This is a genomic window from Pseudarthrobacter sp. NS4 (assembly GCF_024758005.1).
Classification (GTDB): domain Bacteria; phylum Actinomycetota; class Actinomycetes; order Actinomycetales; family Micrococcaceae; genus Arthrobacter.
Map to the genome: position 1 here is coordinate 2,113,343 of NZ_CP103288.1, position 56,306 is coordinate 2,169,648.

Annotated in this window: 55 protein-coding genes and 2 pseudogenes (2 of these 57 running past the window's edge); 29 read left to right on the top strand and 28 right to left on the bottom strand. The window is 63.6% G+C overall.

Annotation, left to right across the window (positions count from 1 at the left end; all coding sequences use genetic code 11):
- Positions 1–601 carry the 3' portion of a hypothetical protein gene (locus NXY83_RS09880; RefSeq protein ID WP_258805925.1) on the top strand. The gene continues 26 nt to the left of window position 1, outside the view, so the window shows 601 of its 627 coding nt (coding positions 27–627); its start codon lies beyond the left edge, outside the window; it ends in the stop codon at positions 599–601.
- 423 nt (positions 602–1,024) lie between these two features.
- On the opposite strand, the gene NXY83_RS09885 is transcribed toward NXY83_RS09880, so the two are convergent.
- Positions 1,025–1,915, bottom strand: a complete 891-nt coding sequence (locus NXY83_RS09885) for a LysR family transcriptional regulator (RefSeq protein WP_258806156.1) — start codon at positions 1,913–1,915, stop codon at positions 1,025–1,027.
- A gap of 103 nt (positions 1,916–2,018) precedes the next feature.
- On the opposite strand from NXY83_RS09885, the gene NXY83_RS09890 reads away from it, so the two are divergent.
- The 6 genes from NXY83_RS09890 to NXY83_RS09915 all read left to right on the top strand — a co-directional run bounded on the left by NXY83_RS09890 (position 2,019) and on the right by NXY83_RS09915 (position 6,768).
- On the top strand, positions 2,019–2,945 hold the full coding sequence (locus NXY83_RS09890) for an EamA family transporter (RefSeq protein WP_258805926.1): 927 nt from the start codon (positions 2,019–2,021) through the stop codon (positions 2,943–2,945).
- A 14-nt stretch (positions 2,946–2,959) separates the two neighbouring features.
- Positions 2,960–3,664, top strand: coding sequence for an alpha/beta hydrolase (locus NXY83_RS09895; RefSeq protein WP_258805927.1), 705 nt, complete (start codon positions 2,960–2,962; stop codon positions 3,662–3,664).
- A gap of 493 nt (positions 3,665–4,157) precedes the next feature.
- Positions 4,158–4,682, top strand: a complete 525-nt coding sequence (locus NXY83_RS09900; RefSeq protein WP_258805928.1) for an AAA family ATPase — start codon at positions 4,158–4,160, stop codon at positions 4,680–4,682.
- A 189-nt stretch (positions 4,683–4,871) separates the two neighbouring features.
- On the top strand, positions 4,872–5,357 hold the full coding sequence (locus tag NXY83_RS09905; RefSeq protein WP_258805929.1) for a hypothetical protein: 486 nt from the start codon (positions 4,872–4,874) through the stop codon (positions 5,355–5,357).
- Between the two features lie 100 nt (positions 5,358–5,457).
- The gene (locus NXY83_RS09910; protein ID WP_258805930.1) at positions 5,458–5,724 is read left to right on the top strand and encodes a hypothetical protein; all 267 of its coding nucleotides are present in this window, start codon (positions 5,458–5,460) and stop codon (positions 5,722–5,724) included.
- Between the two features lie 219 nt (positions 5,725–5,943).
- A complete protein-coding gene (locus NXY83_RS09915) occupies positions 5,944–6,768 on the top strand; it encodes a DUF4304 domain-containing protein (RefSeq protein WP_258805931.1) in 825 nt (274 codons plus the stop codon).
- Between the two features lie 307 nt (positions 6,769–7,075).
- On the opposite strand, the gene NXY83_RS09920 is transcribed toward NXY83_RS09915, so the two are convergent.
- From NXY83_RS09920 to NXY83_RS09930, 3 genes are all read right to left on the bottom strand, one after another.
- Positions 7,076–7,879 carry a hypothetical protein gene (locus NXY83_RS09920; protein ID WP_258805932.1) on the bottom strand — a complete coding sequence of 268 codons (804 nt, stop codon included), beginning with the start codon at positions 7,877–7,879 and terminating at the stop codon, positions 7,076–7,078.
- A 17-nt stretch (positions 7,880–7,896) separates the two neighbouring features.
- Positions 7,897–8,670 (bottom strand): class I SAM-dependent methyltransferase, encoded by a 774-nt coding sequence (locus NXY83_RS09925; RefSeq protein WP_258805933.1) that lies wholly within the window; start codon positions 8,668–8,670, stop codon positions 7,897–7,899.
- Between the two features lie 265 nt (positions 8,671–8,935).
- Positions 8,936–9,772 carry an alpha/beta hydrolase gene (locus NXY83_RS09930; protein WP_258805934.1) on the bottom strand — a complete coding sequence of 279 codons (837 nt, stop codon included), beginning with the start codon at positions 9,770–9,772 and terminating at the stop codon, positions 8,936–8,938.
- Positions 9,773–10,020: 248 nt separating this feature from the next.
- On the opposite strand from NXY83_RS09930, the gene NXY83_RS09935 reads away from it, so the two are divergent.
- A complete protein-coding gene (locus NXY83_RS09935; RefSeq protein ID WP_258805935.1) occupies positions 10,021–10,899 on the top strand; it encodes an alpha/beta fold hydrolase in 879 nt (292 codons plus the stop codon).
- A 203-nt stretch (positions 10,900–11,102) separates the two neighbouring features.
- Here NXY83_RS09935 and NXY83_RS09940 read toward each other — a convergent pair.
- Positions 11,103–11,762 (bottom strand): annotated as a pseudogene (locus tag NXY83_RS09940) (LD-carboxypeptidase); the annotation flags it as partial.
- A gap of 124 nt (positions 11,763–11,886) precedes the next feature.
- On the opposite strand from NXY83_RS09940, the gene NXY83_RS09945 reads away from it, so the two are divergent.
- Both NXY83_RS09945 and NXY83_RS09950 read left to right on the top strand, forming a co-directional pair.
- Positions 11,887–12,324 carry a hypothetical protein gene (locus NXY83_RS09945; protein WP_258805936.1) on the top strand — a complete coding sequence of 146 codons (438 nt, stop codon included), beginning with the start codon at positions 11,887–11,889 and terminating at the stop codon, positions 12,322–12,324.
- Between the two features lie 228 nt (positions 12,325–12,552).
- Complete coding sequence (locus NXY83_RS09950) at positions 12,553–12,981, top strand: hypothetical protein (RefSeq protein ID WP_258805938.1); 429 nt, start codon at positions 12,553–12,555, stop codon at positions 12,979–12,981.
- A gap of 21 nt (positions 12,982–13,002) precedes the next feature.
- Here NXY83_RS09950 and NXY83_RS09955 read toward each other — a convergent pair whose 3' ends face one another.
- The 5 genes from NXY83_RS09955 to NXY83_RS09975 all read right to left on the bottom strand — a co-directional run bounded on the left by NXY83_RS09955 (position 13,003) and on the right by NXY83_RS09975 (position 17,451).
- A complete protein-coding gene (locus NXY83_RS09955) occupies positions 13,003–13,626 on the bottom strand; it encodes a class I SAM-dependent methyltransferase (RefSeq protein WP_309484136.1) in 624 nt (207 codons plus the stop codon).
- An 89-nt stretch (positions 13,627–13,715) separates the two neighbouring features.
- Entirely contained in the window at positions 13,716–13,994 is a 279-nt protein-coding gene (locus NXY83_RS09960; protein WP_258805939.1) for a putative quinol monooxygenase, read from the bottom strand.
- 399 nt (positions 13,995–14,393) lie between these two features.
- Entirely contained in the window at positions 14,394–15,245 is an 852-nt protein-coding gene (locus NXY83_RS09965; RefSeq protein ID WP_258805940.1) for a class I SAM-dependent methyltransferase, read from the bottom strand.
- A gap of 226 nt (positions 15,246–15,471) precedes the next feature.
- Positions 15,472–16,350, bottom strand: coding sequence for a serine hydrolase domain-containing protein (locus tag NXY83_RS09970; RefSeq protein ID WP_258805941.1), 879 nt, complete (start codon positions 16,348–16,350; stop codon positions 15,472–15,474).
- A 48-nt stretch (positions 16,351–16,398) separates the two neighbouring features.
- A complete protein-coding gene (locus NXY83_RS09975; RefSeq protein ID WP_258805942.1) occupies positions 16,399–17,451 on the bottom strand; it encodes a S66 family peptidase in 1,053 nt (350 codons plus the stop codon).
- A gap of 231 nt (positions 17,452–17,682) precedes the next feature.
- Between NXY83_RS09975 and NXY83_RS09980 the strand changes: the two genes are divergently transcribed.
- Positions 17,683–18,093: a hypothetical protein gene (locus NXY83_RS09980; RefSeq protein WP_258805943.1), complete on the top strand. Its 411-nt coding sequence runs from the start codon at positions 17,683–17,685 to the stop codon at positions 18,091–18,093.
- Between the two features lie 766 nt (positions 18,094–18,859).
- Positions 18,860–19,951, top strand: a complete 1,092-nt coding sequence (locus tag NXY83_RS09985; RefSeq protein ID WP_258805945.1) for an IS110 family transposase — start codon at positions 18,860–18,862, stop codon at positions 19,949–19,951.
- Between the two features lie 42 nt (positions 19,952–19,993).
- Here NXY83_RS09985 and NXY83_RS09990 read toward each other — a convergent pair.
- From NXY83_RS09990 to NXY83_RS10010, 5 genes and pseudogenes are all read right to left on the bottom strand, one after another.
- A pseudogene (locus NXY83_RS09990) lies at positions 19,994–21,245 on the bottom strand (IS256 family transposase).
- A 145-nt stretch (positions 21,246–21,390) separates the two neighbouring features.
- Positions 21,391–22,173, bottom strand: a complete 783-nt coding sequence (locus NXY83_RS09995) for a hypothetical protein (protein ID WP_258805946.1) — start codon at positions 22,171–22,173, stop codon at positions 21,391–21,393.
- 702 nt (positions 22,174–22,875) lie between these two features.
- The gene (locus tag NXY83_RS10000) at positions 22,876–23,229 is read right to left on the bottom strand and encodes a hypothetical protein (RefSeq protein WP_258805947.1); all 354 of its coding nucleotides are present in this window, start codon (positions 23,227–23,229) and stop codon (positions 22,876–22,878) included.
- A 197-nt stretch (positions 23,230–23,426) separates the two neighbouring features.
- Positions 23,427–23,873 carry a hypothetical protein gene (locus tag NXY83_RS10005; protein WP_258805948.1) on the bottom strand — a complete coding sequence of 149 codons (447 nt, stop codon included), beginning with the start codon at positions 23,871–23,873 and terminating at the stop codon, positions 23,427–23,429.
- A 137-nt stretch (positions 23,874–24,010) separates the two neighbouring features.
- Entirely contained in the window at positions 24,011–24,163 is a 153-nt protein-coding gene (locus tag NXY83_RS10010) for a hypothetical protein (RefSeq protein WP_258805949.1), read from the bottom strand.
- Between the two features lie 411 nt (positions 24,164–24,574).
- On the opposite strand from NXY83_RS10010, the gene NXY83_RS10015 reads away from it, so the two are divergent.
- From NXY83_RS10015 to NXY83_RS10025, 3 genes are all read left to right on the top strand, one after another.
- Complete coding sequence (locus NXY83_RS10015; protein WP_258805950.1) at positions 24,575–25,162, top strand: hypothetical protein; 588 nt, start codon at positions 24,575–24,577, stop codon at positions 25,160–25,162.
- Positions 25,163–25,372: 210 nt separating this feature from the next.
- Positions 25,373–25,987, top strand: a complete 615-nt coding sequence (locus NXY83_RS10020) for a recombinase family protein (protein WP_258805951.1) — start codon at positions 25,373–25,375, stop codon at positions 25,985–25,987.
- A 179-nt stretch (positions 25,988–26,166) separates the two neighbouring features.
- Complete coding sequence (locus tag NXY83_RS10025) at positions 26,167–27,765, top strand: ABC-F family ATP-binding cassette domain-containing protein (RefSeq protein WP_258805952.1); 1,599 nt, start codon at positions 26,167–26,169, stop codon at positions 27,763–27,765.
- Here the strand turns inward: NXY83_RS10025 and NXY83_RS10030 are convergent.
- The 4 genes from NXY83_RS10030 to NXY83_RS10045 are packed head-to-tail and all read right to left on the bottom strand — an operon-like array spanning position 27,762 to position 29,827.
- Positions 27,762–28,247: a YbaK/EbsC family protein gene (locus NXY83_RS10030; RefSeq protein ID WP_258805953.1), complete on the bottom strand. Its 486-nt coding sequence runs from the start codon at positions 28,245–28,247 to the stop codon at positions 27,762–27,764. The two genes, NXY83_RS10025 and NXY83_RS10030, sit on opposite strands and share 4 nt — an antisense overlap.
- Positions 28,248–28,250: 3 nt before the next feature.
- A complete protein-coding gene (locus NXY83_RS10035; RefSeq protein WP_258805954.1) occupies positions 28,251–29,129 on the bottom strand; it encodes an SURF1 family protein in 879 nt (292 codons plus the stop codon).
- Positions 29,130–29,396, bottom strand: coding sequence for a hypothetical protein (locus tag NXY83_RS10040; protein ID WP_258805955.1), 267 nt, complete (start codon positions 29,394–29,396; stop codon positions 29,130–29,132).
- Positions 29,393–29,827, bottom strand: coding sequence for a DUF3099 domain-containing protein (locus tag NXY83_RS10045; protein WP_258805956.1), 435 nt, complete (start codon positions 29,825–29,827; stop codon positions 29,393–29,395). Before NXY83_RS10045 ends, NXY83_RS10040 begins: the two co-directional genes overlap by 4 nt.
- A 153-nt stretch (positions 29,828–29,980) precedes the next feature.
- On the opposite strand from NXY83_RS10045, the gene NXY83_RS10050 reads away from it, so the two are divergent.
- Positions 29,981–30,706, top strand: a complete 726-nt coding sequence (locus NXY83_RS10050; RefSeq protein WP_258805957.1) for a beta-ketoacyl-ACP reductase — start codon at positions 29,981–29,983, stop codon at positions 30,704–30,706.
- A 126-nt stretch (positions 30,707–30,832) separates the two neighbouring features.
- Positions 30,833–31,585 (top strand): SDR family oxidoreductase, encoded by a 753-nt coding sequence (locus tag NXY83_RS10055; RefSeq protein WP_258805958.1) that lies wholly within the window; start codon positions 30,833–30,835, stop codon positions 31,583–31,585.
- Positions 31,586–31,682: 97 nt separating this feature from the next.
- Here the strand turns inward: NXY83_RS10055 and serB are convergent, their stop codons facing one another.
- Complete coding sequence (gene serB / locus NXY83_RS10060) at positions 31,683–32,576, bottom strand: phosphoserine phosphatase SerB (protein ID WP_258805959.1); 894 nt, start codon at positions 32,574–32,576, stop codon at positions 31,683–31,685.
- 145 nt (positions 32,577–32,721) lie between these two features.
- Here serB and NXY83_RS10065 point away from each other — a divergent pair, with 145 nt between their 5' ends.
- The 5 genes from NXY83_RS10065 (at position 32,722) to NXY83_RS10085 (ending at position 36,757) form a co-directional block, all read left to right on the top strand.
- On the top strand, positions 32,722–33,507 hold the full coding sequence (locus NXY83_RS10065) for an ABC transporter ATP-binding protein (RefSeq protein WP_258805961.1): 786 nt from the start codon (positions 32,722–32,724) through the stop codon (positions 33,505–33,507).
- A gap of 21 nt (positions 33,508–33,528) precedes the next feature.
- The gene (locus NXY83_RS10070) at positions 33,529–34,314 is read left to right on the top strand and encodes a sulfite exporter TauE/SafE family protein (RefSeq protein ID WP_258805962.1); all 786 of its coding nucleotides are present in this window, start codon (positions 33,529–33,531) and stop codon (positions 34,312–34,314) included.
- A 7-nt stretch (positions 34,315–34,321) separates the two neighbouring features.
- A complete protein-coding gene (locus NXY83_RS10075) occupies positions 34,322–35,131 on the top strand; it encodes a TrmH family RNA methyltransferase (RefSeq protein ID WP_258805963.1) in 810 nt (269 codons plus the stop codon).
- 173 nt (positions 35,132–35,304) lie between these two features.
- Complete coding sequence (locus NXY83_RS10080) at positions 35,305–35,562, top strand: type B 50S ribosomal protein L31 (RefSeq protein ID WP_018761303.1); 258 nt, start codon at positions 35,305–35,307, stop codon at positions 35,560–35,562.
- A 100-nt stretch (positions 35,563–35,662) separates the two neighbouring features.
- Positions 35,663–36,757: a lipoate--protein ligase family protein gene (locus NXY83_RS10085; protein ID WP_258805964.1), complete on the top strand. Its 1,095-nt coding sequence runs from the start codon at positions 35,663–35,665 to the stop codon at positions 36,755–36,757.
- A gap of 32 nt (positions 36,758–36,789) precedes the next feature.
- On the opposite strand, the gene pepN is transcribed toward NXY83_RS10085, so the two are convergent.
- Positions 36,790–39,432, bottom strand: a complete 2,643-nt coding sequence (gene pepN, locus NXY83_RS10090; protein ID WP_258805966.1) for an aminopeptidase N — start codon at positions 39,430–39,432, stop codon at positions 36,790–36,792.
- A gap of 54 nt (positions 39,433–39,486) precedes the next feature.
- Positions 39,487–40,482, bottom strand: a complete 996-nt coding sequence (locus tag NXY83_RS10095) for a YeiH family protein (protein WP_258805967.1) — start codon at positions 40,480–40,482, stop codon at positions 39,487–39,489.
- Between the two features lie 173 nt (positions 40,483–40,655).
- On the opposite strand from NXY83_RS10095, the gene NXY83_RS10100 reads away from it, so the two are divergent.
- Genes NXY83_RS10100 through NXY83_RS10110 form a run of 3 tightly spaced genes read left to right on the top strand, consistent with a single transcriptional unit; the run spans position 40,656 to position 44,047 of the window.
- Entirely contained in the window at positions 40,656–42,212 is a 1,557-nt protein-coding gene (locus tag NXY83_RS10100) for a circularly permuted type 2 ATP-grasp protein (RefSeq protein ID WP_258805969.1), read from the top strand.
- Between the two features lie 60 nt (positions 42,213–42,272).
- Entirely contained in the window at positions 42,273–43,199 is a 927-nt protein-coding gene (locus NXY83_RS10105; protein ID WP_258805970.1) for an alpha-E domain-containing protein, read from the top strand.
- Positions 43,196–44,047, top strand: a complete 852-nt coding sequence (locus tag NXY83_RS10110) for a transglutaminase family protein (protein WP_258805971.1) — start codon at positions 43,196–43,198, stop codon at positions 44,045–44,047. The genes NXY83_RS10105 and NXY83_RS10110 overlap by 4 nt, the downstream gene beginning before the upstream one ends.
- Before the next feature lie 21 nt (positions 44,048–44,068).
- Here the strand turns inward: NXY83_RS10110 and NXY83_RS10115 are convergent, their stop codons facing one another.
- The 3 genes from NXY83_RS10115 to glgC form a co-directional block, all read right to left on the bottom strand.
- Positions 44,069–44,536 (bottom strand): pyridoxamine 5'-phosphate oxidase family protein, encoded by a 468-nt coding sequence (locus NXY83_RS10115; RefSeq protein ID WP_258805973.1) that lies wholly within the window; start codon positions 44,534–44,536, stop codon positions 44,069–44,071.
- A 16-nt stretch (positions 44,537–44,552) separates the two neighbouring features.
- Positions 44,553–46,004, bottom strand: coding sequence for an SDR family oxidoreductase (locus NXY83_RS10120; RefSeq protein ID WP_258805974.1), 1,452 nt, complete (start codon positions 46,002–46,004; stop codon positions 44,553–44,555).
- Positions 46,005–46,097: 93 nt separating this feature from the next.
- Positions 46,098–47,507 carry a glucose-1-phosphate adenylyltransferase gene (gene glgC / locus NXY83_RS10125; protein WP_258805975.1) on the bottom strand — a complete coding sequence of 470 codons (1,410 nt, stop codon included), beginning with the start codon at positions 47,505–47,507 and terminating at the stop codon, positions 46,098–46,100.
- A gap of 102 nt (positions 47,508–47,609) precedes the next feature.
- Between glgC and glgA the strand changes: the two genes are divergently transcribed.
- A complete protein-coding gene (gene glgA / locus NXY83_RS10130) occupies positions 47,610–48,815 on the top strand; it encodes a glycogen synthase (protein WP_258805976.1) in 1,206 nt (401 codons plus the stop codon).
- A 111-nt stretch (positions 48,816–48,926) separates the two neighbouring features.
- Here glgA and NXY83_RS10135 read toward each other — a convergent pair whose 3' ends face one another.
- Positions 48,927–51,035: an acyl-CoA dehydrogenase gene (locus NXY83_RS10135; RefSeq protein ID WP_258805977.1), complete on the bottom strand. Its 2,109-nt coding sequence runs from the start codon at positions 51,033–51,035 to the stop codon at positions 48,927–48,929.
- Positions 51,036–51,147: 112 nt separating this feature from the next.
- Entirely contained in the window at positions 51,148–51,840 is a 693-nt protein-coding gene (locus tag NXY83_RS10140; protein ID WP_397427585.1) for a TetR/AcrR family transcriptional regulator, read from the bottom strand.
- A 61-nt stretch (positions 51,841–51,901) separates the two neighbouring features.
- Here NXY83_RS10140 and NXY83_RS10145 point away from each other — a divergent pair, with 61 nt between their 5' ends.
- Genes NXY83_RS10145 through NXY83_RS10155 form a run of 3 tightly spaced genes read left to right on the top strand, consistent with a single transcriptional unit; the run spans position 51,902 to position 55,522 of the window.
- Positions 51,902–53,263: an acetyl-CoA C-acetyltransferase gene (locus NXY83_RS10145; protein WP_258805979.1), complete on the top strand. Its 1,362-nt coding sequence runs from the start codon at positions 51,902–51,904 to the stop codon at positions 53,261–53,263.
- A 10-nt stretch (positions 53,264–53,273) separates the two neighbouring features.
- Positions 53,274–54,614, top strand: coding sequence for a 3-oxoacyl-ACP reductase (locus NXY83_RS10150; protein ID WP_258805980.1), 1,341 nt, complete (start codon positions 53,274–53,276; stop codon positions 54,612–54,614).
- Positions 54,611–55,522, top strand: a complete 912-nt coding sequence (locus NXY83_RS10155) for a MaoC/PaaZ C-terminal domain-containing protein (protein WP_258805981.1) — start codon at positions 54,611–54,613, stop codon at positions 55,520–55,522. Before NXY83_RS10150 ends, NXY83_RS10155 begins: the two co-directional genes overlap by 4 nt.
- On the opposite strand, the gene NXY83_RS10160 is transcribed toward NXY83_RS10155, so the two are convergent.
- Positions 55,519–56,306, bottom strand: the 3' portion of a protein-coding gene (locus NXY83_RS10160) for an FUSC family protein (RefSeq protein WP_258805982.1). It continues 331 nt past the right edge of the window; the window shows 788 of its 1,119 coding nt (coding positions 332–1,119); its start codon lies off the right edge, out of view; its stop codon occupies positions 55,519–55,521. The two genes, NXY83_RS10155 and NXY83_RS10160, sit on opposite strands and share 4 nt — an antisense overlap.

A 56,306-nucleotide genomic window follows, 5' to 3' on the forward strand; every position in this document is an offset into this window, starting at 1 on the left:
CTTTGGACAGTTGGTGGAGTCACGTCTCGGTCGGGCCGCCGACTTCTGTGTGCTGCTGGCCTTCTTTGTTTTCGTTGCCGGCTGGGGTGGTTTGGTATTCGTCGTATCCGGGCAGGTAGTCCGTGGCTGGGCGGTAAGCATCGTCCTGCTTGCTGTCTCGCTCGTGCTTGTGATCATCCGGGCCGCCAAGCGCCGGCGGTCCGGGCCCGGGACAACAAAGCAGGGGCGCAGCGGTCTGGGCACGTGGGCGCTGCGCCTTATGGTGCTCGTGGCTGGAGCGGGTGGTCTACTCGGAGCGCTTGGCGACCTCGGGTTCGATGCCACCTACCAAGTGCTGGAGCCGCAGGGGCCGGGCGGTTGCCGGGCCGCCGTCCGGGAGACGTCGTTCCTAATGTCCGGCGGCGGAGAAGTCTTCGCCGTAAGTGCTGTCGGGATTGGCTGGCGGATGAGCGACTGGACCGCCGACGACGGCTACCGTCCGATTGCTGCGGGCTCATACACCTTGCAGTGGAGGTCTGACTCAGGGATTCTCGTCATTGGCGGGTCGGCCACCGATCCGGTTTGGCCTGCGATCCACGAAGTAAGCTGCCAGTTGCGCTAGTCGGTCGCGAGCCACCTCGTTCCTACGCTTGACACGGCTGTCGTACTGTCCCGCTGGCAAGGTTTGTTGATGGTGTCGATGCTCGCCCATACCCTCCTCACCCTCTCCCGGGCCCCGGCGATGGGGGACCCAGCAGGTCACAGCAGTGACAACCAGCTCATAGTGCTGAGCCTGCCGAGATCCGGCTACTGCTTGTCCTGCTGATCTGTCCCCGACCACCGCCGCCCCAGACCGTCCTGGATCGTTCCCGTCGGGGAGGAGCGACCTGCCTCGGTCCCTCCATGGCAGGTAAGCACTGACACCGCCAGAGTTCCAGAAGGGCATTCGGTGGGGCAGGCGGGCACGTCGAGTCTGCCGTGGAAGCTCAAGCGCGGCACTTGTGTCGAGTTCCGGGACGCATAGGTGCCGCGAGGGGTCATCAGGTCATATCTCCGCGGTCAGCTCTCTCGCGGCCTCGACGGCAATCTCGATCGTTCGTGCCGCTAGCGGGGAGTGGGTACGGCCGGCCCGCCAGAGCAGGAATATCTCACGGGAGGGGAGTTTCGGCCGCAGCTCGTGAGTGCGGAGTCGTTCGTCGTGTTCGACATCGGCCGCGTGGACGACGAGGGAGGGCAACACGGCAGACCCCAGCCCTGCCCGCACCATCGATAAAAGGGTGTCATCACCGCCACATCGGAACACAACCCGCGGGTTCGCGCCGCCACGTGCGAGTGCTTGCTCCATCCGGGGCTGGTCGCAAACGAGCGGGTACGCGACCAGCGACGCATCGTCGAGTTGGTCCACCCGGACCGGGCCCTCCGGAAAGGAGCCCGGGCGGGCCACGAGGACATACGGATCCTGGAACAGTTTGAGGTGCTCGACATCGCCGTCGAGCACACCGTCGTAAAACAGCAGGTCGAGATCGCCGAGCGTTGGCAGCTGGCCGGGCACCTCCTCGGTAAGCCTGATGTCGCATCCCGGCCGCTCATCCAACAGCCGACGCACAACGATCGGCAAGATCGCGTTGGACATGCTTTGAAAGATGCCGATGTCGATCCGACCAGCGCCAGCGTGGAAACGGTCCATGGCGTCGGCCAGCGCCGCAGCCTTGTACAGGAGCTCGCGCCCCTGCACGAGCACAAGGGTGCCGAGCGGGGTGATCCGCACCGGCTTCGGGCCGCCGGGCCGATCGAACACCGGACCGCCGACGGCCTTCTCCAACGCGGCGATCTGCTGGCTCACGGTCGATTGCGTGTAGCCGAGCCGCGTCGCCGCGCGACCGAACGACCCTTCCTCGACGACGGCCACCATCGCGGCGAGGTATCGCAACTCCATATCAGTCACGCGTCCCAGCCTAGCCAGAGGATGTCGATTTACGATCGACTTGATCAGAAACTATCGCTATTCGTGATAACGTTCGGGCGCTAGCGTAATTTCCATGAAATCGACTGCCGCCATCGCAGCACCAGTGCTCACCAGGAGCCGGCCGCTCTTCTTGGCCGGCGCCTTGGGGATTGTGTACGTCGTCTGGGGATCGACATATCTGGCGATCCGTATCATGGTCGATGAGGTGCCACCCCTGTTCGGCGCGGGAACTCGGTTTCTGGCGGCAGGCCTCTTGGTCGCCGCCGCGCTGGCGTTGCGTGGTGGCTTGCGTGGATTGGCCCTGACCGGCCGACAATTTCTGGGGTGCTCCCTGCTAGCGTTCATGATGCTTGTGTTGTGCCAGGGGATGGTGGCCACCGCCGAGGCCGGCGGAGCCGCGTCGGGAATCGCCGCCTTGCTGATCGCTGCGGTGCCGCTATGGGTGCTCTGCTACCGGGCCCTCGCGGGCGAACGGCCCACTCGTATAACGGTGGCGGGCGTGCTCGCGGGCTTTTGCGGTATCGCTGTGGTGGTCACTGCAAGCGGGCTCGGTGCCGCCTTCCCATTCTGGACGGTCGCGGCCCTTCTCGTGGCCGGGCTGTCCTGGGCATTCGGCTCCTGGTACCAGCCGCGGATCGAACTACCGCCGGACCCGTTCCTGATCACGATGTACGAAATGCTCGTCGGTGGCGCGATACTTACCGTGATCGGACTTGTAGGTGGCGAGCGATTCGACCCGTTGACCTATTCCACCCGGTCCTGGGCCGCATGGGGTTACCTGGTCGTGTTCGGGTCGATCCTGGCGTTCTCTGCGTACACCTGGCTACTGCAATCGGCGACTATCTCGCTGGCCACCAGTTATGCCTACATCAACCCGCTGGTGGCGGTGTGCTTGGGCTGGTTGATCCTCGCCGAGCCGATCACGATGCCGACCCTCGTCGGCGGCTTAATGGTGGTGTTGGCAGTTGCGGTTGTCGTGCGTTCCGAAGTCCAACGATGAGGGAGAGATCCAGGGTGAGCACTTTCGTATTAATCCACGGCGCGGGAGACGGCGGCTGGTACTGGCATTTGGTGGAAGCCGAACTCCGGGCGCGCGGGCACGACGTGGTGGCACCCGACCTTCCAGGTGATGATGAGTCCAAGACTCTCGCGGACTACGCCGACGCCGTAGTCGAGGGCGTAGGCGGGAGGCAGAACCTGGTCGTCGTGGGTCAGTCATTCGGTGCGTTCACCGCACCGATCGTTGCCGATCGGCTGTCCGTCGATGTGTTGGTTCTGCTGGCCGGGATGATCCCGTCACCGGGTGAATCGCCGGACGAGTGGTGGGAGAACACCGGCTACCGGGCCGGGGTGAAAGAGCAGGCGGAGCGTGATGGAGGTTTGACGGGGAACGCGGATCCGTACGTCAGCTACTACCACGACGTGCCGCGGGAACTGGCCGAGGAGGCGATGGGTAAAGAGCGTGCACATCCATCACGAGCCGCGATGGACACTGCCTGGCCGTTGGAAGTGTGGCCGGACGTGCCGACGAGATTCGTGCTCTGTAGGGAGGATCGCTTCTTCCCGCCCGAGTTCTTTCGCCGGTTGGTGCCGGAGCGGCTGGGGATCACCCCGGACGAAATCGCTGGCAGCCACTGTGTCGCTCTGAGCCGCCCCGCCGATGTGGCGGACATGTTGGAGGGATACGCGGTGGCCGCGGACATGAGGAAAGCGGAGTGACCACAGTCCTCGTGGCTGTGACAGGTTTGGATGGCCGGGTTCCGGGGCAGAGACGATTCTGAGTGGTGGGCTTGCGAATCAGCAGACGGTCCCCAGCTTTCCGACGAGGCTGTGGATTGGATCGAGGCTGTCGCCAACGACGAGGGGCCCACTGCTCCGGCTGACATCTTCTCCCGCGGCCCGCTGTGTGTTCGGTAGACGGAACGGCAAAAGCCAACTTTGAACTGTGATTTGACCGCCATTCGGATTTACAGTCACAGCGGGGGAGTGTCCCACCAAGGGTGTCCCAGTTCTAAGGAAGTGGAACACCCCTAATCGTCTGGCCAGCCAGGCTGCAGTTAGGGGACGTTCACCGCGCAAGAAGCCGTGCGGGGTTTACGGGCACCTCGACCCCCGGGCTGGCCTAGGCAAGTGTTCGAAATCTTTGTGCCCGTCAACCGACCGGCTTACGGGCGCCCCATGAGGGACACTTCCTGGCGCTAGAGTTCGGTCCATGATTGTTTGGCTCAACGGCACCCACGGGGCGGGAAAGACGACGACGAGCGCGCTCGTGCAGCAATTACTGCCTGACGCGCGCGTCTTCGACGCTGAGAAGGTCGGTGAGGTGCTCATGGACATCAAGCCGGGGCTTCCTGCAACGGACAACTTCCAGCACTGGGAGCCATGGCGACCGCTCGTTGTCGAAACCGCTCGGCGCGTGCTCGGGTACACCGGAGGCACACTCGTGATGCCGATGACTGTCTTGGTCGAGAGCTACTGGCGGGAGATCAGCGATGGTCTTACCGAGCACGGCATACCGATCCAGCATTTCGTGCTCCACGCCGACCAGGCCACGCTCCGCGACCGCATACAGAACGACAAAGACCTCGGCCCCTCGACGTTCCGCTTCGCGTACTTGGAGCCATATGCTGAGGCAGCCCGTACCTGGCTGCACGATGAAGGCGAGGTCATCGACACCACACACATCACAGCGAACCAAGCCGCACGCCAGATCGCAGATTCGGTGCTTGGTCGTTGAGAGCGCCGATCGTCGGGCAGGCAGGGTAGGGTCCGAATATGGCCGCAGCACCACCGGGCGTTCAAGACCGCGCCCGCCGCAAGCTGTCAAAGTTCCTCAGACGTTCGAGGCTTGGATTGGGTGAGCCAATTACCGCCCGGAGGGACGAGAGTGGTCGCATTCCGCTTTTCGAACTCACCTGGATCCGGCTTGACGACGACACATGGCGCATTAGCGGAGTCGAAGACCATCAACTCGATTACAATCGTTGAGTGCCGAGTGTTCTTCACTCCGGGCGAGGACTGCTATCTGCCGGGGATCGTTACGGCGCTTCAAAGCCTCATCACACCTGAGCAGGCGAAGGCTAGACGCTTCTTGAAGCAGCATGTCGCTCAGGTAGTCATCGGTCCGCGCATTGGCGCGTCAGGCCCGATCTTTCACTCGGGACGCCTCGAAATGGACAACGGGTTGGGCCTTGGCATCTTGCTTGGCAGCGATCTGGTCGCGATGGATTACATCTACGGGATTGCCCTACACGAGGACGACGATCGTCTGGCGCGCCTAGAGAACGTATGGCTCGAATCCGCGTTACAAGCTGTCGTCTACCACTTCAACGACCTCCTGCACGTGATCGCGAACGTTCGTGCTCAGGTCGAACATGATCTTGAGATGGGCTACTTCGAGCTTAAAACTTGATCGATCGCCCCGAACAGTCTTCGAACCGTCGGGCATCGAACCTGCCGTTGAGGGATCGTAATGCGAAATGCGATTTTCGGCTTTAATGCGATTCTTGAGCATGCGACGACCACAGATGGACCACCAGGTTCCCGAGCCCACGGCCGAGGACCTGGAAAGAACTGCCAAACTCTTGCGTCACGTCGGCGGCCAAAACGTCGTTTGGGGTGCACAGCAATCCCTCGACGTCTGGGTAATAGAGCAGCGCGCCAGACTCGATCAGCGGATGTCCGAGCGAATTCGCACTGCCTCGTGGGCCCTCGTCGCGGCGACCGTCGGCCTGGTCGTATGCACTGCCGGTCTCATTTGGGCGACCCTGGCTGCCTGAACCGGCAGGCGCGGCCAGTGATGTCCGGTAAAGGATCCCGGGCTCCCCTGTTACGACGACCCTCCGAGACCGCCCAGCGAGTACCGGATACCGAGGAATCCAAGCTCAACGCACTTTTGCGGCGATGCAGCCCTGTCAGCGGTTGTCCTTCCGAAGGTCCCAGCCCACTCCACACTCACCGCATGGTCGCTGTCATTGGCCCGTCCGTACTATGGAGGCGTGACTGATGATGCAGCGGCCGGAATAGCCGCGAATCCCGTGAAGGCCGTGGCGGACGACATGCCCGCCCCGCAGGTGCTGAACAACATACTGCGGACGGTGATGCATCCGGCCTTGAAGGCCGAGGGCCTGCGGCGGAGCGGCCGGACGTGGCGTGAGGGCGACGCTGACCGAGGCTGGGTCCTGATCCAAGTTCAGGGCAGCAAGTTCAACACCCGCGAGCAGGTCGAGCTGACGATCAACACCAGCGTGTGGCCTCCGGCGACCTGGGAGATGAGCCGAGACGTCTCTGGCCACGAAGAAGCCCTGCCGTATGTCGCAGGGGGAAACCCGTTCTTCGCTCGACCGGACGTCATCGCTCCCGAACGGCCGTCGGCGGGCGAGTGGTGGCAGCTCAACTCGGGAACCGACGTCGATGCACTGGCCACGGAGCTTGTCGAGTTCGTCCTGAACGATGCTCTGCCCTGGGCCCGACGACACCGCGACCCGGACCAGGCCGTGAAAGCCCTCCACGCTAAGGGCGGCCTCATCTGGGCCATCGCGATACTACGCCGGACGGCGACAGGATCAGCACAACTGCGGGACGTCGTCGAGGAGTTCACGTCCAAGTGGATCTCCGACCCCCGCCCGATCACGCTGCGACCGCACCTGATCCGGTGGCGCCAGGAGACGGGGCTTCCCGAAGTGCCGCTTCCCGAGATCTGGTCGCCATCCATGAGCACCCGTCTCGTCACCCAATTCGGCTCCCCAGAAGCCGCTCGCGCCGCCGGACACGGGATCCACATGTACTCCTGGGACGGGCGCACCTGGCAAGACCGGGGCTAAACGCAACCCGCTAGCCGTCCGTTCTGAAGGTCTCACCTGCCGGCCAGTCCGCGACGCAGAGCCTGTAGCGATCTACGCCGCCTGGCTCCCCAACGCTCCACCAACTAACATCACCGTCCTCATCACCTCTACCTCTGACTCATCCCACCGGAAGTGCGCAAAGGGATCCGTTACAGGCCACTAGGGGTGACATCTAGCACTGCGAAAATTCCGCCAACTATCGCTGCGGTTCACATGCGGTCCGCCTCCAGGGCAGTCTTACGAACGGTGGGTTGTGAACGTTGAATGCTCCGATGCTCTGACGGGTTCATTTCTCCATCAGTGCGATGATCGCGGCCGCTACCGGGGTGTGTCTGTCGGTTTGCTGGTCATCCCAGCGACCAAGGAGGTGGAGGGTCACCATTCTGAACACCAGCGCTCGAAGGAGGAGCTGCCGCCAGTGTGAAATACCGTGGGTATCGGAGAGTGCGTCGAGCGGATAGCCGTGCCAGCACGCGGCGTCGACTACTGCGATTGCTGCCCCGAGTCCTGATGGCCGCCAGTACGGTGCCCAGTCAATAACCGCTGGCGGGCGTCCTTCTGCAAACAACACGTTCCCGAGTAAATCGCCGTGGATGACGTGGGAAAGACTGTCCACAGGGAGGTAGTGCGCAACCAATCGTTGAAGCAGCCTGTCATCAGGTACAGGCATCTCACCCCACGCTATCCGGTCAGCGTTACTCCACGGATCGTCGGAGGAAGCGATGAAGGCCGGGCAGGGGAGCCCAGCGATTGCACGGTGAAAGGCTTGTCCCGCGCGCACGACGTCCCGGACGCGGGTCTCGTCCGCGGCTCCAGGAATCCATTCGATGGCTTGCCAGCCATCGTGCACCCAATTACCGCGGTAGTCGGGTATCGGCCGCGGGACTGCGAAACCTTCAGCACCGTCGATTTCTGCCAGAACATCGGATTTCCAGCTGGCCTCTTCAGTGTCGGCCGTTGGGCGCACCACAATCTGCCCGGATCGCCAGGTCAGCCCTCGTCCGCCGGCTAACTGTTCCGGAGGCTCAGACGCACCGAACGCTGCAAAAACCAAGGGTGGGGGCATTAGCGACGCATTGGTTGGAACCATTCGTCCAGTATGCCTACCTAGACTGCTTCCACCGGTTTGTCGGCCCTGATGAGGAAGCGCTGGCTGCGAACTTCGAACCTACCAGTTTTCGCGATGTGCTCGTGGATGCGCCAGAGATGCTCACGGTGAACGACGGCATCGAAACCCGGTGCTTGCCATGGAATCGCACGCAGCTGATATACGACTGCTCCCACATCGAGAAAACGCGTTGATATGTTTGCTTCGCTCACCTGGCAGTTGACGAATCCCGCTCGGGTCAAGGTGTCTCGTAGGTCCTGGGCATTGACCGGTGCACTGGAGATGACGGATGCCGGAATCCCAAGCGCTTCGTTGAACTCGATGTCGTTTCGTCCTCCAACCTGCTGCGTCAGCAACTTGCCCCCGGGGATCAGCACCCGGTAGAACTCGTCTAGATTCAAGTAGCCGTGGCGGTTGAGGACTAAATCGAAGGATGCATCATCGGCCGGCAAAAGCTCCGATGTGCGTTCTCTTACTTCTACGCCAAGGGCTTCGAGACGCTGAGTGCTTACGGGAAGGTTCGGTTTGTAAGGCTCTACAGCTACGCTCCCGCGCGGAGGCTTGAAGGATGCGAAAATTTCCCCGCCGCCTGTATCGATATCCAGCGTCCGGTGGGCACTGAAGACTAAGCCCGACGCAATCTGTTGGTAGTCCCAAGGGAGAGAGCCACCCAGGGTACGACCATTGAGAAAACTGAAATCCCATCCTTCTAAGGGAGTGAAATTGGCGGCTTCAACGAGGTCGTCGAAAAGTTGGCGGTGTGATGCTGACACGTGATTTTCCTTCAAAGTTCTAAGTCAGCGCTGATCAGCCGCTCACATGAATGAGCGGCCTGCCACGCGTGCGCCAGCACGGATTGGGTGGCCCGCAGCGCCAGAAGAATTGGCCAACGGGCTAGCTACCTCGTCGCATCACGCCCTTAGTCTGGCACGCTGGGGCGAGTGGCGCACCCACAGAGGGTTACTGTTCTGAACCCGGGCGGCAGAACGTAAGAGACCTGATACTGACGAACCCTGTCCCTGCTGCAGGGGCCGCGAGTTAACGCCAGAGCCATTTGAGTGCGTCAGGGAGCAGTGCGCCAGCGTGATTTGGGCTGTGGCCGCCATCGCCAAGCACGAGCCGGAAGTCGTAGCCGGCCTCGGCGAGGGCAGCAGCGACACGAAGGTTATTGGCGAGCCAATTATGCTCGGATTCGTTCCAGCGCAGATCGCGATGGCCTGCCTGCAGCAGAACGCGTAGAGGCTTAGCGGGAGTGGCTGGGATCAGTTCGGGATACGGGTTGCCGCCGGGCATCTGGGTGAAGCTCGAAAGGAAACCGATGACGCGGCGGAACTTGTCCGGGCGCAGCCACGCAGCTGTGAAGGCACAGTTTCCGCCGCTGCTGCCCCCGCAGATACCCCATGCATCGGCGTCGTCAGAAATCGTGTACCAGCCGGTGACCTGAGGCATGATTTCGGTCAGCAGGAAGGAGACGTATTTGTCGTCGAAGGCGTCGTATTCGGCGTTCCGGTTCTTCGGCTGAGCTGCGCCGACGAAAACTCCCGGGTTCACGAAGACGCCAATCGTCATCGGGATGGCGCCGCTGTGAACGAGGTTGTCGAGGACGATCCCTGCCCTTACCTCGCCCTCGGGGTCGAGGTACCACCAGCCGTCCTGGAACACCAGGACCGAAGCTGGTTTTGTTGGGCTGTATCCCGCTGGTACGTGAACCCAGAACTTGCGCGATGTGCCGGGGTAGATCTTGCTCTGTGACCACTCAAATTCGATAGTCTCGCCGGCTGGAACGCCGGGTTGAGGATCTGAGTCTGGGCCGCGGAGATATCGAACATGGGACTGATCGACCGGAAGTGGCTGATAAGGCACGTCGATGGTCATGGACGCAGCCTAAGAGACCGAGCGAATGTTGTCGAAACGATCAAGGACATTCGTAGACGTTCTGCACGTAGCTCGGTGTCTCAAGACCTCCGCGCCTCGTAACCCTAAAGTTTCAAGGCGGAGCCCGCGCAGACCGAAGGTCCAATACAGTGGAACGAATGACGGGCGAGCAACCAAAAACTAAGAGCGGCTGGGTGAGCGTGCCCAATGCCAGAATCTACTGGGAAGCTACGGGGGAACCTGCTGGCATGCCAGTCCTGTACCTTCACGGTGGCCCTGGCAGCTCCCTTGGCCGCGGCGGTTACCGTAAACGCCACGACCAGACCCGGTTCTGGGTTATCGGCCTTGACCAGCGCGGTTGTGGCAAGAGCATCCCCGTCATCCAGGACGATTTGGGCCATCTGTTTGAAAACACGACGCAATCCCTGATCGATGACATCGAAGCCGTGAGAACGCGCTTAGGTGTAGAGAAATGGATTGTCACGGGCGTCTCTTGGGGAAGCACGCTCGCCCTTGCCTATGCCCTGAAGCACCCCGAGCGGGTCCTCGGCATCGCATTGGTAGCGGTGACAACAACCAGCCGGGAAGAGATCCAATGGATCACGGAAGACGTCGGACGTATCTTCCCGGAAGCATGGGCAGAGTTCTCAAAGGCGGCGAAGGCAGCACCTGGAGAGCGCCTCGTGGAGGCTTACGCCCGCCGGCTGGCGGGCCAGGACCGGGAAGACGCCCGACTGGCTGCACTGTCATGGGACCGGTGGGAATCCACGCACATATCGCTGGATCCCAGCTGGCTTCCTGGTCCGCTCTTTGAGGACGAGCGAGAGCGCATGACATTCGCTCTACTCGTTACGCACTACTGGGCCAATGACGGATTCCTAGTCGACGATCAAGAGATCATCCCGCGGATTCACAAGCTCAACGGCATCCCGGGCTACCTTATCCACGGCAGGCGGGACATCAGCGGCCCCGCCGTCACCGCCTGGCGGCTGCACCAGCGTTGGGAATCCAGTCAGCTCGTGGTCGTCGAGGACGAAGGGCACGGTGGACCTGCCTCCATGGCGGAGCTGACGAAGGCAGTGGAAGAAATCGCGGCACTGGGCGGCGCTGTGCCGAGTGCCCCATAGAAGGTTTCGCCTGAGGGCGGCCGACTCCTTCTCTAGCTCAATTCGGTGTCTCAAAACTCTCCCGTCCCAAAAACAAGGGTTTCGAGACGGTCCAGTGGATCCAGTTGGGGGACCCTTCACCGAGACGGTGACTAAGTAGGAGTTCGAGGTGTCGGGGGCGGGGTATGCCGAGGGTAGTCCTTTCACTGGCTGCTCAGGGGTGGTTAGCTGTAGGACGCGCTGATCGTGCGGATTGATCCGTTCATTGTGATGTGTCCGCCGTAGGGCAGGATCCACTGTGGGCGGGTATGGCCGAACGGCACCGCGATGCAGATGACGGCCTCGGGGTTGTACCGGGTGACCTCCTCGATGACGGCGTCCCGCTGGGCGGCGCGCAGCCGGGTGCGTTCAGCGGTGTCCGGCCGGTGGTCGAAGGTGCTGGTTGGTGGCCTGGCGACAAGAACGCCGTGGACCGCGTTGAGGATGCCCCGCTCCCCGAGGGAGCGGAGCCAACGCTTCACCCAGTCGGCGGGTGGGGTCAGCTCACTGGTTTCCAGCAGCAGGATGGACCCGTGCAGGTCCTCAACCGGCGGTAGACGGTCTGCCAAGGCGAGCTCGTCGATGACCTCTAGGCATCCGCCCCAGGTGCGTCCGGATACTGATCGCTCCGGCCCGGCCCATGTCCACGGTTCGGTGGGCTCCCGTTCTCCGAAGTCGACGAGGGCTTTGGGGTTTTGCCAGTCACGGCCGAAGTCCTCGGATTCACCGGGATCGGTGATGGTGAGCTCGCCGCCGTCCATCAGGGCAGCTTTCAGGGAGGCGAGGTGGACTTCGTCAATGCTGGGGCCTGGGCCGAGGTGTACCTGGGTGGAACCACCGTAGACCGAAAACTGAATCCAGGAACGCTGACCCGGAAGTAAGCTGTGCCCAGATAGCAGCGAAGTTGAGGACTACCCCTGTAAACAGCCCGTGGGTAATCGGAGCGACCCTTACACACAAGGAACGAGTATGTTCGACATCTATAAGCGCGAGTACAAAGATCCACTCTTGGGGCTCAAATACGTTGCTGACCCAGATCGTCTGGTTACGTTGCAAAGGTTAGCCGGGTTGGCACATCGCCCCGGAGCCGCCTTCAAAATGACTGTCGGGGAGGCAGTAATTCCCTTTGAAGTTACCGGTGACATGTTGACTGATCCGGAAACTGGGCATGAGTTCATTCTCCGACGGTTTGAGTCCTTCGGGGCGAGCCCTACCGCAAAACTCTTGGGACAGATTGAGCCATACGAGTTCTCTGATGAGGAGACAAGAGCAAGATTCCTCTTGCTTGCGGCTGAGGCGCTGATTGTCTTTGGTTGGAGCTACGACGGCTTCTCTCAAGACGAGGGCTTCATCCGCGTAGATATAGGCGGACGAACACTGACTCTCCGAGACATTGCCCATCCGTAAAGCAAGGCGCGCCTACAGTTCGAGTTGAAGTGCCCTCGGCTCAGGGGATTGGTTGTTGATGCGCTCTAAGGTTGGATGATGGGGAACGAAAACGGACGCTCGGATCACGACAAACACCAAGACGATGCCAGTGAACCTGACTCAGTTGCTCAAATAAGGGCCAGCTCGAACTGGCATGCCTGCCGCCATCTGTACCGCGGATGGACTCGGGAACAAACCATCGAACGAATGCAATCCGTCGCACCAGGTTTCCCACTCGAAGCCTATGAACGGGAACTCACCCGCGCGATGGAAAGGGCAGAGAAAAACAGGCAAGACGGTCTCCGGCGCCGGCAATTGGAAATTGAGGAAGCTAAGAAACTAGATGTGCTGAACGCAGTATTCCTCCTATACCTCCTCAATACGAGATACGGCAGCCACTACGTCCAGGATGGCTTGGGCTATATCGACATACAGCACGAACTCGACAGCACTTTCTCGTCACAGGAGATCGAAGCGGCCAAGCACAGAGCGGACGACGTTATCAAATACGCCTCGAACCTAGTATGGCGCTCCTGGGATGGCCCCCACTTAGAAGAACTGCGAGCAAAGTTTCCCGAGTACAACGACAACAACCTTTCAGCCGCTATCGGGCACGCGTACTGGCTCAACCGATAGCCGGTCCCTGTGAAGGATCCTTCAGCGTGCGTCTTTGCATCGGGCCACAATCGCAGCCTGGGACCGCTGGCCGGAAGCCTTCCTAACGTGTGATTCCACCACGTCGAAGCCTGCTGCGATCAGCTGGCCGCTGAGGTCATCTACAGACCACCGGTACGCCGGGGCGACCGCATGAGCAAACTTCTCGACTACGGGGCCCTCAAAGAATCCGATAAGAAGCGTGCCATCGGACCTGAGTGCGCGGTTAAACTCGAGCAGGGGGACTCGGATCGTGTCGGGCTCGTGATGAATGAGGGAGTACCAGGAGAGAACCCCGCCAACGGAACCATCTACGGCATCGAGGGTGTTGAAGCTGCCGATCGTGAATGGCACCTCGGGATACGTGCCCCGGGCACGCTCAATGAACTCGGACACCAAATCCGTGCCGCGGGCAGGAAGCCCCAATTCCGCGAGAAAGTTCGTCCACTGACCCGGGCCGCAACCAGCATCGATGACGCTACCCTCGATCCCGCTGGCCCATGTCGATACAAGCTGACGATCTGAAGGGTGCACTGCGCTCATCGAGCCGAAGTGTTCGATGTACTCCGCTGCCCGGCGTGAGTAAGCGTCGCTGACCTCGATGACCATGCGATCGAGTCTATGCACGTCTGGAGGATGCCCGTCAGCCGATCCTCCATCGTGCGACTCCGAGGAGCTGGAGATTGGTGATTGGCGATGAGATGAGTCGCGCCGACTTAGATGCCTTTGATTTCGTAGTGTCGATCAATTTTCGCGGTTACCCTGCCCCATTCGCTTTCGGCGACTCGCAACTGGTGCGCTCGGAACGACTCAGCATCCTGGAACTGCTCGTCAACCTGCCAGATCAGCGGGTTTTCGGTGACGACCACCTCGAAGAACATGCACCCTTGCTCAGCGCGCGTTAGCTCGATGTGCACTGGGAGGAACTCTGCAACGAGCGCCGCCTCGTTCTGATTGCCACAGACGAGTTGGCCGCTAAGGAAGACGTTACTCACAGGGCCATCCTTGCACCGCTCGACGCAGGGCTTACAACGTTTGGTGAAAGCCGGCTATCAGGCGCCAAAGGGGTGACATTTAGCGCTGCGAAAAAGCCGCCATTTATCGCTGCATTCACACTGGGAGCGATGCTCATGGATGTCTCACGAACGGTCGTTCATGAGGCGCTGCACCACAGGGAGCCAACGTACGCTTCGATCGCATTGGCGGCAAACGGTCGGTCCCTTTCCCTTAGCCTGTCCATCATTGGGTTTTCAAGGCTATTGCCGGCCCTTCATTCTCTGCTTGGTCGTGCTGGCCAGAACGGGAAAAACTAAGGGGTTTCGGGACGTAGCAGCGGTCTTCGGACCAGTCTCGGGGCGTCCGCCGCGGGACGGGCGCCCAGCGGAAGCGATGGTCTATTCGCCTGTTTTCCTGGCGATAATCGTGTACGTACACGGCACGAGGTCACGTTCGGCATCCGGCCACGCGAAGCCTCCTTCCACCTGCACCATGCGGGGTGCGAACTTCCAAGGGATCGTCCTGTCCTCATCAACATGGAGAATCTGCAGCCCCGCCGTGATGAGAGAGTTGATGATCTTGGACAGTGGATGCGCCCATTGGTAAGTCGGCGAATGAGCCACCTTGCCGTCTCCCGCATAGGTCGACTCGTCATCCCATAGCTGTGCCTCGCCCTTACCGAAGTACGGATAGCGGAGTTGCAGTCCATCGGCGTGCTCATCGACGCTGTAGAGAGCGGGGTGCCCGTCTCGGATGTAAAACGTTCCTCCGGCCCGCAGGAGCCCTGCTACCTGGCCCGCCCACCGATCCAGGTCAGGCAGCCAGTTGATGGTGCCGATGCTGGTGTATACCAGGTCGAAGTCACCGTTGACGGCGGCACGGGCATCCAGAACATCGGTCTCGACCCACGTTGCCGCGATGCCGAGGCGTTTGGCCAGGCTGGCTGCCGAGGCCAAGGCGCGAGGGGAGAAGTCCACGCCGGTGACTCGGGCCCCCGCCCTGGCAAGAGAGAGCGTATCTGTGCCGATGTGGCACTGAAGATGACAGACATCCAGACCCGAGACCGTGCCTTCGCGGAGGAATGGCGCGAGTGCAGCCAAGTCCGTCCTGACGACGCTGGTCAGGTGATTGGGATCGTCCAAGTCCCTGACCCCATAGGCTTCTTCATGCAGCGGGACCCTGTCTTCCCAGTTGTCGAGGTTGCTCGCGCGTGCAGAATCCCAGTCGACCTCAATGCGGTTGTCAGCCATGCGAGCGAGTCTACAGCGTTGTATAGACCGGTCCGCCAAGAGCGGCAACCTCCCGGAGCGACCTGTACGCGGTACTAGCTCGGTGTCTCAAAGCTTTCCCGTCTCGAATCGCTAGTGTCTTGGTCCGAACGGGTTTCGACACGCTGCGTTTAGACGGGGATCCCTTATCAAGCCAGCTACGAGGCTGGCGCACAGCGAGGCCGCCTTGATTTTGGGCTCAAGGCATTTATCGGCATAGGAGAGCTTCATGGGCAAGTTCTGCGAGACGCCAATCGCATGACTCTTCGTGCGCCGTGATGGTGACTACTGCATTCTGTGTCTCATCGATGACCACATACTGTCCATACCTGCCGTCCAGCCGCCAACACTCACCGGGCCCATCCCACGCCCCGAGCCCGTAACTTTCAAAAGGCGGACCACCGCCGGTCTGAAACCACGAGGCGTGCATCCTGTTCACCCATCCTGAGGCGACGAGCTGCCGGTTCTCCCAGCGTCCGCGGTCGCGTAGCAGACGCCCGATCCGTGAGAGTTCTTCTGTACGGAGTTCCAGACCACTCCCCCCGACGATCCAACCCAGCGGGCACCGGTGCCATTGCGGGTTATGGATGCCCAGCGGGTCAAACAAACGGGGCATGAGCCAGTCACGTACATCGCCTGCAACAGAGCCGAGCATTCGCATCACAACATAAGTGCTCGCATCGCTGTACTGGAAAAGTGAACCAGGGCCGCGACTTGGCCTTCTCAGCATCTCCTGGGCCAGATCTGGCCAGGACACCGGTTGGTCGGCGAACCATTCGAAGTTAATTCCGCTAGACATCGACAGCAAGTGTTGAACCGTTACTGTCTCTACTCCGGCCCCAAGCTCCATCATGGGCAGCAATTCCGGCACCGTGGAGTCAAGCGAAAGCAGGCCCTCATCAATTGCCATCCCAATCGCAAGTGCGCATACACCTTTTGCGGCTGAGTAGATATTCTCCCGATCATCGCTGCGCCACCGATGTTGCGCAGACTCTTCGCTTATCAGTACGTGCACGCCATAGGCGCCGAGCTTCTCTTCGTCAACAGCGGTGACGAAGCGCTCAAGGACAGGAAGGGCGATGGACATCCAAACAGTCTCTCAGTCAGGTGTAGATCACAGCGGTAGTTGGTGGGGTCAACTGTAGAGAGCGCTGATCGCGCGGGTTGATCCGTTCATTGTGACGTAGCCTCCATATGGCAGGATCCACTGCGGACGGGTATGGCCGAAGGGTGTCCCAATGCAGATGACGGCCTCCGGGTTGTACCGGGTGACTTCCTCGAGGATGGCGTCCCGCTGGGCGGCCCGCAGGCGGGAGCGTTCATCGGGCTCCGGCCGGTATTCGAAGTTGCTGGTTGGTGCCCTGGCGACGAGCACCCCGTGGACCGCGTTGAGGACGCCCCGTTCCCCAAGGGAGCGGACCCACCGCTTCACCCAGCCGGCAGGTGGGATCAGCTCACTGGTCTCCAGCAGCAGGATGCACCCGTCGAGATCCTCAACCGGCGGTAGACGGTCTGCCAAGGCGAGCTCGTCGAGGACCTCCAGACATCCGCCCCAGGTGCGTCCCGACACGAGCCGCTCCGGCCCGGCCCATGCCCACGGCTCGGTAGGCTCCCGTTCTCCGAACTCGACGAGGGCTTTGGGGTCGCGCCAGTCATGGCCGAAGTCCTCGGATTCACCGGGATCGGTGATGGTGAGTTCACCGCCGTCCATCAGGGCAGCTTTCAGGGAGGCGAGGTGGACTTCGTCGATGCTGGGGCCAGGACCTAGGTGTACCTGGGTGGAACCACCGTAGAAGCCGGCGATGCCGTGGGACCAGAGCCAGTTCAGCAGGTTTGTGTTGTCGCTGTAGCCAATGGAGATCTTGGGGTCTGCCCGGGCGAATTCGGCGTCCAGATGAGGGATGACCGTGATCTGGTCATCACCGCCGATGGTGGCGAGGATGGCCCGGATGGTTGGGTCAGCGAAGGCCGCGTTGAGATCAGCGGCGCGGTCTTCAGCGGTTGCACCGAGTTGACGGGTCGTGGGGAATTCCACGGGCACCAGACCGGTCGCGCCGACGAATCGTTTTATGGCTTGCTCGTGAACTGCAGGAGCAAAGCCGGGAGCTGCGAATGATGGTGACAGAATCGCCACCCGATCGCCCTTACGAAGTTTCGGTGCCGGCACGATGGATCCGCATTTTTCCATCCCGCCATTCAAACACAATGGCAAAGTCATCAGCTCCGGCACTAAAACGGACTCGCCTCGGCCCGGCAGGGCTCGCCGTCGCACAGCGCTTTAGGAGACTCACGGGCCGCTCTACGTGGGTCTTGTAATCGTGGGGGTTGCAGTCTCTGTCTTGGGAATCGTCCTGTAAGCGGTAGGCGGCGGTGCGCGAAAGTAGATGCGAAAAGGCCAGCGGCGGGTACAAAGGTAGGAATGGAAAATCTAAACCTACGCAAGCACACACTCTTGCCCTGGACCTTGCGTTCGGGAGCGCAAGCAGATGTCCTGCAGTGTTCAGAGCTATGGATGAACGCCATCGCCCTTCGAGACGGCACACCGAACAATGTTCGAATGAGAGACCGAGCGTTGGTAAAGCTAGGTGCCGCGGGAAGCATTCTTCAGGTCGCGGAAACTGGCGCGGATATTCAGGGATTCGTGTTGGCAACGGAAAAAACCGCTCCTGACCTCGGCAGGACAGCCCACCTGTCATTGCTGGCGGTAAAGCCCGCTTACCAAGGAATGTATGGCAAGCAGCAGCGGGTCCGCATCCAAGGATGCGGACCCGCTGCTTGTAAACATCCTGCTGCTTACGCCTTCGAGCATGCCACATCGACCGCCGCCTGACCGGTCCTGCCAACGGTGCAGCCTTATCAAGAGGCCAGATAGTAAGTAGCCTTACTAGTGGACGTGGTGTCTAGCAGCGGGCGCCGCGTTCCCTTCATCTGCCCAGCTTCCCCGAGACTGCATGCTCGCTGGGCTCGCAATGGTTTTGCGCTGCGCTTCAACCAGTTGATCGGGCGTCCGCTGGCGCGGCCGGCTGTTGGGCGCTGCCGGTCCGTCGCAGAGCTCCGGCCCGTCATCACCTGGTTGTTTACAAGCGTTTTGTGGTTGCTGTCCTGCGGATTCTAGGCGTCCGCTCCAGCCCGTCTAGCCCCGGTTCCGCAAGCTCCACCGGGGCCTGTGGCGCAGGAATTTCCCGCAGGCGCTCCTTCGTCGCTTACCTCCTGCGGGAATTTCCCACGCCTTGCCCTGCGGGTAGACAGGCCTCCGTCGGCCGCCGAGCAAGCAAGCTTGCCAGCAACCAAAAAACAACTGTGAGTCTTGCAGTGGTTGGTCTGGGACTAGCTGGCAGTGTTGATGCCGGTCGTTCTGCCTGGCGCGTGACTCGAAAAAACAATTGCCCCTTGAGGGTGCATTCCCCCCCGACTTGTCCGCGCTGGGTGGAGCGGCCGGCGCTGACCTGTCCCACGACGGTGGCTTGATTAGAAGCTTGCCCAGCCCCTGCGGTTGTGGCTCATCACAGTATTGCCTCGAAGTGACACCTCCCAGGTCCAGCGCCGGTCGTGATGCGACCAGTCTTGCCCGTTCGAAAGGAAGGAGGGTAGCCGCGTTGACCATCGTTGCGCAGACCCGCCCATTCGTCATCGGCGTGGACTGTCACGCCCGCACACACACCTACGCCATCATCGAAGCCAGCACCAAGCGACAGATCGCGTGTGAGCAGTTCCCGACCACCCCGGCAGGGATTTCCCGCGCACTTGCCTGGGTAGGCCGACGGACAGACGGCGATATGGCCTGTCTATGGGCCGTTGAGGGCATCGGCTCTTACGGGGCACGTCTGGCCAGGGCAGTAACCGACGCCGGCTACGACGTCGCCGAAGCTCCACGGATGAACGCCCGAGGGCGCCGGGCGATCGGCAAATCCGACCCGCTCGATGCCGCCGCCATCGGAACCGCTGTCCTGGACTTAGAGGAGTCCCAGCTCCGAGCCCCGCGCCGGGATGAAGGAACCCGTGCCGGACTCAGGATCCTGAGCGCAGCCCGGGATCAGTTGACCCGGGAACGAACAATGACTGTCAATGCACTCATCGCCCTACTCCGGGCACACGATCTGGGAATCGACGCTCGTAAACCTCTGGTTCCGGCCCAGATCACCACGATCACCAGATGGCGGGAACGACAGGAGCAGATCGAGCTGTCCATAGCGCGCGAGGAAGCAGTTCGGTTGGCGCGCCGCGTTCTCGAAGTGACCACTCAGCTCGCCGCGAACCAGAAGCGCATGACAGAGCTGATCCAGCAAAGCCCAGCTGCACCGCTCTTGGAGATGGTGGGCGCCGGGGCTGTCACAGTCGCCACTGTCCTGACAGCATGGTCGCATCCAGGAAGGGTTCGCAGCGAAGCTGCCTTCGCCTCACTGGCAGGAGTGAATCCCTTGCCAGCCTCAAGCGGCAACACCGTCCGGCACAGGCTCAACCGGGGCGGCGATAGACGCCTCAACCGAGCCCTGCACACCATCACCATGACCCGGATGACCCATGACTCCGGAACACGGGACTACGTCGCCAAACGCACCCAAGAAGGCCGTAGCTACCGCGAAATCCGCAGATCCCTCAAGCGCTACATCGCCCGAACCCTCTACCGCCAACTCAACACCCTTTACGCCACCGCGGAACCATCCCACTTTGTCGGGGCAGACCCTTAGGGACTGTCCGATAAACGGTGTGTGGAGTCCGGCCGGGTTTCATTATTGAGTGGTTCTTTCGAACCGGCCGGCGAAGGTAATCGCGAACGCGTTTAGGGCTGGCTTCCACCTCATCACCCAGCGTGCCCGACCGCCGCCGGTGAGATCAAGAGATCTGGTGACCAGGTACAGGCATTTCAGGGCCGCGGTCTCGTTCGGAAAATGCCCGCGGGCCCTTACTGCCCTTCGGTAGCGTGCGTTGATCGACTCGATCGCGTTCGTCGTGCAGATCACCCGCCGGATCTCCACGTCGTACTCCAGGAACGGCACGAATTCAGCCCAGGAGGATTCCCAGAGCCGCACGATCGCCGGATATCGCTGGCCCCATTCGGCCGTGAACTCAGCGAACCGGTCCTTCGCCGCTTGCTCGGACGGGGCCGTGTAGACCGGCTTGAGCGCCTTGACGATGCCGTCGCGGTGCTGCCGTCCGGCGTAGCGGAAGCTGTTGCGGATCAGGTGCACGATGCACTGCTGCACGACCGTTCGCTCCCACGTGGTCGTGATCGCCTCCGGCAGGCCCTTGAGCCCGTCGCAGACGGCGATCAACACATCCTCCACACCCCGGTTCTTCAGCTCGGAGAATACCTGCAGCCAGAACCGGGCACCCTCGCCACCGTCGCCGGCCCAGATGCCCAAGATCTCCCGCTCCCCGTTTGTGGTGACCCCCATGACGACGTAGAACGGGGTGTTGCGCACCTGCCCGTCACGGACCTTGACCACGACTGCGTCAACGAAGAGCACCGGGTAGATCGGGTCCAAAGGCCGGGGCCGACCATTCGGCCAGTTCCCCGGCGACCTTCTCCGTGATGCGGCTGATGGTGTCTTTGGAGACTCTGGCCCCGTAGACCTCCTCGAAGTGCGCCGCGATTTCCCCGGTGGTCAGCCCCCGGGCGGACAGCGAGAGCACGATCTGGTCGATCCCGTCCAGACGCCGTTTCCGTTTGGGCACGATCACCGGGTCGAACGAGCCGTCCCGATCCCGGGGCACCTCAATCTCGACCGGGCCGATCTCGGTCAGCACGGTCTTTGACCTGGTGCCGTTGCGCATGTTGGCTGCGATCGGTGTCTGGCCATGCTCGTGCCCGAGGTGCTCGGTCAACTCGGCTTCCAGCGCGGTCTCGAGCACGTTCCTCGTGAGCTGGTTCAACAACCCGCCCGGGCCTACCAGGCTCACGCCCTGCTCCTTGGCCTGCGCGAGCAACCGCTCCGCAAGCTCCTTCTGATCGATGATCTCTCCCGTCACAGGATCGATCATCACCCCTGTCATCTCGGTCGTGGACTCTGACACGGCCGTCTCCTTTCGGATCAGGCCGGACCCCACACACCGTTATCCAGACAGTCCCGACCCTTACCCGGAATAGGAGCGCACGAATGTGCGGTTGAGCATGCCGGGCTTCGGGTTAGTGGCTGTGCGACGTGTGGGTGTCGGGTGCGGGCGCTGCGGGGGCGTCCGTCGGCTTGTCGCGGGTGCGGTCTTCGCTGGTCGGAGCCTCCGCGGGTGCCTGCGACGGTGCCGGGGTGGAGTCGTGGCTGTGGCTCTCGGAGTCGAGGGTGCTTGCGAGGGCGGACATGCCGAACCACGTCAGCGCGGCGACCAACACGACACCTGCGGCAAACGGGCTGACCAGGTGGCGCAGGCCGCCCTTGGCGTCCTTGGCGATGAACGCGACGTACGACATCAGCAGGCCGATCGGAGTCATCCAGGCGCTGCGCTCGGGGAACTGTTCGAAGTGCTGGATGCCGCCGCCGACCAGGCCGACGCCGAAGGAGAGCAGGAGCGAGAACGCGACGAGCGAGATGGCCCGGCTCAGCAGCGGGCGCTCATCGACGAGCACGAACTCGTTGACGATGGTGCCGAGGAGGAACACGAAGGCACCGACGACGCAGATGATCGTGTACAGGCCCGGGTTGATCGGATAGTGCACGACGGCGCCGGCGATAAGGGCCGCGCCCATGAAGTAGAGCATCGCGCCGATGTAGCGCGAGTAGAGCGAGGGAGTCCGTTTCGCGAGCTCTGCCTCATAGGAGGCAACGTCTTCGCGGCTGAGGTCGTTCTGAACGGTCATTTCTGGTGAGTCTTTCGTTTTCGGGCAGCAGTCAGCCGTAGCGCCGATACCGGAGTTTGGTGCGGCGTGGCGCTGTGCGTGCTGCTCAGCAGGGCAGACTTGAGCGTCATGTCTCATTTCCTTGGAAGTGGGGCTTGGCTGGCGGCACGACTTAGACCGTACTTCGGACCAGCAATGTTTGTCACATTCCGGTAACGGCGTGTCCGCCGTGGCGCGGGATGCGCACTTGCTCCTTATACCCGGCGGGGGTATAGCGCCCTGGGGCCGCGTCCGGGCGGATACCCCGGCAAATGGAAACGCTGGCTGTGCGCTGAATAACCGGTCAAGGACCTCCGGCGGGCCCGTTTCCCATGGTCCAAGGCCTGCATTGCCGGCGCACTGTCTGCCGTGGCTGGGATTCTTTCAGCAGGGACGACACCTATTCGCGCTGTCATTCAAACCCTGGGTGCGAACATGACCCGGGGTGGACCGGGACTTCTCAGGCACAGGGGGGCGGCGGGCCTTGGGAACCTGCGGGGATGACCACAGTAGCCGGCGGCGGCACTCACCATCCGTTTGTCGTTTTCAGAAGCTGGCTGCACAAACTTCCCCCGAATTTCAGGGTTTGTGCAGACGGGTTGTGATCAGTGACTGGCCGGTACTCCTGTGCACAAGTGCCCGTTTGCTCAGCACTCCTGTTCACAATCCGCGACATCGATTTGTCTCGAACCCTTGGGTTTTGAGGCGCAGAGGTTTCGAGACACCCAGATTGGGAACCTGTTGCGGGACATCGTTAGCACTTCAGTCAGGTCCGGCATCCTATTTCAGGTAGTGCCCTTTTTACTGGCTTTGGTTACGCCCCGGAGGCACAGGAAACTGACCGTCGCGGATGCCTAGCCAAGAAATTCCGAGCGCGTCCTTTTGCAGAGAGGAAGCAAGACTTCCTAGCGGCTCGATCACATTTTGTGCCCAGTCCGCGCCGGTGGACCCAGGGTCATCAGTTACGGCATGGGGCGGAAAGGTGATCCGTCGGCCTAGTAGGCCGTCTATTGATGGGGAACGTTCGTAGATAACACAGGCGCTTTGTGGCGTATCTGCCCAAGCCTCGTGGATCGTGATGGTCGGATCGGTGAACTGGGCGATTGCCTTACGAAACGCTGCGACAACGCGGTCCGCCTCGCTTTGGTTAGTCATAAGGTGAGCCTTCACCAAGGAGCTTTGAAGGTCAACGCTGAAAGCAGTTTGCAGTCGGTGCTGGAACTCTCAACGGGATGCAAATCTGGGTCACGTTACTGAATCGGTCAACTCCCGGCCATGGGTTTGCATCAACGCCCCTACCTCGGCTCCTCACGTCGGCCGAACACCCTTCGGTGTGAACGGAGCAGGAGTAGCTACTCTGCTACGTAGACGTTTTCGTGGATGCGCCTGAAGCCTTCAGACTCCAGCCGCTCGGTATCGGCGTTGTCCCGAACCAGTGTCGTAGTTTTTCCGTCAGGACCGCCCACCGTGGTGATCCTGTTGGCAGTGCTGGCCTTTGCAGCACCGCAGCCTGCGTAAGCACCAAACTGCTGCTCCACAGGGAACACCGCCACGCAGAAGTCAGCGCCATCAGCACTTTCGGCTCCAAAGTACTGCCGGCCGTCATCCTCAACCAGGAGGCGCACGGTCCCTTCGTCAATCTTCACAGGGAGGTGCAGTTCGCTGCCGCTCGGAAGGACGTCGTCCGGTCCTGCTGGCGCTTTCAGTGCCGCAATGCCGTACCCATCGCTTGAGCAGCCAGCAAGCAGCAGCGGAACTGCAAGGAGTGCCATGGCCGCCGAGAGTTTGAGCTTCTTCATTTGTTCCCCCAAGTACGTAATCCTGATATCGACGCTACCGCACACCTTCCTGCCGGTCATTTCCCAAGAAACAAACTGCTGAAGTCTGTTATCACCGTCGGCAATCCTTCGGGAACCTCTACCGAGACCGAGACGGTTCAGTTACGGTCGAGCGAATCGGCTTCACTAGCAGCGCGATTTCTTTCGACCTGCTTAGCCGCAATGATGCCGTCTCGTGTCGCTGCCCGGATCACTCCATAGAGGACGTAAAAGAAAATGGCCGCGAAAACGAGCGGCAGGACGATATCCATGATTCTTCCCCCAAGGATTTAGCTGCCCAGAAAGGACCTTGCCAGCCTACTTTAGGTGCAAAGCTAGTGGCCTGTTAGCTCCCGAGGCGAACCGTTCCTGGCACGTGCGCACTTTCCATCGCGGCCGAGGTCAAACGTCGTTAGCTCGAGCCACCCATCCCCTAGCAGCCGTATCCAGAGCAGCCGGCATGCAACACTCGTACTACGGATCAGTTCTGGGGGCTTTCAGGAACGGCGTGGACCGGCATCTATACGATCATCACATTCTGTCTGCTGATAGTTGCAGTTGCAGCGGCTCTATACGCCCGAAAGCAGTGGCATGAGGCCCGCAAGGCGAGAGTCGAGGCGAGCCGCCCATATGTCGTTGTAACCATCGAGCCGGCGGGTGTCGGCCCACAGCTATTCGACCTTATGGTGCAGAACATCGGCCAGCGGCCTGCCCTTGACGTTTCTATTACTCTTGACCCTGCACCAAGGCGTGCGCGTGAGACCGCGGGCCACGAAATCGGCAAAATCAAGATGTTGAACGAGCCTGTCGCACTCATCGCCCCAGGGCAGGAAATGCGAGTTTTTTACGACGATCACTCTGAGCGAATGGGCAGAGAGGATCTCCCGTCATCGCACCAGGTTTCGCTGACTTATAGGGACAGCTCCGGGAATGAATACTCGGAGTCCAGCGTCTTAGATATTGAAGCGATGAAGGGCGCCATGTTCACTTCAGTTCGCACGATTCATGACATAGGCAAGTCCCTGGAGAAGATGAACCAGACCTTCTCCCGGTCTTCTGTTCTGGGACGCGCAGGAAAAATACAAGCCGAGGTTTCGGTCGAATCACGCGTTGAGCACGTGCAACGAATCGCTGAGGAGAATTCTCAACAGCAAGAGCGACACCGTTCCCTGCTAAAGGGACTCGGCTTCGATAATTCCGATGGAGTAGTGGCATTGGGGCCAAACGCTCCCGGGGAAGCCGAATCAGGGCGAGGCACAGAAATCGATTGACGCAGGCTGCCTAGCACTCCCATTTCTGCCACCCCGAGGCGTCAAAAAACGTCCGAATGGGACCTGTCCGCACAACGTCCCGTTAGCCGGTCCCGGATCGGTGTTTCCCGAGGTAGATCGAGTGGCAGAAGCGCCTCCGGGAATGCGTTCCCGTAAGACCCCTCCGGTGATGTGTCTGGTCAAGGAGCTGGATATGGCACACTGCTGCTTATGTCGGAACTAATGGTCGGCTACGCCAGAGTCTCCACCGATGAGCAGGACCTCACAGCCCAACGGGATGCCCTTCTAGCCCTTGGCGTCGAGCCCGACAGAGTCTATGTCGATCACGGATTTAGCGGCAGCAACACGAACCGGCCAGGGCTTCGTGAAGCGCTGGCAGCATGTAGAGCCGGAGACACCTTCACGGTAACCAAGCTGGATCGTCTCGCCCGCTCGGTGAGGGATGCCCATGAAATTGTTGACGGCTTGGCGGCAAGGGGTGTGAAGCTCAGTATCGGCGGCTCGATATATGATCCCACCGACCCCATGGGCAAGCTGCTGTTCAATGTCCTCGCCATGGTCGCTGAGTTCGAAACAGACCTCATCCGGGCGCGCACGAGGGAGGGGATGAAGATCGCCAAGGCAAAGGGCCGGCTGCGCGGCAAGCAGCCCAAACTTTCGCCCAAGCAGGAAGCGCATTTGGCCGGGCTGCACGCCAGCGTCGAATACACGATGTCTGAGCTGGCAGAGCTCTTCTCCGTAGGGCGTTCCACTGTCTACCGCGCTGTCGAGCGAGTGCGCCAAAGGGCAGCAATATCGGCGAAGAAGGACCTCGGCCGAGGCTGACCAGTCGCGAGTGCCGGGGCTACGGACGCAAGCTGACTTCCGGGACGAAGACGGCGGTTCTGTCCCGAGGCCTAGGACGGTAGACTTGTATGGGCCGTTCTTCGGCCACTCTGCCCCGGCTCCCTCCAGATTTCGTACGAGGGCTGCGGCGTTCCCTGTTGTGAAAGGCCTTACCTGCTGTGATTACTGTCCAGGATCTTGAACTGCGTGCCGGCGCCCGGCTCCTGATGGACCAGGTGAACTTCCGCATCGACAAGGGCGATAAAATCGGCCTGGTGGGCCGCAACGGTGCGGGCAAGACCACGCTCACCCGCGTCCTCGCCGGCGAAGGACTCCCCGCCGGAGGCAAAGTAACGCGCACCGGCGAAATTGGCTACCTGCCCCAGGATCCCCGCACGCCGGACATGGAGCAGTTGGCGCGGGACCGGATCCTGTCCGTCCGCGGCCTGGACATCGCCGTCGGGAAACTCCGCACGGCCCACGAAGAGATGGCCAGCGAGGATGCTGCCGTCCAGCGCAAGGCCATGAACCGCTATGACCGGCTTGAGTCGGAGTTCCTCGCCGCCGGCGGTTACGCTGCCGAGGCCGAGGCCGCAGCGATCTGCTCCAACCTCGCACTGCCGGACCGTCTGTTGAACCAGCCGCTCAAGACCCTGTCCGGCGGCCAGCGGCGCCGCGTCGAGCTGGCCCGCATCCTCTACTCGGATGCGGAAACCATGCTCCTCGACGAGCCCACCAACCACCTCGACGCCGACTCCATCGCCTGGCTGCGCGACTTCCTGAAAAACCACCAGGGCGGCCTGATCGTGATCAGCCACGATACCGAGCTGCTCGAAGCGACCGTGAACAAGGTGTTCCTGCTGGACGCCAACCGCGCCCAGATCGACTTTTACAACATGGACTGGAAGCGCTACCTCACGCAGCGCGAAACCGACGAGCGCGCCCGGAAACGGGAACGCGCCAACGCCGAAAAGAAGGCCCAGGTCCTGTTCGACCAGGCCAACAAGATGCGCGCCAAGGCCACCAAAGCTGTGGCAGCACAGAACATGGCCAAGCGTGCTGAACGCCTGCTCAGCGGACTTGAAGCCGTCCGTGAGCAGGACCGCGTGGCCGCCCTCCGGTTCCCGGATCCGTCCCCCTGCGGCAGGACCCCGCTCACCGCGGAAGGCCTCAGTAAGTCCTACGGTTCGCTGGAAATTTTCACGGACGTGGACCTGGCCATCGACCGCGGCTCCAAAGTGGTCATCCTCGGCCTCAACGGCGCCGGCAAAACCACCCTCCTGCGGATGCTCGCGGGAGTCGACCAGCCCGACACCGGCGACGTCATTGCCGGCCACGGCCTGAAGGTGGGCTACTACGCCCAGGAACATGAAACGCTCGACGTCGAACGTACGGTCCTCGAGAACATGCGGTCCGCTGCTCCCGACATGAAGGACGCGGAGGTGCGCGGCATCCTGGGCTCCTTCCTGTTCTCCGGGGACGACGTCGACAAGCCTGCCGGCGTTCTCTCCGGTGGCGAAAAGACCCGCCTCGCCCTGGCCACCATCGTGGCCTCCAGCGCCAACGTCCTGCTCCTGGACGAGCCCACCAACAACCTCGACCCCGCCAGCCGCGCGGAGATCCTGGGCGCCCTCAAGAACTACAGCGGCGCCGTCGTCCTGGTCAGCCACGATGAAGGGGCAGTCGAAGCCCTCAACCCTGAGCGGGTTGTCCTGCTGCCCGACGGCGTCGAGGACCACTGGAACGAAGACTACCTGGACCTGATCACGCTGGCTTAGCCCTGGCGGACGGGCATCTCGTCCGCATCGGTGATGCGCCGCAGGTCCCCGTAACTGATGCTGAACATCGAGTTGTGGTCGCCTGCTCCGGCCCAAAGGACCCCGTGTTCCTGGAGCGACTCGTCCAAGAGAGTCCTGATTTTTTCGGGGTGGCCTACTGGGGCTACTCCGCCTACGTGCTGGCCGGTGTGCCTTAGGACGAAGCCGGGGGAGGCCCTTCGGATCCTGCCTTCGCCGAGGTGATCTGCCACCAGCGCCGTATCCACCCTTGCGGCGCCGCTGGCGAGGATCAGCAGCGGCGCACCGTTCAGCTCGAAAATAAGGCTGTTGGTGATCGCTGCAACATCACAGCCGAGCGCCGCTGCAGCTGCGGCGGCGGTGGGTACGCCTGACTCGAAGATCCGCACGGTGTCCTCCAGCCCGGCGGAGACCAGGGCGGATTTCACAGTGGCTACTGGATCTGCAATTTCCTCGGGGTCCATGCGTCAATAGCCCTGGGCGTCCAGGAGTGCGTCTTCCTCTTCCTCCGACGTCGCCTTCTTGCGTTTGCGGGGAGGCGACGGACGACGGCGGGCGGGGCCGGTGGCGGAATGGACAGTCCCTGCGGGCAGGTCCCCGTCCTCGTCCTCGGCGTCGATCGCCGCGTTCCGCGCCTGCTGCCGGGCTGCGTAGCCGAAGCCCACAAACATGAGAACGCCGAAGGCGAACCACTGCAGCGAGTAGGACAGGTGCGTGCCCTCCTCGGTGGACGGCTTAGGGAAGGCAATTGGCATCTCGGCGGCCGGCGGCGTCTCGGAAGCGAGCTGGCCGTAGGCTCCGGTCAGCAGGGGATACCCGAGCTGCGCTGAGTAGGCCGCCAGGTCAATGGACGCAAGCTGGCCTTCCGGCGCTCCTCGCTGCAGTTCGGGCTCGGGGTGCTTCAAACGCACGACGGCGGTCACCTCACCGGCCGGCGGTTCCGGCACCGAGTCCGGGCTGCCGGGGTTCTTGTTCCCGATGGGCAGCCAGCCCCGGTCCACCACTACCGTTTCTCCGGAGGCCAGGCGGAACGGGACCACCACTTCGTAGCCAGGCTGCCCGTTCAGCGGGCGGTTACGGACAACCCGCTGGCCCGCCACATCATAGGAGCCCGTCAGTTCCACCTGGGTCCACTCCTTTGCCGGCTCCAGCTTCATGAACTGGTCCCGGGCTTCGGCAAAGGGGACCGGGGCAGCGGAGTAGTTGGTCACCACACGGTCAATTTCGGCGAGTGTCTCAGCCCGGCGGTCCATCTGCCAGCGGCCCAGGAATACGCAGGCAGTTGCAAAAATTGCAGCCAGCAGGAGGTAACCCAGCCACTTGCTGGAGAAGAGGAAACGGTACATTCAGCTGTCCTGCTCCAGGGCCACGGTTGAGTCGGCCTCCAGCGGGAGTGTTTCCTTCCAGAGCCCCCTGGTCTGCAGATAGTCCTCCAGCCAGTCCCGGTGTTCCTGGCAGGCGAGCCAGATTTTGCGGCGTTCGGGGGAGTGGATCTTGGGGTTGTTCCAGAGGAGCTGCCAGGAAGCTCCGGCGCGGCAGGCCTTGCGCGAACAGATTGCAGCCGTGCCTTCCAGTGACGGATCGGTTCCTGCAGCGAAGTCAAAGATGCTCATGATGCCTGCCGTTCCTCCCCGGGGTTGGACTCGTCGTTCTCATTGATCAGCTCGCCCTGCAGGACCTCTTCGCCGGGCCCACCAGCAGCCGAGGGCTGGGGCGGGCCCTCTATTTCGGCCAGCGGGGCTGAATCCAGCAGCGAATCGCTGTGGCCCTCCGCCTTGTCGTTGCCATTCGCTATGACCACTGCAATCCATGGCAGGAAGACCGCTCCGGCAACCATGAGGATCTTAAACCACCCGTCCACCACGAAAATCAGGATCAGGCACACCATGCGGATGCCCATCGCGAGGGCGTACTTAACCATGCGTCTGTGCATGTCCTCGGAATGGGCTCCCGCGGCATCCGTGATGCTGTGGACCTCCGCATCGCCGGAGAACCGCCCGGGTTCTTCAGGCGCGGAATGTCCCGCATGGTTTTCGAGGGTCACGGTGATTTATCACGCTCCAAAGGCTTGCATCAATTCTCTCACCATCGGCAGTGCCACCCAAACCCGGGGCAGGGCGGGCGCTAAGATCGGAGGCAGCCAAATCACACCTTGCTACCGCGGCCGCAGCGTGCCGCAGAATTCCGGAGCGTCTCAATGACTGAAGCAGTTTCCGCCCCCCGCAGCGTCCTGATCACCGGCGGCAACCGCGGCATCGGCCTGGCCATCGCTGAAGCATTCCTCGCCAACGGGGACAAAGTAGCTGTGACCTACCGAAGCGAGTCGAAGCTGCCGGAAGGGATCCTGGGCGTCAAGGCCGATGTCACCGATGAAGCGTCGGTGGACTCTGCCTTCAAGGAAGTCGAAGCTGCCCATGGACCGGTGGAAGTGCTGGTGGCCAACGCAGGCATCACCAAGGACACCCTGCTGCTGCGGATGAGCGAAGACGACTTCACCTCCGTTATCGACACCAACCTGACCGGTGCCTTCCGCGTGATCAAGCGTGCCTCCAGGGGAATGATCCGGCTCCGCAAGGGCCGCGTTGTGCTTATCTCCTCGGTATCCGGCCTGTATGGTGCCCCTGGCCAGATCAACTACTCAGCCTCAAAGGCGGGCCTGGTGGGCATCGCGCGTTCCCTGACCCGCGAACTGGGCTCGCGCGGCATCACCGCCAACGTGGTGGCCCCCGGCTTCATCAACACCGACATGACCGCCGAGCTCCCGGAAGCCACCCAAAAGGACTACCTCGCCAGCATCCCGGCGGGCCGCTTTGCCGAGGCCACCGAAGTAGCCAACGTGGTCCGCTGGATCTCCAGCGAGGAAGCCGCCTACATTTCCGGCGCCGTAATCCCCGTGGACGGCGGCATGGGCATGGGGCACTGACCCCTGCAGGGAACTAGCGGTGCTGCGCTTCTTTGTCGGACCTGGACAACGGAATCGGCAGGGCCCGCTGGCATGATGGACTGCAGACCTACTGCGAGTTAGACGTTTCGAACAAAAGGAGCCCGTATGGGACTGCTGGACAACAAGACCGCCATCGTCACCGGATCATCGCGTGGTATCGGTGCTGAGGTGGCCAAAATCCTCGCCGGCCAGGGCGCCGGCGTCGTGGTTAACTACCGCCAGAAGGCGCCCCGCGCCAACAAGGTGGTGCAGGGCATTGAGGCCGACGGCGGCCGCGCCGTCGCCGTGGGTGCGGACCTCACCACGCAGGAAGGCGTGCACGCCCTCGCCTCCGCCGCGATGGAAAACTTCGGCTCGCTGGACATCCTGGTCCTCAACGCCTCCGGCGGCATGGAAACGGGCATGGGCGAGGACTACGCGCTCAAGCTGAACCGCGACGCCCAGGTCAACATGCTCAACGCCGCCGTGCCCCTGATGCAGGAAGGCTCGCGGGTGGTCTTCGTAACCAGCCACCAGGCACACTTCATCAACACCGTCCCCACCATGCCTGCCTACGAGCCCGTGGCCCGCAGCAAGCGCGCCGGTGAGGACGCACTTCGCGAGTTCATCCCCAACCTTGCCGAAAAGGGCATTTCCCTGGTGGTCGTGTCCGGGGACATGATCGAGGGCACCGTCACGGCCACGCTGCTGGACCGGTCCACCCCGGGAGCCATCGAAGCCCGCCGTGCAGAGGCCGGCAAGCTGTACTCGGTGGAGGAGTTCGCGCAGGTGGTGGCCGGAATGGTGACCGCCGACGTCGAATCCGGCCACACCGAATACGCCGGCGGTGCCGACTACTTCGGCAAGGGCGGGCAGTAGCTTTTGGTCCCAAGGAGAAGGCCCGGTGCAAGCAGCACCGGGCCTTCTCTTATAGCCTGCACTTTTGTTTCAGGCGCGGCATGTGCCCGGGAAGTGGTCAGACGCCGCCGATGTACCGGACAGCGTCGAGGTAGGGCATGTTGACTGCGGCATCGGCCACCGCCCGCACTGCAGGCTTGGCGTTGAACGCCACGCCGATGCCGGCTGCGCCGAGCATGTCCAGGTCGTTGGCGCCGTCGCCTACGGCAATGGTGTGTTCCAGGGCGATGCCTTCTGCGGCCGACCATTCGCGCAGGAACTTCTCCTTGGCGGCCCGGTCCACTACGGCGCCGAGGACCTTGCCGGTCAGTGCGCCGTCGACGATTTCCAGCTCATTGGCCCGCCAATAGTCGAGGCCAAGATCACCGGCTATGGGCTCGAGGATCTGGTTGAACCCGCCGGACACGACGGCCACCACATGGCCGGCCGCCTTGAACGCGGCCACCAGCTCACCGGCCCCCAAGCTAAGTTTCACTTCTTCCCGGACTTTATCAACGACGTCGGCAGGCAGTCCCGCGAGCACCGCCACACGGGCGTGCAGGCTCTGGGTGAAGTCCAGTTCTCCGCGCATGGCCGCCTCGGTGACGGCAGCCACCTCTTCGCGCTTGCCGGCATAGGCCGCAAGGAGCTCGATGACTTCCTGCTGGATGAGGGTGGAGTCCACGTCCATGATCAGCAGCTTGCGTCCGGCCGAACGGAGGCTGGCAGGAACCAGGGCGGTATCCATCCCGCTGATGGCGGTGTCAGCCACCGCCCGGCGAAGGGCGGCGAGTCCGGCGGCGGTGGCATCGGGGAGGTCCAGCTCCGCGATGTGTACCTGGTAGCGGTCATCGCCGTGCGACGCCTCGGACTGCACAGCCGCGCCGTGGGAGGCGAGGACGGAACGCAGCTGCTCCAGCCCGTTTGGAGTCATATTCCGGCCATAGCTGACCGCAGTCACGTTCGAAGTCATGCCTGCAATCCTATCCACCGGGCCGGGCGTCCCTTGAATTCATTGCGTGCCGCCGGCCCGGTATCCGAGAGCCGCTTTGCAGCGTATTTCCGCGCCCCCGCACCGGTTATCAGTCAGTCTCTCTTTTGTCCTAGTGTCTACTCCTATGAGTGATGTTCTGGAATTGGCTTCCGTCAGCGTTGTCCGAGGTAAGAAGACCCTGTTGGACAAGGTTGACTGGCAGGTCAACGAAGGGGAACGCTGGGTCATCCTTGGCCCCAACGGTGCCGGCAAGACCACCCTTCTCCAGATCGCAGCAGCACGCCTCCACCCGAGCAGTGGCACCGCCGGGATCCTCGACGAGACCCTGGGGCGCGTGGACGTGTTTGAACTCCGCCCCCGCATCGGCCTGTCCTCGGCAGCCCTCGCCACCCAGATTCCCGAACAAGAGAACGTCCTCAACGTCGTGGTCACCGCCGCCTACGGAGTCACCGGCCGATGGCGCGAAGGCTACGAGCGCGACGACGAGCGCCGCGCCTTCCGCCTGCTGAATGACTGGGGGATGGGTCCGCTGCTGAACAGGACCTTCGCCACGTTGTCCGAGGGGGAGCGCAAACGCGTCCAGATTGCCCGCGCCCTTATGACGGATCCTGAGCTCCTGCTGCTGGATGAACCCGCTGCCGGGCTTGACCTGGGCGGCCGGGAAGAACTCGTCCACAAGCTCGGCGAACTGGCCAATGATGAAGCGGCACCGGCCATGGTCCTGGTGACCCATCACCTGGAGGAAGTTCCGCCTGGATTCACCCATGCCATGCTCATGCGCGACGGCGGCGTGGTCGCTGCCGGACCGATTACCGAGGTCCTGACCGACGAGCACCTCAGCACCACCTTCGGCCTTTCACTCGACGTTACGGAGAATGCCGGCCGTTACTCCGCCACCGCCCGCCGCTAAGGCGGGGCTTCAGCGTCAGCAGTGGAGATATTCAGCAGCATCCTGGTCTTTTTCGCGGGCTTGTGGGCCGGCACCATCAACGCGGTGGTCGGCTCCGGCACCCTGGTGACCTTTCCCGTGCTCATCGCCCTCGGCGTCGCTCCTGTTGTGGCATCCATGAGCAACGCGATGGGGCTGGTGGCCGGTACGGCCGCCGGGGCGTGGGGGTACCGGCGTGAGCTGGCCGGCCGGGGCCGCCAACTGATCAAACTGCTGCCCGCCTCCCTGCTGGGCGGAATCAGCGGCGCCTACCTGCTGCTGCACCTGCCCGAAGAGGTCTTCCACTATGTGGCGCCGGTCCTGCTGGTGCTGGCCATGCTGATGGTGCTCTTCCAGCCGAAGCTCCAGGGCTGGGTGCGGAGCCGTGAGGAAAACCCGGAACATGCCATCCGGGACCGAAGCCATGGCGTGCTGCTGGTGGTCCTGGTGTACCTCGCAGGCGTTTACGGCGGCTACTTTGTTGCTGCCCAGGGCATCCTCCTGGTTGGCATCCTGGGCGTATTCCTCACCGGCACCATGCAGAACGCCAACGCCATGAAGAACATCCTGGTGCTCGGGGTCAACATGGTGGCGGCCGTTTCCTACCTGATCTTCGCCTTTGACCGGATCAACTGGCTCGTCGTCCTGCTGATCGCCGTCAGCTCCACGATCGGCGGACTGGTGGGCTCGAAGGTGGGGCGCAAGCTTTCCCCAAGCGTGCTCCGGGCTGTCATTTTCACCCTCGGCACCGTGGCCCTCGGCGTCATGATCGCCAACCTGCTGAAATAATCACCCGGTGACGTTCCACTATCTAGAGTCTGCCGATGATCCCCGGGTAGGCGACTACACCACGCTGACCGATGTGCACCTGCGGAAGCTCCGGGAGCCGCGCGAGGGGATGTACATCGCCGAATCCTCAAGGGTCCTGCGCCGGGCCCTGGCGGCCGGGCACCAGCCGCGGTCCTTCTTCCTGGCGGAGAAGTGGCTGGCGGACCTCGACGACGTCTTCCAGGCGTATCCCGACGTTCCCGTCTTCATCGGGAAAGCAGCACTGCTCGAGGAAATCACCGGCTTCCACCTGCACCGCGGGGCCATGGCCGCCATGCACCGCCCCGCCCCGGTGCCGCTGCCGGCACTCCTGTCAGGCGCCCGGCGGGTTGCCGTACTGGAGGACATCGTGGACCACACCAACGTCGGCGCCATCTTCAGGTCCGCCGCCGCCCTGGATATCGACGCCGTCCTCGTCTCGCCCCGGTGCGGGGACCCTCTCTACCGGCGGAGCGTCCGCGTCAGCATGGGCACGGTCTTCCAGGTTCCCTGGGCCCGGCTCGAAAACTGGCCGGCGGACCTCCAGGTGCTCAAGGACCACGGCTTCACTGTTGCCGCCCTGGAGCTGACGGAGGACGCCCAGGACGTTGACGTGATTGCTGCCCGCAACCCGGAGAAGCTCGCGCTGGTGCTTGGCACCGAAGGTGCCGGCATGAGCCCGGAGACGCTTGCCGCCGTCGACCTCGCCGTCAAAATCCCCATGCGCAACGGCGTGGATTCGCTCAACGTGGCTGCCGCCTCGGCAGTGGCGTTCTGGGAGCTGCGGGCCCGGACCTAGGAGCGCGGCCGGCTTAACAGCGGATGCCCTGACCCTGTTCGTCGGCCCCGCCGGTGTCCGGTATGATTGATAGCTGGTTGTCCTGCTCTTTCAGCTTCGGCTGCCGCAGATCCAGCCATCCCATTCATACCTGGCAACTGGCAAAATCCAGTTGCGTGAACAAAGGTCCCATTATGAAGTCTGATACCCACCCGAAGTACGAAGCTGTTGTTTTCAACGACCTGGCCTCCGGCACGAAGTTCCTGACCCGCTCCACGGTGTCTTCCTCGAAGACCATCGAGTGGGAAGACGGCAACACCTACCCGGTCATCGACGTCGAAATCTCCTCCGAGTCCCACCCGTTCTACACGGGCAAGCAGCGCATCATGGACTCCGCAGGCCGCGTCGAGCGCTTCAACGCCCGCTTCAAGGGCTTCGGCGGCAAGAAGTAATTCACTTCGCCCAAGCTTCATCGGAAAGCCCGCACCGGCAACGGTGCGGGCTTTCTTTTGCGTTGGCGGCCCGCCCGTGTCCTGCGGCAGGATGGGAGGCATGACGCCCTCTTCTCCGGCCACCGGCCCTTCTGCACCCCAACGCCTGCACGGCGAATACAAGGTTCCGGGCGGGAAGCTGGTGGTGGCGGACCTGGCCGTCGTCGAAGGATCACTTGCGGACGTTTCCATCAGCGGTGACTTCTTCCTCGAGCCTGACGAGGCCCTCCTGGACATCAACCGGGCCCTCACCGGACTGCCGGAATCGACGTCCGCCGCGGATTTGGCGGCGGCAGTGAAAGTCGCGCTGCCGGCGGATGCCGCCCTGTTCGGCTTTTCGGCCGACGCCGTGGCCATCACCGTCCGGCGTGCATTGGCCAAGGCCACGACCTGGGCCGACCACCACTGGAACATCATCGCTCCCTCCGTCCTGCCCACCGAAACCAATGTGGCCCTGGACGAGGTCCTTACCGAGGAAGTGGGTGCCGGCAGGCGCAATCCCACCCTGAGGTTCTGGGACTGGGAGGAGCCCTCCGTGGTGATCGGCAGCTTCCAGTCCTTCCGGAACGAAGTGGATCCCGACGGCGTGGCGAAGCACGGCATCAACGTTGTCCGCCGCATCAGCGGCGGGGGAGCGATGTTCATGGAGGCCGGCAACTGCATCACCTATTCGCTGTACCTGCCCCAGACCCTGGTGGACGGCCTCAGCTTTGCCGATTCCTACCCGTTCCTGGACGCCTGGGTCATGGCCGCATTGGAGAAGCTGGGCATTACGGCTTTCTATGTGCCGCTGAATGACATCGCCACGGAGCAGGGGAAGATCGGGGGCGCGGCGCAGAAGCGCCTGGCCAACGGTGGAATGCTGCACCACGTCACCATGAGTTACGACATCGACGCCGACAAGATGGTGGAGGTGCTCCGCATCGGCAAAGAGAAGCTGTCCGACAAGGGAACCCGCAGCGCCAAGAAGCGCGTTGACCCCCTCCGCCGCCAGACCGGCCTGGCGCGGACCGCCATCATCGAGGCAATGATGGACGTGTTCACCGAACGGTATGGTGCTACGCCTTCGGAGCTGACCAGGGCCGAACTGGCTGCCGCCCGCGAGCGCGTACGTACCAAGTTCGGCACCGGTGAATGGCTCCACCGGGTCCCCTGAACCCCTAAGCCCCGGCTGGGGCGCCGCAGCGGTTAGGGAGCGGCAGACGGTGCATTCACGACGGCGGCCTGCGCGGTGAGCGCCCGCAGCAGGTGGCTGCGCTGCTCCACGATGATGCGGCGCAGGGCGCGGGGAGCGTCGCCATGGGCTGCCAGCCACTGATCCGTCCGGCGAAGCACGGGATGGTCCGCCGGCTTCATTCCTTCCGCCAGGTCCTGGGCCACGGGGTACAGGCCGCGCACAATCCGGCTGGCGATCTCGATGCTGCGGCCCTCCCAGACACTGCGGATGCACTCAAAGTACGGCTCCACGTACGGCTCCAGCAGGCCGGCCGGCGCGGTGGTGAAACCGCTGATCGTCGCGGTGAGCAGCTGGTTGGAGAGCCGGTTGCCGCGGACGGCCTCATTCCAGGCCGCCGTCTTGACCTCCGGCTCCGGCCGGGCGGCAACAGCGGTGGCATGCCCAGCCCGTCCCGAGGCAGTGGTGTCCCGTGCCAGCTCGGCGTCGAGTTCGGCCAAACTTGCCTGGCCGTTGGCGGCGAGGGCGTGCCAGAAGTGCCAGCGCAGCTCGGCGTCCACCGCCAGTCCCTCCAGGGTGGCTGAGCCGTCCAGCAGGCCCCTGAGGCGGGGGAGCAGGGCGTCCTGGTGCCGGCTGAGCGTTCCGAGTGTCCGGGCCCAGGCGAGCTGCTGGTCGGAGCCGGGCACGGCGCGGTCCAGCTCAGCGGCGGCAGTGGCCAGGAAAGAAGCCCGCACGGCTTCCCTGGCGGCTGCAGGTGTGTAGCGTTCGACGGCGGTGCCCGCGTTGTCCAGGATGTTCAGCAGGACCCCGATGCCGGTTTCCGCCGGTCCAAACGCTGCAACCGCGTCCACATAACGTGAAGCGGGGCTTTCGCCGTCCCGGGCCGAGTTCCAGAGCGCCGTCCAGCACAGGGCGCGGGCCATCGGGTCCGCGATTCGGTCCAGGGAGGCCAGCACCGTGGCCTCGGATGCCGGGTCCAGCCGGACCTTGGCGTACGTAAGGTCGTCGTCGTTCACGAGCAGGAGCGCGGGCCGCGGGCGGCCGGCGAGTTCCGGGAGCTCAGTGCGTACGCCGGCCACATCAGTCTCGATGCTCCCGGTCCGCACCAGCGCGCCGCGGGCGTCGAAATCGTAGGAACCCACGCGCAGCCGGTGTGGGCGCAGCTCTTCGCGTCCCGTGACCGGATCCGTGGCGTCCTGGACGATGGCCACCCTGCCCAGCACGCCGTCGTCGTTCGCCGGATCCGCGCCGCTGTCCAGGGACAGCGTGGAGATGCCGGAGGTCTGCAGCCACTGCTGCGCCCAGCCCGCCAGGTCCCGCCCGGAAGAAGCACTCAGGGCGGCCAGCAGGTCCGCCAGGGAGGTGTTGCCATAGGCGTGCTTGCGGAAGTATTCGCGCGAGCCGGCAATGAACGCGTCGAAGCCTACGTAGGCCACGAGCTGCTTCAGCACGGACGCGCCCTTGGCGTAGGTGATGCCGTCAAAGTTCTGCTTGGCGGCCTCCAGGTCCGGGATGTCCGCGACGATCGGATGCGTGGTGGGCAGCTGGTCCTGGACGTACGCCCAGGCCTTGCGTTTGTTGGCAAAGTTCACCCAGGCGGTCTCCCAGTCCGTGGCCCGGTCCACGCCCAGCGTTCCCATGTAGTCGGCGAATGACTCCTTGAGCCACAGATCGTCCCACCACTGCATGGTCACCAGGTCGCCGAACCACATGTGCGCCATCTCGTGCATCAGGGTGTTTGCCCGCCCCTGGTACTGGGCGTCGGTGGCGCGGGACGTAAACACATAGGCCTCGGTGAACGTCACCAGGCCGGGGTTCTCCATGGCGCCGAGGTTGTACTCCGGGACGAAGGCCTGGTCGTACTTGCCCCAGGGGTAGGGGTAGTCGAAGAGCCGGTTGAAGAAGTCCAGGCCCTTCTTCGTCAGCTTGAAAAGCTCATCCGTGTCAAAGGATTCCGCCATGGAGGCCCGGCAGTAAAGGGCCAGCGGGATGTCCAGGGACGTCCCGTCGTCGAGCGTTGCCTGCCAGCGGTCCTCCGCCTTGAAGTAGGGCCCGGCCAGCACCGTGGTGATGTAGGTGGACATGGGCTCCGTGGGGGCAAAGTCCCAGCGGGCCGTGGCGGGATCGCCGGTGAGGAGGGTGCGGTTGACTTCTGCCCCGTTGGAGGCGACCTGCCACTCCGCGGGTGCGATGACATGGAAGGTGAAGGTCGCCTTGAGGTCCGGCTGCTCGAAGTTGGCGAAGACCCGCCGCGCGTCCGCCGGCTCGTACTGGGTGTACAGGTAGCACTGGCCGTCGGCAGGATCCACGAACCGGTGCATTCCCTCGCCGGAACGGCTGTACAGGGCGGTGCCGGTGACGGTGACCTGGTTTTCGCGCTGCAGGTTGTCCAGCCGGATCCTGGCGCCGTCCACCACGTCCTCCACCCGGAGTCCCTTGCCGTTGAGGAACACGCTGTGGACGCAGCTGCCAATGAAATCCAGGAACGTTGATGTGCCGGGCTCCGAGGCGGTGAAGTTGATGACGCTCGTGCTGGTGTAGCCGGCAACGTCCGGGTCCGCTGCCTGCCGCACATCCAGCGAGACGTCATAGCTGGTGGTGCTGATCAGGACAGAACGTTCGGCGGCTTCATCGCGCTGCAGATTCTCATTTGACACCCAGCTATCTAATCACGGGGCTGTTTCATCAAAGCCAGGCGGCTTCCATCAAACTCAGGCGGCGATCAGCAGGGCAGCCGCCAGGCCCAGGACCGCGATCAGGAGCCACGACGCCAGTGCCGCCAGGATCGCCCTCCCGCCGGTCCGCAGCAGCGTCCGTATCCGTACAGCCGACCCCAATCCGAACAACGCGGCGCCCAGCAGGACGTCCTGCAGGACTGCGCCCGCCTCCAGCCAGTCCTCCGCCAGCCAGCCGGTGGACCGCAGGGCCACCATGGCAACGAATCCGAGGACGAACAGGGGCACCACCGGTGGCAGTTTTAGGTCCCCGCTGCCGTTTTCCGGATCAGCCCGGACGGCGAGGCGCTGATGCGCCCCGGCCAGTGCCGCCACAGGAGCCAGCAGGAGCACCCGGGTGAGCTTAACGACGACGGCTATGCCCAGTGCCGCCGTGCCGGCAGTCTGGGCGGTGGCCACCACTTGGCCGACGTCGTGCACCGACGCTCCCGTCCAGGCGCCAAAAACCGGCGCACTGAGCTGCAGGGGATGAACGAGGAGGGGCATCACCCCGATTGCGAGTGTTCCGCAGAGCGTCACCAGCGCCACCGGCAGGACGGTGTCGACGTGCCGGATCCGACGTACTGCGGCCATGGCGCCAATGGCCGATGCCCCGCAGATCGAAAAGCCGGTTGCCACCAGCAGGGAGGTCACCGGCGGCAGCCGGAACAGCCTGGCGATCAGGTACGTGCCGCCAAAACTTGCGGCCACCACGGCTGTGATCAGGACCAGCGCCAGCCAGCCCAGCTCCAGGACGTCCATGACGCTGACTTTCAGGCCGAGCAGCACAATTCCCCCGCGCATCAGGTGCTTGCCGGCAAAGTCCAGTCCTGGCCTGGCACGGCCCGCCGTCCAGACCCCGGCCACCGGAAGATTGGCGGCCAGGACACCCAGCACCACGGCCAGGGTCATGGCGGGCAGCACGGGCACCAGCCAGTGGACAAGGAAGGCGGCCACCAGTGCCACGGCCGCTGTGGCCAGGCCCGGCAACACCCTCTCAGTGCGGCGGGGCTGACCCGCGCCTGGCGCTGGAAGGCTTCTGCTGACTGGCACTAACCTACTGTGCCGGAAAAGGTCCGTAATGGACGAATAGGGACAGCGCCGCCAACACGCCAGAATGGATGGCAGTAATGAATTCGAAACAAAAAGATGGTTGGCTATTGGGCATGTCAGACCTATTCCAGGAATACTCCACGGCCGCCGGCCGGACCGGAGCCTACGATGAGATGTTTGCCCCCGGGCTGCTTGCCAGGGACTCCTACGGGCAGGTGGCGGACGCCCTTCGCAAGCTCTCGCTGGCTGATGTCAGCGCCCGGGCCGACTCGATGGCCCGCACCTTCCTGGACCGCGGCGTAACCTTCGACTTTGCCGGGGAGGAGCGTCCCTTCCCCCTGGACATCGTCCCGCGCGTCATCCCTGCCGCGGAATGGGACGTGCTGGAACGCGGGGTTGCGCAGCGTGTATGCGCCCTCGAGGCGTTCCTGAACGACGTGTACGACAAGATGACCGTGGTGTCCGACGGCGTCATCCCACGGCAACTGGTGACCACCAGCGCGCACTTCCACCGGCAGGTCCACGGCTTTGAACCGGCCGGCGGCGTCCGGGTGCACATCTCCGGGATTGACGTGGTCCGCGACGCCGCCGGGACCTTCCGGGTCCTCGAGGACAACGTGCGCGTCCCGTCAGGCGTCAGCTACGTCCTGGAAAACCGCCGCGCCATGGCCAAGGGCCTCCCGGAAGCCTTCGGCCAGCAGCTCATCCGTCCCGTGGAGGAGTACCCCCGCCGGCTCCTCTCGGCCCTGCGCAAAACCGCACCCGCCGGCGTGGACGATCCCACCGTCGTCGTCCTTACCCCCGGCGTCTTCAACAGCGCCTACTTCGAGCACACCCTGCTGGCAGGCCTGATGGGCGTTGAACTGGTGGAGGGCCGTGACCTCATTTGCCGCGGAAACCGCGTATACATGCGCACCACCGCCGGTGAGCAGCGCGTGGACGTCATCTACAAGCGGATCGACGACGACTTCCTCGACCCGCTGCAGTTCCGCGCCGATTCCATGCTTGGATGCCCCGGGCTGGTCAACGCCGCACGCGCCGGCGGCGTCACCATTGCCAACGCCGTGGGCAACGGCGTCGCCGATGACAAACTGGTCTACAGTTACGTTCCTGACCTGATCCGCTACTACCTCAGCGAGGAGCCCATCATCGCGAACGTGGACACGTTCCGCCTCGAAGAGAAGGAAGCCCGGGAGTACACCCTGGACAACCTCGCCGAACTCGTGGTCAAGCCGGTGGACGGTTCAGGCGGCAAGGGACTGGTCATCGGCCCGGACGCCTCCAAGGACGAACTGGACGCGCTCCGGCAGCGGATCATCGGCGACCCGCGCGGCTGGATTGCACAGCCCGTGCTGCAGCTTTCCACCGTCCCCACCTTGAGCGGTGACAAGTTCGGCCCCCGCCACGTTGACCTCCGCCCCTTCGCGGTGAACGACGGCGACAACGTCTGGGTGCTTCCCGGCGGCCTCACACGCGTGGCACTGAAGGAAGGCTCGCTGATCGTGAACTCCAGCCAGGGCGGCGGATCCAAGGACACCTGGGTCCTCGCCGATTCGCCGCAGATGCCGGTGGAGACCGTTCCCCGGCCCTCAATTTCCGTCCGTGAGCGGGTGTCCGTGTGGCCCGTCGAAAGCAACTGGCGCGACCGCCAGTCGGAGCAGCAGCAGTGAGCCCGGCCGTGACCTGGCAAATGTCTTTTCCAGTTTCGGGCCCGCAGGAGGTAGCCGCGAATGCTTAGCCGTATTGCCGAATCCCTATTCTGGATCGGCCGTTACGTGGAGCGGGCCGATGGCACCGCCCGAATCCTCGACGTGCACCTGGAGCGGTTGAACCACCTGCCCATGGAGGAACGCAGGAGCGTTGCGAAGGAACTCCTGGCCGTCATGGGCGCCCGCCCGCAGAGCGAGGACTTCGGCCTGCCGGAGCTGCTGCATGCCCTGGCTTACGACAAGACCAGTGCGACGTCCATCGCCGGGTCCCTCGGTGCTGCCCGCGAGAACGCACGGCGTGCCCGCGAGACGGTTTCCTCCGGCCTCTGGGAGAGCCTCAACACCACCTACTACGGGCTGAGCCAGCACCGCAAGGACGTGGTGGGGACCTACCGGTTCTGCAACTGGACGCTTGAACGGACCGCCATGGTCAGCGGCCTCGCGGACACCACCGTGAGCCACGACGAGAGCTGGCTGTTCCTTGTGCTCGGCCGCTCCCTGGAACGCGCGGACATGACGGCCCGCATGCTCTCCACCCGCGACGTGCTGTCCGCCGGCATGTCCTGGGTCAACATGCTCCGCTGCGCGGGCGCCTACGAGTCCTTCCTGCGCACCCGCCGGGCAGCCTTCGGCGACCAGCACGCAGCAGAGTTCCTGCTGCTGGACCGGCTGTTCCCGCGCTCCATCGTCTACGCCCTGCGTGACGCCGACGAATGCCTTGCCAAGCTGGACCCCTCCGCCCAGCGGGTGGGCTTCATCAACGACGCGCGCCGCATCGTGGGCCAGGCCCGGACGTTCCTGGAGTTCCACCGGACGGACGACCTCATGTCCGAGCTGCCCGAACACATGGAGCGGGTGCAGAAGGCGGTGTCCCAGGCCTCGGACGCCATTTCCCGTAAGTACTTCAATCAGGCGGATGAACTGGCCTGGGTGGGAGAAGTTTCATGACCCGGCTGAGCATCGTCCACAAGACCGCGTACAAGTACAACAAACGCGTTACCCTGTCCTACAACGAGGCCCGGATGACCCCTTTGACGGACTCGCAGCAGGTGGTGCTGGAATCCGTCGTGAAGGTCTCGCCGCAGCAGGCAGCCGTCAGCACCTACCGCGACTACTGGGGCACCAGGGTTACGGCATTCGACATGCAGATGCCTCACGAGCACCTTGAGGTGGTCTCCAACATCACGGTGGAGGTGCACCGCGCGGAGAAGATCCCGTCCGAATCCGACATCGCCGGCTGGGACGTCCTCGCCTCGCATGAAACCCTGAACACGTACAGTGACTGGCTGCCCCAGTCACGGCTCAGCGGCCCCGGCGACGAGGTCCTGGGCATCATCCCGCAGGTGGTGGCCGGCAAGAACCCGCACGAGGCCGCCCTGGCAATCTTCGCCTGGATGCGCGGGGAAATGACCTACATGTCAGGCTCCACCGGCGTCACCACCAACGCCGAAGAGGCCTGGGGCCAGCGCCAGGGAGTGTGCCAGGACCTGGCCCACCTCGCCATCGGAGCACTGCGCAGCTGCGGCATCCCCGCCCGCTACGTCTCCGGCTACCTGCACCCGCGGTCCAGTGCAGGCATCGGCGAGACCGTGGCCGGCCAGTCGCACGCCTGGCTGGAATGGTGGGACGGCGACTGGCGGAGCTGGGACCCCACCAACCACAAGCCTGCGGGGGACTTCCACGTCACGGTTGCAAGGGGCAGGGATTACCGGGATGTCTCCCCGCTGAAGGGCATCCTGTCCGGCGGCGGGGGATCGGCCCTCAACGTCAGCGTGGAAATCACCCAGCTCGCCTGAACCACCTGTTTCTGCGGCTGCCTACTCCGGCGCCGTCTTCACCGCGCCGCTGAGCTGGGTCCACCAGGTCAGCGGCTCGGTCACCTTGAACCTGCGGCCGGTGACGGAATCGGGCGTGATACGCACGAATGCGTCCTTCCGGCCGGCCTGCCAGGGGAAAAGGTACAGCCGGGAGGTCTCCAGGACTTCCTCAGTTCCCGTTACCACGCTGCCGGTGCCCTTGACCACCACGCTCCACGCCAGGCCGGTGGCAGGGTCCACACCATCTGCTTCCAGTGCCACCGCAGCGTCTCCGGATGCACCGGAAAGCTTGGTGCCTTCGCCGGTGCGGAACACCACCGTGCCTGCATCCACGGTGTAATTGATGGGAAAGATGTCGGGGCGTCCGTCCGCCAGGACGGCAAGCCTGCCCACGGACACTGTCCGCAGCATGGCCCAGCATTCGTGGTGTTCGAGGTTCTGTACTTCGGAGGCCGGCTCGGGGTTCATGGCGCCGAGCTTACCCTTACCAGGGGCTCGGCTTGTAGTCCTTGAGGAACACGCCGTACTGGTCCTCACCGTTCTCGCCCATAACGATGGGATCGTAGACGCGGGCAGCGCCGTCCACAAGGTCAAGGGGCGCGTGGAAGCCTTCCTCCATGAGGCGCACCTTGGTGTAGTGCGGGCGTTCGTCGGTGATCCAGCCTGTGTCCACTGCGGTCATCAGGATGCCATCGGTCTCCAGCATCTCCTGGGCGCTGGTCCGCGTCATCATGTTGAGTGCCGCTTTTGCCATGTTGGTGTGCGGGTGGCCGGGTCCCTTGTAGGCCCGTGAAAACTGGCCCTCCATGGCCGAGACGTTCACGATGTACTTCCGGCGGGCGGTGGAACGCTTCATGGCGTCACGGAGCCGGCTCACCAGCAGGAACGGAGCCGTCACGTTGCAGAGCTGGACCTCGAGCATCTCCAGCGGATCCACCTCGTCCACTACCTGGGTCCAGCTGTTGATGGTGGCAAGGTCCGGCACCAGGCCGCCGGCGTCAATGGCCGTACCCGACGCGATCCTTTCAAGCGAGGCGGAGCCCGTGGACAGGGCCAGCGACGTGATCGCATCGCCGGCGAGCACCGGATGCTCCGTGACGCTTCCCGCCAGCGCCAGGGGATGCTTGTCGTGCGCATGGCCGAACGTCAGCAGCTCCGGACCGCCGTTGGCCTGCTCAAGGGCCGCCGGAAGCGGCCCGTCCTCGGCATCAACCAGGGGTTTATAGGCGTTGCCGGACCGGCGGACCGTCTGGGCGGCGTTGTTGATGATGATGTCCAGCGGGCCGGCCTCGTTGAGGGAATCGGTCAGGGCCATGACCTGCGCGGGGTCGCGCAGGTCGATGCCGACGATGCGGAGCCGGTGCAGCCATTCTCCGCTGTCCTCCATGGCCGCGAACCGGCGCGCGGCATCCTTGGGGAAGCGGGTGGTGATGGTGGTGTGGGCGCCGTCGCGGAGCAGCCGGAGCGCGATGTACATGCCGATCTTGGCGCGGCCCCCGGTGAGCAGTGCCCGGCGGCCGGTGAGGTCTGTGCGCGCATCACGCTTGCTGTGGCTGAAGGCGGCGCACTCCGGGCAGAGCTGGTGGTAGAAGGAGTCCACCTGGGTGTAGTGCTGCTTGCAGATGTAGCAGGGGCGGGACCGGATGAGGTGGCCCGCTACCTTGCCGGTGGCGGAGGTCGCAAGCTTGTTGCCCCGGGTCTCGTCATCAATGCGGTCAGGGGCGGCTGTGGCGGTCTGGGCGATGACCGCGCGGTCGGCTTCGGCGATGAGGTCGCGTTTAGTGACCCTGCGGTGCCTCTTGACGGCCTTGAACATTTTCCCGGTGGCCTGCCGCACCGAGACGTAGTCGGGATGCTCCTCGTCATAGGCGTGGATCGTGTTCAGGACCTTGAGGCAGGCCTGAATTTCCTCAGGGGTCAGATCGGGGGAGCTCATTAGGCTAATTTTACAGCCTGGAGCTACGGCTTAAGCGCGGCGCCGGCAGCACCCCGAGGGGTACCGCCGGCGCCAGGACGTATCCGTGACAGTTTAGGAAAACCGCATCCCGGGAACTGCATCGGCGGCAGCGGCAGCATGCGTCCGGGCCACCTTGTCCACGGATTCCCGGACATCCGGGTACTGCTCGGCGGCAGCCTTGACGGCGTTGGGAACCAGGTGCAGGTTCCTGGCGGACAGCTGCCGCTCCTCCTCGCCCGGTTCCGGCACCTCCTGGCCTTTGGAAAGAACGGTGATACCGGAGTCGGTGACCTTGAAGCCGCGCGCACGGTCAAGCTCCGCGTCGAGGCCGATCGCGGCGCCCGCGGGGATCTTCACCTTCTTGTCGATGATGGCACGGTTGATCACGGCCCCTTCGCCGACCTGGACCTTGTCCATCAGGACGGAGTCGATGACCCTGCTGCTGGTTGCGACGAAGACGTCATTGGAGAGGACGGAGCCTTCCACGACGCCGCCGGAGATGACCACGCCGCTGGAAACGATGGAATCCAGGGCCGTGCCCACAGTGTTGTTCTGTCCGCGTACGAGTTTGGCCGGCGGGGAGATGCTCTGGCGCGTGTAGATAGGCCATTGGGAGTTATAGAGGTTGAAGACCGGCAGCGGGGAGATCAGGTCCATGTGGGCATCGTAGAACGAGTCGATGGTTCCGACGTCGCGCCAGTAGGTGCGGTCACGCTCGGTGGAGCCGGGGATTTCGTTCAGCGTGAAGTCGTAGACGTCGGCCTCGCCCTGGTTGACGAAGTAGGGGATGATGTCGCCGCCCATGTCGTGCTTGGTGTCCAGCCGCTCCGCATCCACATGAAGTGCTGCCACCAGGGCGTCGGCGTCGAACACGTAGTTGCCCATGGAGGCCAGGAACTGGGAGGGATCTGCTGCCAGGCCCGGGGTGCTTGAAGGCTTTTCCACGAACGCCGCGATCTTCTGTTGATTGTTCTGGTCCACTTCGATGACACCGAACTGGTCCGCCATGTGCAGGGGCTGGCGTACCGCGGCAACAGTTGCCTTGGCGCCGCTGTTCACGTGCTGCGCCACCATCTGGGCAAAGTCCATGCGGTAGACGTGGTCGGCACCGACCACCACCACAATGTCCGGGTTGGCGTCATGGATGAGGTTCAAAGACTGGTAAATGGCGTTCGCGCTGCCGAGGAACCAGCTCTTGCCCACGCGCTGCTGCGCCGGAACCGAGGCCACGTAGTTGCCTAGCTGGGTGGACATGCGCCAGGTCTCGGAGATATGCCGGTCCAGGCTGTGCGACTTGTACTGGGTCAGGACAACAATCTGCAGGTAGCTGGAATTCACCAGGTTGGACAGGGCGAAGTCGATCAGGCGGTAACTCCCCGCGAAGGGGACCGCTGGTTTCGCACGGTCTGCCGTCAGTGGCATCAGCCTGTTTCCCTCGCCGCCGGCGAGGACAATGGCCAGGACTCTTTTGTTCAACGGCATAGTGGTCGCTCCTGTACGCCTTCGTAACTCCCCAAGACAGTCCGGCATGTCCGGACTCCTTCACACTAGAACAGTTATGCGTGAAGGACTACCTTGGGTCTTGTGCGAATAGACATTGTGACTAAAGAGTTTCCGCCGGAGATCTATGGTGGCGCAGGTGTCCACGTGGCCGAATTGAGCAGGGTGCTTAGCAAGCATGTTGACCTGCAGGTTCGTGCATTTGGGGCTCCCCGCGACGCCGACTATCATGGCGCGGCGGTGACGTCCTACTCGGTGCCGGAGGATCTCGGCTCGGCCAATGCAGCGGTTCAAACGTTGGGTGTGGACCTGCGGATCGTGCCGGACGTGGAAGGCGCGGACCTGGTCCATTCGCATACCTGGTACGCCAACATGGCCGGGCACCTCGCCTCGCTGCTGCACGGAATTCCGCACGTCCTCAGCGCCCACAGCCTGGAGCCGCTGCGTCCGTGGAAGGCAGAGCAGCTCGGCGGCGGGTATGCGCTCTCGTCCTGGGTGGAGAAAACCGCCTACGAAGCCGCGGCTGCCATCATCGCCGTTTCGGAGGGCATGCGGCAGGACATCCTGCGCAGCTACCCGGACGTCGATCCGGAAAAGGTCCGCGTGGTCCATAACGGCATCGACGTCGAACTATGGAACCGTGACGAAAATGACGACGCCGTCCGCGCCCTGGGCATCGACCCCGCCAAGCCGAGCGTGGTCTTCGTGGGCAGGAACACCCGCCAAAAGGGCGTTCCCTACCTCCTGCGCGCTGCTGCCAAGCTGCCCGACGACGTCCAGCTGGTCCTGTGCCTGGGTGCGGCAGACACGCCGGAACTTGCGGCAGATACCGCCCGCCTGATCGAGGACCTGCAAAGCCAGCGGACGGGCGTCGTGCTGATCGAGCGCATGCTGCCCCGCCACGAGCTGATCCAGGTGCTCAGCCACGCCACCGCCTTCGCCTGCCCCTCCATCTACGAACCGCTCGGCATCGTCAATCTCGAAGCCATGGCCTGCGGCGCCGCGGTAGTCGCCAGCGCCACGGGCGGCATTCCCGAGGTAGTGGAGCACGGACGGACGGGCCTGCTCGTGGACCTGGAACAGGTCACGGACGGCACCGGCACCCCGCTCGACCCGGACAAGTTCGTCAGCGAATTCGCCGCGGCACTGACCGAGGTCGTGTCGGATCCCGAGCGTGCCCGCGCCATGGGCCAGGCGGGACGGCTGCGCGCCGAGAAGCACTTCTCGTGGGAGTCCATCACGGAAACCACCCTCGAGGTGTACCGTTCGGTGCTGCCCGCGCAGGGCTGACCGCCGCTAAGGCGAGGACGACGACGGCGCCGCTTCCCTGGTGAGGGGAGCGGCGCCGTCGTCGTTTCTGCAGTCAGCGGACGTGGTCCAACGCCCGCCTGCCCGGCCGGGTCAGTTGTTCCGCCCGGCCGTTGTCCTCGCAATCACTACCTTTTCGTCCACCGGGGACTGGCCACTGGCCCGCTGGCGCCGGAAGTGGGCCCTGGCTTCGTCCTGGCGTGTCTTTTCGGCGCCGGTGGCGATGGAGGCCCGGACGTGGTCGTCGCCGTAACCGAAGGCATCCACCAGGTCCAGGGCGTGGGGGCGGATCTTCACCAGCAGCCGGTTGATGTATTCACCCACCGTGCGGCCCCGCTGCATGGAAAGGCGGCCGTTCATCAGATACCAGGACAGGTTTTTTTCGATCAGGGAAAGGCCGAAAAGATCGCGCAGCCACGTCAGGACCTTCCTGGTCCCGGGGTCGGTGACATCGCGCAGCGCGTCCGTGAACGCCTCCCACTGCAGCAGCTCGGCGTGCGCCTGGGCGGCGTCAATGAGCTCGTTCTGGTGCCGGTTGAACAGGGCCGCCCCCTGTTCCTGGGAAAGCCGGCTACTGCCCTTCAATGCGGCGCCGGTCTCGGCCACCATGGTCTGCACCCTGTCGGTCAGCAGTGCCCGCTGGCCTTCCTCGCTGCGCAGGGCTATGGCGGCTTTCTGTACCGACCCGTTGTCCGCCACGAACTGCGCCACCTGGCGCATCCCGGTGCGGTGGATGGCGACGCCGGTTGCCTGGCCCGCCACGTACCGGGCCAGCACGCCGAAATCGACTTTCCGGAATTCCTTGGCATAGTCAGCCAGGAGTCGCTTGGCCACCAGTTGCAGCAGGACGGTGTTGTCACCTTCGAAAGTGACGTAGACATCAAGGTCGGCCCGGAGTGAAGCGAAGCGGTTCTCGATCAGGAAGCCGGCGCCGCCGCATGCCTCACGGCATTCCTGCAGGGTGTCCAGCGCGTGCCACGTACTGAGGGGCTTGAGGGCCGCGGCAAGGGTTTCCAGGTCCTGGCGGTCCTCGTCTGTGTCATGCGCACCGGAGAAAACGTCATCGAACTTCTGCAGGAGCTGTTCATGGGCGAAACCGGCGGCATAGGTGGTGGCCAGGCGGGTGAACAGCCGGCGCTGGTGGCGCTGGTAGTCGAGCAGGACTTCTTCGTCCGTGTGCGAAGAGGCGTTGAACTGCCGGCGCTCGGTGGCGTACTGGATGGCCGCTTTCAAGGCAACCTTTGAAGCCGCAACAGCCGCACCGTCCAGTGAGACGCGGCCCTGGACCAGCGTCCCCAGCATCGTGAAGAAGCGTCGTCCCGGGCTGGCGATGGGCGAGGAGTATGTTCCGTCGGCGGCGACGTCACCGTAGCGGTTCAGGAGGTTGGTCCTGGGAACCCGGACGTGCGTGAAGTGGAGCCGGCCGTTGTCGATGCCGTTGAGCCCGCCCTTGACGCCGTCATCCTCACCGCCGATACCGGGAAGGAACTCCCTGGTTTCGGGGTCGCGGAGGTCCACGTAGAAGGCATGGACGCCGTGGTTGACGGCCCGCGTGATGAGCTGCGCGAACACCACGGCGCCCAGGCCGTCGGTAGCGGCATTGCCGATGTAGTCCTTCCAGGCAGCGCGGAAAGGAGTGTGGATCACGAACTCCTCGGCGGAGGGATCGTAGGTGGCCGTGGTGGCGATGCTGGCAACGTCGGACCCATGCCCGGTTTCCGTCATGGCGAAGCAGCCGGGGATCTCCAGGCTCATGATGCCCGGAAGCCACTTCGAGTGGTGTCCGGCCGTGCCCAGGTGCATCACCGCCGAACCGAAGAGGCCCCACTGCACGCCGGCCTTGATCTGCAGCGACGGATCGGCCACCACAAGCTCTTCGAAGCCGGCGATGTTCCCGCCATGGTCGTCGGAGCCGCCCAGCGCGGACGGAAAGGCACGATGGACTGCCTCGTTGTCCACGAGGTACTTCAGCTGGCCGAACACCCTTGTCCTGTGTTCGGTATGCGTCAGGCCCTCAATCTTGTGAAGTTCGGGGCGGGCGGCCAGGTCCCTCGACTGCAGCCGCACGGCGGCCCACTTGCCCAGGAGCTGCCGGCCCAGGACGTCGACATCGACGGCGGGCTGGTCTGGCCCGGCGACGGGGGAGGGCGTGGTCGAGGGGCTCGGCCCTTTGCCGGCGGGACGGTCCACTACTTCAGTCATGTCAATATCCTTCTGTGGTGCTGACAGGCGGCCTGTGGTGCATTGGTACTTACGGGCTGCGTCCGGCTGGACGTTGGACGCGGCCCTCTTTAGGGGAATGGGCGGCAGTCCGTCAGATACGGACGGCCGGCGAAAGTTCGGGGGCTATCCCCACGCAGAGCCATGCGGTGATCTGCAGTGCCATGGCTTCCTGTCCGGGCTTGGCGGGGGAGTCAGGAGTGCTGAGCCATTGCTCGCCCGCGTTCCGGACCAACCCGATTGCAGCTTTGGGCCAATAGCCGATTACTGCTTCCTTGCCATCACCCAAATGGGACCGCATTGGAGTGGCGATCATGTCCGCTACGGCATCGAAGAAATGGCCCAGTGCGCCGGACACTGCACCTGAGCTGGGAGTATCTCCCGTATCCCCGGCCGCGGAGCGGGTGACAAAGGTGTACACGTTGGGACTCGTGGCGGCCATCTGCAGGTAGGCCGACACCATGGCGAGCAGCCCTTCACGCGGTGTCAGCGCGCTCTGCGCCGCCTCCAGGATGCGCCGCTGCATCTGGCTCAGGACTACCTCACCCACAGCCTGCTGGAGTCCCGACTTGTCACCAAAATAGCGATAGAAGACGGACTTGGACGTCCCTGCTGCTGCGGCAATCTCCTCCATGGAAGCGTCACTTCCGAGCGTATGCACTGCACGCCGCGCCTGCTTGATCAGCTCCCGCCGCCGCTCCTCCCGGTGGCTTTGCCAACGCGATGAACGGCCATCAGGCCCTGGGCTGGTGGAGGGCACGTCAAGTCCGGTTCCCGAAGTGTTCACGATACCCAGCGTATCAGGTACGCTGGGTATCGGTAACCGCACGTGACCAGAGGAGACAGCCATGTCCATTGACGGACAGTCCATTGCCGGCCCCGGAGAATCAGGCGCCGCAGCCGCTTCAGTCCCTGCTCCGCGCAGGGCGGTGGTTGTAGGAGGGAACAGGATTCCTTTCGCCCGCGCCGGTAGTTCCTACGCCAAGTCCTCCAACCAGGACATGCTGACAGCTGCCCTGGACGGCCTGATTGCACGCTTTGGCCTGCAGGATGAGCGGATGGGGGAGGTGGCAGCCGGTGCTGTCCTCAAACACTCCCGGGACTTCAACCTCACCCGGGAGGCAGTACTTGGTTCGGCGCTGTCCGCCGAGACCCCGGCTTACGACCTTCAGCAGGCGTGCGCCACGGGACTGGAGACGGTGGTGGGGCTCGCGAACAAAATCAAGCTGGGCCAGATCGATTCCGCCATTGCCGGCGGCGTGGACTCTGCCTCTGACGCCCCTGTTGTGGTGAGCGAAGGACTGCGCGAAGTCATCCTTGACCTCAACCGCGCCAAGACCCTTCCGCAGCGGCTTCAGATCCTCAGCCGCCTGCGGCCCAAAGATCTGGCTCCGCTGGCGCCCGGCACAGCAGAGCCCAGAACTGGCCTCTCCATGGGGGAACACCAGGCCCTGACGACTGCCCAGTGGAAGGTTTCCCGTGAGGCGCAGGACGAAGTGGCCCTCAACAGCCACCGCAACCTTGCTGCCGCATACGAGTCCGGGTTCTTCGATGACCTCATGACGCCCTACCGGGGGCTGGCGAGGGACGGCAACCTGCGCGCCGACACTTCCATGGAAAAACTCGCCGCCCTGAAGCCCGTCTTCGGCAAGAGCCTGGGAGCGGAGGCGACCATGACGGCCGGCAACTCCACACCCCTGACGGACGGCGCCTCGACGGTGCTGCTGGCCTCGGACGAATGGGCTGATGCCCGCGACCTGCCCAAGCTGGCGGCCGTGGTGGACGCCGAAGCCGCGGCGGTGGACTTTGTGCATGGCAAGGACGGGCTGCTCATGGCGCCTGTCTTCGCGGTGCCCAGGCTGCTGGCACGGCACAACCTCACGTTGGCGGACATCGACTTCTTCGAAATCCACGAAGCGTTCGGCGCCACTGTGCTCAGTACGCTGGCCGCGTGGGAGGACGAGGAATTCGGGCGGACGCGCCTTGGCCTGGATGGGGCCTTCGGCAAAGTCGACCGCGCACGCCTCAACGTCAACGGATCCTCCCTGGCGGCAGGCCATCCTTTCGCCGCCACCGGCGGCAGGATTGTGGCCACGCTGGCCAAGCTCCTCCACGCCAAAGGCAGCACCGGCGGCCGCCCGGCACGGGGACTGGTCTCGGTCTGTGCGGCCGGCGGCCAGGGCGTCGTCGCGATTCTCGAATCACTGTAAGGGGGCACTGATGACAGACAAATATGCTCAGTTGGTGAACCAGGGCCTGGGCCGGAACGTGGCCAGGAAGCTGGGTTTGCCGCAGCCGGCGGTGCTGCGCCGCTACGAGCAGGGTCAACCGTTGATCACCGGACCAGTTGTGGTCCAGGGGGACTCGCCGGCGGCGGACAAGCTGGCCGCCGAACTGCTGTCGTGGGACCTTGACGTCCGTCGGCATGCAGTCCCACGGGAAAAACTTGGCGCCATCATCCTGGTTTTGGACGAGGTGGAACGGCCGGAAGACCTCGAAAAGCCGGTCCTTGCCGCGGCGGGATCGCTGCGCGACCTGGGCCCGGGTGCCAGGGTGCTGGCAGTCTCCCGGCCCGCTTCGGAGGCCGGTTCTCCAGCCGCCGCCGCTGCCCGGCAGGGTGTAGACGGGTTCCTGCGCTCGCTGGCCAAGGAACTCCGTGCCGGTGCCACCGGGAACGGCATCCTCCTCGGCGCGGGTGTGCAGTCCACCAGTCCTTCTGCACTGGCCGCTGTCAGGTTCTTCCTTTCGGGCCGTTCGGCCTTCGTCGACGGCCAGTTCCTGACCGTTTCCAGCACTGCGGGAGTGCTGCCGGACGATTTCGAAACCCCGTTGGCCGGCAAGGTTGCCGTAGTGACCGGCGCAGCCCGCGGGATTGGTGCGCAGATCGCAAGGACCCTCCACCGCGACGGCGCAACGCTGGTCCTGGTTGACCTGCCGGCTGCCGGCGACCATCTTGCGGCAGTGGCCAACGAGGTGAAGGGTACCGCCCTGCAGTTGGACATCAGCCGGGAAGACGCAGGCCAACGAATCATGGAGCACGCCGTACAGCGGCACGGGCGACTGGACATTATGGTCCACAACGCGGGGATCACCCGGGACAAGCTGCTCGCCAACATGGACCACGCGCGGTGGAGTTCAGTCATCGACATCAATATCGCCGCACAGCTCCGGATCAACGAGGCGCTCCTCGCATCTGAACACTTCGGGCCGGCAGCACGTATTGTTTCTGTTGCCTCCACCAGTGGTATCGCCGGCAACAGGGGGCAAACCAACTATGCGGCGTCCAAGGGGGGAGTGATGGGTATGGTCCGGGCAACCGCCCCACTTCTGTCCGCATCCGGTGGCACCATCAATGCCGTAGCGCCTGGGTTCATCGAAACCGAGATGACGGAACGGATTCCGTTTGCCCTCCGGGAGATCGCCCGCCGGGCGAACTCCCTGCAGCAGGGCGGCAGGCCGTCCGACGTCGCGGAGACCATCGCCTTCCTGGCCAGCGACGCTGCCGGCGGAATCAACGGCGAGGTGCTGCGGGTCTGCGGGCAGAACATGGTGGGGGCATGACACCCGTACAGCCGGTCATCCTCGGGGAAATGCCGTCACTGTCCAAGCTGTACGTCAACGCCGCCGCCCAGGCGGCGCGGCGCAGGCTGCTGGGCCCGCACGACCCGTCCGTTCTTCCGGCGGAAGGCCACGAGGTCCGTGGGGTCACCGTGGATGTCGCCAACCTGACCGCCTACCAGCACCTGCTGGGTGAAACCGCCAGCGACGTCCTCCCTGCCGGCTTTATCCATGCCCTGGCCTTTCCACTTGCCATGAGCGTGATGAACCGGGACGACTTCCCGCTGCCCCTGCTTGGCATGATCCATCTGCGCAACAGCGTGGAGCAACGGTCCCCGGTGCTTTTCACTGACGCCCTGGATATCACTGCCAGGGTGGAGAATCTCCGAGGGCACCGCGCCGGCACCCAGGTGGACGTCGTTGCGGAGGTCCGGCCGGCGGGAACGGTGGATATTTGCTGGCTGGGAATTTCCACGTACCTTGCCAAGGGCGTCTTCCTGCCCGGAATCGACAAGCCGTCTCCGGTTCCGGAGAGAAGCGAGTTTAAGGCGCCGGATCCCACCGCTGTGTGGCAGCTGGGCGTCGACGCGGGCCGGGCTTATGCAGTCGTATCCGGCGATTTCAACCCGATCCACCTCAGCGTGCTGTCAGCAAAAGCCCTCGGGATGCGGCGCTCCATTGCCCATGGTATGTACCTTGCGTCCCGGGCGCTCGCGGACGTGGGATCTGTCCGCGGTGATTCCTTCGCCTGGGATGTCGACTTCGACTCACCGGTGTTCCTTCCCTGCCGGGTCGCCCTGGAAATCAGCAGCGACCAGGGTTTGTCGGGCACGTGGAAGCGTTCCGACTTCGTTGCCTGGAACCCCAGGTCGGGCCGCCGTCATTTCAGCGGTTCGGTCACTGCTCTTTAGTTAACCGGCCGGACAGCCCGCAGGATGCGGTGGAGGCTGAGCAGGATCGATTCCGACACCGGGACCGTTCCCTGCTCGGTTTCCCTGGCGGCGGTGGCAGCCATGCAGGCTTCCACCGCCGCACGGGCCGCTTCGAAACGCTCCCGCTGCTCCGGTTCGTCGGTATCGCTGTAAGAATGCAGCAGCTCCCCGGTGGCCGTGATGGCATCGCCCAGGGGACCGCTGTCCTGCATGGGCACGGCGTAAGGAACCTCGCTGCCCCAGATCACATCAGACAGTACATCCGTCATGTCCTGGATGTGGAAGGTCACCCGTTCCAGCTCGCGCAGGTTGCGGTAGTCCAGGTCGATGTCACGTGGGTGCAGCTTCCGGCGGGGGTTCGCCCGGCGGCTTGCGTCCGCCTCGTTGACCAGGTGCCGAACGGACCGGGCCGCCGAAGCAAGTTCGTCGGAACGCAGTGACCACTCCTCGTGCTCCGGGGGCCACTCCTCCTTGAGCGCCGTCCCCATGTCTGTCAGCTGCCTGCCCAGCGCGCGGCGCAGGTCATCCAGGCTGGCTGCGGCTGCGTTGAGGTGCAGCGGCGGAAATATCAGGAAGTTGACCGTGATACCCACGGCCACGCCCGCCCCCATCTGCACCAGGTACCCGAACGAGAAATCGTCCGCGTTGCTGCCACCTACCAGCAGAACCAGCAGGGCCGCCGTCGGAATCCAATCACTGCCTGAGCCGATGTGTGGAAGCCCGCCCAGCAGGACCCCGATGCCCATGAAGATCGCCACGGTGA

Bases quoted from the DNA above. Each gene is read 5' to 3' on its own strand.
- NXY83_RS10135 (WP_258805977.1), bottom strand. From the start codon at position 51,035: ATGACTGAAGTAGTGGACCGTCCCGCCGGCAAAGGGCCGAGCCCCTCG.
- NXY83_RS10035 (WP_258805954.1), bottom strand. From the start codon at position 29,129: ATGTACCGTTTCCTCTTCTCCAGCAAGTGGCTGGGTTACCTCCTGCTG.
- NXY83_RS09900 (WP_258805928.1), top strand. From the start codon at position 4,158: ATGATTGTTTGGCTCAACGGCACCCACGGGGCGGGAAAGACGACGACG.
- NXY83_RS10085 (WP_258805964.1), top strand. From the start codon at position 35,663: ATGACGCCCTCTTCTCCGGCCACCGGCCCTTCTGCACCCCAACGCCTG.
- NXY83_RS09975 (WP_258805942.1), bottom strand. From the start codon at position 17,451: ATGGAAAAATGCGGATCCATCGTGCCGGCACCGAAACTTCGTAAGGGC.
- NXY83_RS10020 (WP_258805951.1), top strand. From the start codon at position 25,373: ATGTCGGAACTAATGGTCGGCTACGCCAGAGTCTCCACCGATGAGCAG.
- NXY83_RS09950 (WP_258805938.1), top strand. From the start codon at position 12,553: ATGCAATCCGTCGCACCAGGTTTCCCACTCGAAGCCTATGAACGGGAA.
- NXY83_RS10050 (WP_258805957.1), top strand. From the start codon at position 29,981: ATGACTGAAGCAGTTTCCGCCCCCCGCAGCGTCCTGATCACCGGCGGC.
- NXY83_RS09980 (WP_258805943.1), top strand. From the start codon at position 17,683: ATGGAAAATCTAAACCTACGCAAGCACACACTCTTGCCCTGGACCTTG.
- NXY83_RS10040 (WP_258805955.1), bottom strand. From the start codon at position 29,396: ATGAGCATCTTTGACTTCGCTGCAGGAACCGATCCGTCACTGGAAGGC.
- NXY83_RS10010 (WP_258805949.1), bottom strand. From the start codon at position 24,163: ATGGATATCGTCCTGCCGCTCGTTTTCGCGGCCATTTTCTTTTACGTC.
- NXY83_RS09945 (WP_258805936.1), top strand. From the start codon at position 11,887: ATGTTCGACATCTATAAGCGCGAGTACAAAGATCCACTCTTGGGGCTC.
- NXY83_RS10100 (WP_258805969.1), top strand. From the start codon at position 40,656: ATGTCAGACCTATTCCAGGAATACTCCACGGCCGCCGGCCGGACCGGA.
- serB (WP_258805959.1), bottom strand. From the start codon at position 32,576: ATGACTTCGAACGTGACTGCGGTCAGCTATGGCCGGAATATGACTCCA.
- NXY83_RS09970 (WP_258805941.1), bottom strand. From the start codon at position 16,350: ATGTCCATCGCCCTTCCTGTCCTTGAGCGCTTCGTCACCGCTGTTGAC.
- NXY83_RS09885 (WP_258806156.1), bottom strand. From the start codon at position 1,915: ATGGAGTTGCGATACCTCGCCGCGATGGTGGCCGTCGTCGAGGAAGGG.
- NXY83_RS09920 (WP_258805932.1), bottom strand. From the start codon at position 7,879: ATGGTTCCAACCAATGCGTCGCTAATGCCCCCACCCTTGGTTTTTGCA.
- NXY83_RS10120 (WP_258805974.1), bottom strand. From the start codon at position 46,004: ATGAGCTCCCCCGATCTGACCCCTGAGGAAATTCAGGCCTGCCTCAAG.
- NXY83_RS10145 (WP_258805979.1), top strand. From the start codon at position 51,902: ATGTCCATTGACGGACAGTCCATTGCCGGCCCCGGAGAATCAGGCGCC.
- NXY83_RS10030 (WP_258805953.1), bottom strand. From the start codon at position 28,247: ATGGACCCCGAGGAAATTGCAGATCCAGTAGCCACTGTGAAATCCGCC.
- NXY83_RS10080 (WP_018761303.1), top strand. From the start codon at position 35,305: ATGAAGTCTGATACCCACCCGAAGTACGAAGCTGTTGTTTTCAACGAC.
- glgC (WP_258805975.1), bottom strand. From the start codon at position 47,507: ATGCCGTTGAACAAAAGAGTCCTGGCCATTGTCCTCGCCGGCGGCGAG.
- NXY83_RS10105 (WP_258805970.1), top strand. From the start codon at position 42,273: ATGCTTAGCCGTATTGCCGAATCCCTATTCTGGATCGGCCGTTACGTG.
- NXY83_RS10005 (WP_258805948.1), bottom strand. From the start codon at position 23,873: ATGAAGAAGCTCAAACTCTCGGCGGCCATGGCACTCCTTGCAGTTCCG.
- NXY83_RS10155 (WP_258805981.1), top strand. From the start codon at position 54,611: ATGACACCCGTACAGCCGGTCATCCTCGGGGAAATGCCGTCACTGTCC.
- NXY83_RS09930 (WP_258805934.1), bottom strand. From the start codon at position 9,772: ATGACCATCGACGTGCCTTATCAGCCACTTCCGGTCGATCAGTCCCAT.
- NXY83_RS09910 (WP_258805930.1), top strand. From the start codon at position 5,458: ATGCGACGACCACAGATGGACCACCAGGTTCCCGAGCCCACGGCCGAG.
- NXY83_RS10000 (WP_258805947.1), bottom strand. From the start codon at position 23,229: ATGACTAACCAAAGCGAGGCGGACCGCGTTGTCGCAGCGTTTCGTAAG.
- NXY83_RS09890 (WP_258805926.1), top strand. From the start codon at position 2,019: ATGAAATCGACTGCCGCCATCGCAGCACCAGTGCTCACCAGGAGCCGG.
- NXY83_RS10150 (WP_258805980.1), top strand. From the start codon at position 53,274: ATGACAGACAAATATGCTCAGTTGGTGAACCAGGGCCTGGGCCGGAAC.
- NXY83_RS10115 (WP_258805973.1), bottom strand. From the start codon at position 44,536: ATGAACCCCGAGCCGGCCTCCGAAGTACAGAACCTCGAACACCACGAA.
- NXY83_RS10110 (WP_258805971.1), top strand. From the start codon at position 43,196: ATGACCCGGCTGAGCATCGTCCACAAGACCGCGTACAAGTACAACAAA.
- NXY83_RS09995 (WP_258805946.1), bottom strand. From the start codon at position 22,173: ATGAGACATGACGCTCAAGTCTGCCCTGCTGAGCAGCACGCACAGCGC.
- NXY83_RS10055 (WP_258805958.1), top strand. From the start codon at position 30,833: ATGGGACTGCTGGACAACAAGACCGCCATCGTCACCGGATCATCGCGT.
- NXY83_RS10065 (WP_258805961.1), top strand. From the start codon at position 32,722: ATGAGTGATGTTCTGGAATTGGCTTCCGTCAGCGTTGTCCGAGGTAAG.
- NXY83_RS09965 (WP_258805940.1), bottom strand. From the start codon at position 15,245: ATGGCTGACAACCGCATTGAGGTCGACTGGGATTCTGCACGCGCGAGC.
- NXY83_RS10015 (WP_258805950.1), top strand. From the start codon at position 24,575: ATGGTGCAGAACATCGGCCAGCGGCCTGCCCTTGACGTTTCTATTACT.
- NXY83_RS09935 (WP_258805935.1), top strand. From the start codon at position 10,021: ATGCCAGTCCTGTACCTTCACGGTGGCCCTGGCAGCTCCCTTGGCCGC.